Annotated in this window: 46 protein-coding genes and 1 tRNA gene (1 of these 47 running past the window's edge); 38 read left to right on the top strand and 9 right to left on the bottom strand. The window is 58.6% G+C overall.

Annotated elements, in window-relative coordinates:
* Positions 1-173: 173 nt before the first annotated feature.
* From HMPREF9451_RS06205 to HMPREF9451_RS06185, 5 genes are all read left to right on the top strand, one after another.
* The gene (locus tag HMPREF9451_RS06205) at positions 174-3761 is read left to right on the top strand and encodes an InlB B-repeat-containing protein (protein WP_009139448.1); all 3588 of its coding nucleotides are present in this window, start codon (positions 174-176) and stop codon (positions 3759-3761) included.
* Positions 3762-4071: 310 nt separating this feature from the next.
* Entirely contained in the window at positions 4072-4755 is a 684-nt protein-coding gene (locus HMPREF9451_RS06200; protein ID WP_009139447.1) for a TetR/AcrR family transcriptional regulator, read from the top strand.
* A 40-nt stretch (positions 4756-4795) separates the two neighbouring features.
* A complete protein-coding gene (locus HMPREF9451_RS06195) occupies positions 4796-9598 on the top strand; it encodes a 2-hydroxyacyl-CoA dehydratase (protein WP_009139446.1) in 4803 nt (1600 codons plus the stop codon).
* A 195-nt stretch (positions 9599-9793) separates the two neighbouring features.
* On the top strand, positions 9794-10216 hold the full coding sequence (locus tag HMPREF9451_RS09850; protein WP_009139445.1) for a hypothetical protein: 423 nt from the start codon (positions 9794-9796) through the stop codon (positions 10214-10216).
* A 163-nt stretch (positions 10217-10379) separates the two neighbouring features.
* The gene (locus HMPREF9451_RS06185; RefSeq protein WP_040626103.1) at positions 10380-11195 is read left to right on the top strand and encodes a UbiA family prenyltransferase; all 816 of its coding nucleotides are present in this window, start codon (positions 10380-10382) and stop codon (positions 11193-11195) included.
* A gap of 128 nt (positions 11196-11323) precedes the next feature.
* Here the strand turns inward: HMPREF9451_RS06185 and HMPREF9451_RS06180 are convergent, their stop codons facing one another.
* The gene (locus HMPREF9451_RS06180; RefSeq protein ID WP_009139443.1) at positions 11324-12589 is read right to left on the bottom strand and encodes a molybdopterin-binding protein; all 1266 of its coding nucleotides are present in this window, start codon (positions 12587-12589) and stop codon (positions 11324-11326) included.
* Between the two features lie 118 nt (positions 12590-12707).
* Positions 12708-13871, bottom strand: a complete 1164-nt coding sequence (locus tag HMPREF9451_RS06175; RefSeq protein WP_009139442.1) for an ABC transporter substrate-binding protein — start codon at positions 13869-13871, stop codon at positions 12708-12710.
* Between the two features lie 204 nt (positions 13872-14075).
* Between HMPREF9451_RS06175 and HMPREF9451_RS06170 the strand changes: the two genes are divergently transcribed.
* The 3 genes from HMPREF9451_RS06170 (at position 14076) to HMPREF9451_RS06160 (ending at position 16784) form a co-directional block, all read left to right on the top strand.
* A complete protein-coding gene (locus tag HMPREF9451_RS06170) occupies positions 14076-15248 on the top strand; it encodes a FecCD family ABC transporter permease (RefSeq protein WP_009139441.1) in 1173 nt (390 codons plus the stop codon).
* A 2-nt stretch (positions 15249-15250) separates the two neighbouring features.
* Positions 15251-16036, top strand: coding sequence for an ABC transporter ATP-binding protein (locus HMPREF9451_RS06165; RefSeq protein ID WP_009139440.1), 786 nt, complete (start codon positions 15251-15253; stop codon positions 16034-16036).
* An 82-nt stretch (positions 16037-16118) separates the two neighbouring features.
* A complete protein-coding gene (locus tag HMPREF9451_RS06160) occupies positions 16119-16784 on the top strand; it encodes a class I SAM-dependent methyltransferase (protein WP_009139439.1) in 666 nt (221 codons plus the stop codon).
* A gap of 76 nt (positions 16785-16860) precedes the next feature.
* On the opposite strand, the gene HMPREF9451_RS06155 is transcribed toward HMPREF9451_RS06160, so the two are convergent.
* The 3 genes from HMPREF9451_RS06155 to HMPREF9451_RS09845 all read right to left on the bottom strand — a co-directional run bounded on the left by HMPREF9451_RS06155 (position 16861) and on the right by HMPREF9451_RS09845 (position 19865).
* Entirely contained in the window at positions 16861-17721 is an 861-nt protein-coding gene (locus HMPREF9451_RS06155; protein ID WP_009139438.1) for a Rossmann-like domain-containing protein, read from the bottom strand.
* 194 nt (positions 17722-17915) lie between these two features.
* On the bottom strand, positions 17916-19487 hold the full coding sequence (locus tag HMPREF9451_RS06150; protein ID WP_009139437.1) for a sodium:solute symporter family protein: 1572 nt from the start codon (positions 19485-19487) through the stop codon (positions 17916-17918).
* Between the two features lie 213 nt (positions 19488-19700).
* Positions 19701-19865, bottom strand: a complete 165-nt coding sequence (locus HMPREF9451_RS09845) for a hypothetical protein (protein ID WP_009139436.1) — start codon at positions 19863-19865, stop codon at positions 19701-19703.
* Between the two features lie 350 nt (positions 19866-20215).
* On the opposite strand from HMPREF9451_RS09845, the gene HMPREF9451_RS06140 reads away from it, so the two are divergent.
* The 4 genes from HMPREF9451_RS06140 (at position 20216) to HMPREF9451_RS06120 (ending at position 23957) form a co-directional block, all read left to right on the top strand.
* Positions 20216-21631, top strand: coding sequence for an NAD(P)/FAD-dependent oxidoreductase (locus HMPREF9451_RS06140; protein ID WP_009139435.1), 1416 nt, complete (start codon positions 20216-20218; stop codon positions 21629-21631).
* A 271-nt stretch (positions 21632-21902) separates the two neighbouring features.
* Positions 21903-22544 (top strand): hypothetical protein, encoded by a 642-nt coding sequence (locus tag HMPREF9451_RS09435; RefSeq protein WP_009139434.1) that lies wholly within the window; start codon positions 21903-21905, stop codon positions 22542-22544.
* A 28-nt stretch (positions 22545-22572) separates the two neighbouring features.
* A complete protein-coding gene (locus HMPREF9451_RS06125) occupies positions 22573-23058 on the top strand; it encodes an RNA polymerase sigma factor (RefSeq protein ID WP_009139433.1) in 486 nt (161 codons plus the stop codon).
* Positions 23055-23957 carry an anti-sigma-I factor RsgI family protein gene (locus HMPREF9451_RS06120; RefSeq protein ID WP_009139432.1) on the top strand — a complete coding sequence of 301 codons (903 nt, stop codon included), beginning with the start codon at positions 23055-23057 and terminating at the stop codon, positions 23955-23957. The genes HMPREF9451_RS06125 and HMPREF9451_RS06120 overlap by 4 nt, the downstream gene beginning before the upstream one ends.
* A gap of 1 nt (position 23958) precedes the next feature.
* On the opposite strand, the gene HMPREF9451_RS06115 is transcribed toward HMPREF9451_RS06120, so the two are convergent.
* Positions 23959-24753 (bottom strand): MBL fold metallo-hydrolase, encoded by a 795-nt coding sequence (locus HMPREF9451_RS06115; protein ID WP_009139431.1) that lies wholly within the window; start codon positions 24751-24753, stop codon positions 23959-23961.
* Positions 24754-24891: 138 nt separating this feature from the next.
* On the opposite strand from HMPREF9451_RS06115, the gene HMPREF9451_RS06110 reads away from it, so the two are divergent.
* A complete protein-coding gene (locus HMPREF9451_RS06110) occupies positions 24892-25992 on the top strand; it encodes a CPBP family intramembrane glutamic endopeptidase (RefSeq protein ID WP_009139430.1) in 1101 nt (366 codons plus the stop codon).
* A gap of 179 nt (positions 25993-26171) precedes the next feature.
* Here HMPREF9451_RS06110 and HMPREF9451_RS06105 read toward each other — a convergent pair whose 3' ends face one another.
* Positions 26172-27881 (bottom strand): FAD-dependent oxidoreductase, encoded by a 1710-nt coding sequence (locus HMPREF9451_RS06105; protein WP_009139429.1) that lies wholly within the window; start codon positions 27879-27881, stop codon positions 26172-26174.
* A gap of 47 nt (positions 27882-27928) precedes the next feature.
* A complete protein-coding gene (locus HMPREF9451_RS06100; RefSeq protein ID WP_009139428.1) occupies positions 27929-28237 on the bottom strand; it encodes a rhodanese-like domain-containing protein in 309 nt (102 codons plus the stop codon).
* Positions 28238-28555: 318 nt separating this feature from the next.
* On the opposite strand from HMPREF9451_RS06100, the gene rsmI reads away from it, so the two are divergent.
* The 5 genes from rsmI to HMPREF9451_RS06070 all read left to right on the top strand — a co-directional run bounded on the left by rsmI (position 28556) and on the right by HMPREF9451_RS06070 (position 35241).
* The gene (gene rsmI, locus HMPREF9451_RS06090; protein ID WP_009139427.1) at positions 28556-29407 is read left to right on the top strand and encodes a 16S rRNA (cytidine(1402)-2'-O)-methyltransferase; all 852 of its coding nucleotides are present in this window, start codon (positions 28556-28558) and stop codon (positions 29405-29407) included.
* A gap of 208 nt (positions 29408-29615) precedes the next feature.
* A complete protein-coding gene (locus HMPREF9451_RS06085; protein WP_009139426.1) occupies positions 29616-30860 on the top strand; it encodes an iron-containing alcohol dehydrogenase in 1245 nt (414 codons plus the stop codon).
* Between the two features lie 407 nt (positions 30861-31267).
* Positions 31268-32155 carry an endonuclease domain-containing protein gene (locus tag HMPREF9451_RS06080; RefSeq protein ID WP_222859249.1) on the top strand — a complete coding sequence of 296 codons (888 nt, stop codon included), beginning with the start codon at positions 31268-31270 and terminating at the stop codon, positions 32153-32155.
* A gap of 578 nt (positions 32156-32733) precedes the next feature.
* On the top strand, positions 32734-33309 hold the full coding sequence (locus tag HMPREF9451_RS06075) for a M48 family metallopeptidase (RefSeq protein ID WP_009139423.1): 576 nt from the start codon (positions 32734-32736) through the stop codon (positions 33307-33309).
* Between the two features lie 297 nt (positions 33310-33606).
* Positions 33607-35241: a helix-turn-helix transcriptional regulator gene (locus HMPREF9451_RS06070; RefSeq protein WP_009139422.1), complete on the top strand. Its 1635-nt coding sequence runs from the start codon at positions 33607-33609 to the stop codon at positions 35239-35241.
* A gap of 203 nt (positions 35242-35444) precedes the next feature.
* Here HMPREF9451_RS06070 and HMPREF9451_RS06065 read toward each other — a convergent pair whose 3' ends face one another.
* Positions 35445-37004 carry an FAD-dependent oxidoreductase gene (locus HMPREF9451_RS06065; RefSeq protein ID WP_009139421.1) on the bottom strand — a complete coding sequence of 520 codons (1560 nt, stop codon included), beginning with the start codon at positions 37002-37004 and terminating at the stop codon, positions 35445-35447.
* Between the two features lie 550 nt (positions 37005-37554).
* On the opposite strand from HMPREF9451_RS06065, the gene metG reads away from it, so the two are divergent.
* The 20 genes from metG to HMPREF9451_RS05960 form a co-directional block, all read left to right on the top strand.
* Positions 37555-39132 (top strand): methionine--tRNA ligase, encoded by a 1578-nt coding sequence (metG, locus tag HMPREF9451_RS06055; RefSeq protein WP_009139420.1) that lies wholly within the window; start codon positions 37555-37557, stop codon positions 39130-39132.
* A 280-nt stretch (positions 39133-39412) separates the two neighbouring features.
* A complete protein-coding gene (locus HMPREF9451_RS09665; RefSeq protein WP_009139419.1) occupies positions 39413-40531 on the top strand; it encodes a TatD family hydrolase in 1119 nt (372 codons plus the stop codon).
* Positions 40531-41103, top strand: a complete 573-nt coding sequence (locus HMPREF9451_RS06045; RefSeq protein WP_009139418.1) for a flavodoxin family protein — start codon at positions 40531-40533, stop codon at positions 41101-41103. Before HMPREF9451_RS09665 ends, HMPREF9451_RS06045 begins: the two co-directional genes overlap by 1 nt.
* Before the next feature lie 179 nt (positions 41104-41282).
* Positions 41283-42215, top strand: a complete 933-nt coding sequence (gene rsmA / locus HMPREF9451_RS06040) for a 16S rRNA (adenine(1518)-N(6)/adenine(1519)-N(6))-dimethyltransferase RsmA (protein ID WP_009139417.1) — start codon at positions 41283-41285, stop codon at positions 42213-42215.
* Between the two features lie 172 nt (positions 42216-42387).
* Positions 42388-42738 carry a Veg family protein gene (locus tag HMPREF9451_RS06035; RefSeq protein ID WP_009139416.1) on the top strand — a complete coding sequence of 117 codons (351 nt, stop codon included), beginning with the start codon at positions 42388-42390 and terminating at the stop codon, positions 42736-42738.
* 174 nt (positions 42739-42912) lie between these two features.
* A tRNA-Ala gene (locus tag HMPREF9451_RS06030) sits at positions 42913-42988 on the top strand.
* A gap of 161 nt (positions 42989-43149) precedes the next feature.
* Complete coding sequence (locus HMPREF9451_RS06025) at positions 43150-43917, top strand: MerR family transcriptional regulator (protein ID WP_009139415.1); 768 nt, start codon at positions 43150-43152, stop codon at positions 43915-43917.
* A gap of 121 nt (positions 43918-44038) precedes the next feature.
* Positions 44039-45271, top strand: coding sequence for an MFS transporter (locus HMPREF9451_RS06020; RefSeq protein ID WP_009139414.1), 1233 nt, complete (start codon positions 44039-44041; stop codon positions 45269-45271).
* A 119-nt stretch (positions 45272-45390) separates the two neighbouring features.
* Positions 45391-46152 carry an SAM-dependent methyltransferase gene (locus tag HMPREF9451_RS06015; RefSeq protein WP_009139413.1) on the top strand — a complete coding sequence of 254 codons (762 nt, stop codon included), beginning with the start codon at positions 45391-45393 and terminating at the stop codon, positions 46150-46152.
* Positions 46153-47125: 973 nt separating this feature from the next.
* Complete coding sequence (locus HMPREF9451_RS06010; protein WP_009139411.1) at positions 47126-47872, top strand: cytochrome c3 family protein; 747 nt, start codon at positions 47126-47128, stop codon at positions 47870-47872.
* 288 nt (positions 47873-48160) lie between these two features.
* A complete protein-coding gene (locus HMPREF9451_RS06005; protein WP_009139410.1) occupies positions 48161-48841 on the top strand; it encodes a cytochrome c maturation protein CcmE domain-containing protein in 681 nt (226 codons plus the stop codon).
* A gap of 3 nt (positions 48842-48844) precedes the next feature.
* Complete coding sequence (locus tag HMPREF9451_RS06000; protein ID WP_009139409.1) at positions 48845-51088, top strand: heme lyase CcmF/NrfE family subunit; 2244 nt, start codon at positions 48845-48847, stop codon at positions 51086-51088.
* Between the two features lie 14 nt (positions 51089-51102).
* A complete protein-coding gene (locus HMPREF9451_RS05995; RefSeq protein WP_009139408.1) occupies positions 51103-51837 on the top strand; it encodes an ABC transporter ATP-binding protein in 735 nt (244 codons plus the stop codon).
* Positions 51837-52553, top strand: coding sequence for a heme exporter protein CcmB (locus tag HMPREF9451_RS05990; protein ID WP_009139407.1), 717 nt, complete (start codon positions 51837-51839; stop codon positions 52551-52553). Before HMPREF9451_RS05995 ends, HMPREF9451_RS05990 begins: the two co-directional genes overlap by 1 nt.
* A 14-nt stretch (positions 52554-52567) precedes the next feature.
* A complete protein-coding gene (ccsA, locus tag HMPREF9451_RS05985; protein ID WP_009139406.1) occupies positions 52568-53335 on the top strand; it encodes a cytochrome c biogenesis protein in 768 nt (255 codons plus the stop codon).
* Between the two features lie 2 nt (positions 53336-53337).
* Complete coding sequence (ccmD, locus tag HMPREF9451_RS05980) at positions 53338-53517, top strand: heme exporter protein CcmD (RefSeq protein ID WP_009139405.1); 180 nt, start codon at positions 53338-53340, stop codon at positions 53515-53517.
* 144 nt (positions 53518-53661) lie between these two features.
* Positions 53662-54483 carry a UTP--glucose-1-phosphate uridylyltransferase gene (locus tag HMPREF9451_RS05975; RefSeq protein WP_009139404.1) on the top strand — a complete coding sequence of 274 codons (822 nt, stop codon included), beginning with the start codon at positions 53662-53664 and terminating at the stop codon, positions 54481-54483.
* 107 nt (positions 54484-54590) lie between these two features.
* Positions 54591-55874 (top strand): alanine racemase, encoded by a 1284-nt coding sequence (gene alr, locus HMPREF9451_RS05970; RefSeq protein WP_009139403.1) that lies wholly within the window; start codon positions 54591-54593, stop codon positions 55872-55874.
* Complete coding sequence (locus HMPREF9451_RS05965) at positions 55871-56485, top strand: uracil-DNA glycosylase (RefSeq protein ID WP_009139402.1); 615 nt, start codon at positions 55871-55873, stop codon at positions 56483-56485. The genes alr and HMPREF9451_RS05965 overlap by 4 nt, the downstream gene beginning before the upstream one ends.
* Before the next feature lie 120 nt (positions 56486-56605).
* Positions 56606-57671 carry the 5' portion of a bifunctional folylpolyglutamate synthase/dihydrofolate synthase gene (locus HMPREF9451_RS05960; protein ID WP_009139401.1) on the top strand. Its footprint extends 242 nt past the window's final position, so 1066 of the gene's 1308 nt are visible here — the first part of the coding sequence; it begins with the start codon at positions 56606-56608; its stop codon lies beyond the right edge, outside the window.

The following is a 57671-nucleotide window of genomic DNA, read 5'->3' as shown; positions in this document are numbered from 1 at the left end:
TTTTTACCCATGGATAAGTTCGGTAAAGGGAAGATTGACATTGACTTCGATATACGGGGGGGGGTATCTTTTTAGCGTATATATTGCGCAAATCGATCAGAACCGCCTGCTGCATATGGTTGATAGCGCAATGAGAAGCGACCGCGCTCATGCGCACCAAAGGAGGAATGTTTATGAAATATACAAGACCAAGAGCGGCTATCGCCACGGGCCTGTGCCTGCTTATGGCAGCCGGCCCGGTGGCGCCTGCCGCATTTGCGGTCGACGCAGACAGTGCGGGGCAGCAGCCTTACGCGGAGCCCGCAGATCCCGCGGAGCCCGCAGATCCCGCGGAGCCCGCAGATCCCGCAGATCCCGCAGAGGTCATCACGGTCCTGTTCGACGCCTACGGCGGCGCCTTCAGCTCCGGCGCAACCTTCCTTGACATCGCCACGCAAGCCGACGGCACGGTCGTGTTCCCCGAGAACCCGACCCGCGAGGGCTACTACTTCGCGGGCTGGACCTACGACTCCGCCGGCACCAAGCCGTTCGTCGAGGGAACGAAGCTCGACAGGCACACGAACCTCTACGCCCAGTGGAACAAGCAGGCCGCAGCGTTCACCACGGTCCTGTTCGACGCCAACGGCGGCGCCTTCAGCTCCGGCGCAACCTTCCTTGACATCGCCACGCAGGACGACGGCACGGTCGTGTTCCCCGAGAACCCGACCCGCGAGGGCTACGATTTCGCTGGCTGGACCTACGACTCCGCCGGCACCAAGCCGTTCGTCGAGGGAACGAAGCTCGACAGGCACACGAACCTCTACGCCCAGTGGAACAAGCAGGACGTTCCCGTCCAGGAAGATGTCACCTACACGTTCAAGGACGTTGACGGTACGGTTCTCGGCAGTGTCACCTACACCTACGAGCAGGTTCTTGCCGGCGTGTACAACTGGGCTGTCGTTGCTCCCGAAAAGCCCGGCTACGAGTTCGCGGGCTGGTGCGTCGAGGGCACCGACTACGTGATCGACCCTGCAGCCATCGCTGGTCCCCAGAGCGACACCACCTTCGTCGCGAAGTGGAACAAGGTGGAGACCCCTATGCAGGAGCCCGTCACCTACACCTTCGTCGATGAGGACGGCGTCACGGTGCTTGGTTCTGTGACTTACGACTACGCACAGATTGCTGCCGGTCTTTACAACTGGGACGTCATCGAGCCCTCCAAGGAAGGCTACGAGTTCGCAGGCTGGTGCGTCCAGGGCACCGACTACGTGATCGACCCTTCCGTCGTGGCTGCTCCTCAGCACGACCAGACCTTCGTCGCGAAGTGGAACAAGGCGGAGGCCCCCGTCCAGGAGCCCGTCACCTACACCTTCGTCGATGAGGACGGCACGGTCCTGGGCGACGTGACCTATTCTTACGAGCAGGTTCTCGAGGGCGTCTTCAACTGGGACGTCGTCACTCCTGCGGATAAGCCCGGCTACGAGTTCGCGGGCTGGTGCGTCGAGGGCACCGACTACGTGATCGACCCTGCAACCGTTGCCGGTCCTCAGAGCGACACCACCTTCGTCGCGAAGTGGAACAAGGCGGAGGCCCCCGTCCAGGAGCCCGTCACCTACACCTTCGTCGATGAGGACGGCGTCACGGTGCTTGGTTCTGTGACTTACGACTACGCACAGATTGCTGCCGGTCTTTACAACTGGGACGTCATCGAGCCCTCCAAGGAAGGCTACGAGTTCGCAGGCTGGTGCGTCCAGGGCACCGACTACGTGATCGACCCTTCCGTCGTGGCTGCTCCTCAGCACGACCAGACCTTCGTCGCGAAGTGGAACAAGGCGGAGGCCCCCGTCCAGGAGCCCGTCACCTACACCTTCGTCGATGAGGACGGCACGGTCCTGGGCGACGTGACCTATTCTTACGAGCAGGTTCTCGAGGGCGTCTTCAACTGGGACGTCGTCACTCCTGCGGATAAGCCCGGCTACGAGTTCGCGGGCTGGTGCGTCGAGGGCACCGACTACGTGATCGACCCTGCAACCGTTGCCGGTCCTCAGAGCGACACCACCTTCGTCGCGAAGTGGAACAAGGCGGAGGCCCCCGTCCAGGAGCCCGTCACCTACACCTTCGTCGATGAGGACGGCGTCACGGTGCTTGGTTCTGTGACTTACGACTACGCACAGATTGCTGCCGGTCTTTACAACTGGGACGTCATCGAGCCCTCCAAGGAAGGCTACGAGTTCGCAGGCTGGTGCGTCCAGGGCACCGACTACGTGATCGACCCTTCCGTCGTGGCTGCTCCTCAGCACGACCAGACCTTCGTCGCGAAGTGGAACAAGGCGGAGGCCCCCGTCCAGGAGCCCGTCACCTACACCTTCGTCGATGAGGACGGCACGGTCCTGGGCGACGTGACCTATTCTTACGAGCAGGTTCTCGAGGGCGTCTTCAACTGGGACGTCGTCACTCCTGCGGATAAGCCCGGCTACGAGTTCGCGGGCTGGTGCGTCGAGGGCACCGACTACGTGATCGACCCTGCAACCGTTGCCGGTCCTCAGAGCGACACCACCTTCGTCGCGAAGTGGAACAAGGCGGAGGCCCCCGTCCAGGAGCCCGTCACCTACACCTTCGTCGATGAGGACGGCGTCACGGTGCTTGGTTCTGTGACTTACGACTACGCACAGATTGCTGCCGGTCTTTACAACTGGGACGTCATCGAGCCCTCCAAGGAAGGCTACGAGTTCGCAGGCTGGTGCGTCGAGGGCACCGACTACGTGATCGACCCTGCGTTTGTCGCAGGCCCCCAGCACGACCAGACCTTCGTCGCGAAGTGGAACAAGGCGGAGGCCCCCGTCCAGGAGCCCGTCACCTACACCTTCGTTGACGAAGACTGGACCGTTCTCGGATCCGTGACCTACACCTATGAGCAGGCTCTTGAAGGCGTGTACAACTGGGATGTTGTCAAGCCCTCCAAGGAAGGCTACGAGTTCGTCGGCTGGTGCTATGAGGGTACCGACTACGTGGTCGACCCCGCCGCTGTCGCAGGCCCCCAGCACGATGCCACCTTTGTTGCCAAGTGGGAGAAAATCGGCGATCCTGTCGAGCAGGACGTGACCTTCACGTTCTATGACGAAGACCAAACTACCGTTTTGGGCGACGTCACCTATCCCATGTCTCAGATTGAGGCCGGCGTGTACAACTGGAACGTCGTCACCCCCGCTCCCCGCGACGGCTATGTCTTCGAAGGCTGGAGCTACATGGGCTCCGACGCCATCATCGACTTCACTGTGACCCGTGCTCCGAACACCGACCAGAGCCTGGTTGCTCACTGGAAGGCCGTCGATCCGCAGGTCGTCACCCACAAGGTGACCTTTAGCGACGGCATCGACGCCACCAATGACACGGTTGTCGAGGTCGAGGACGGCAAGGCCGTCGCCCGTCCGGGCGATCCCACGCTTGCGGGCTACAAGTTCCTTGGCTGGACTCTCGATAAGCAGACCATGGAGTTGTATGATTTCGCCACTCCCGTGACCGCCGACATCACGCTGTACGGCGTGTGGCAGAAGGTCGCAGTTGAGGCGCCGGGTGCCGATGAGAATCAGGCACAGGGCGAAAACGGCAACGCTGAGGGTTCCAATGCCGAACCCGCAAAGGCTGACGAAGAAGCTCAGCCGACCACGCTTCCCCAGACTTCCGACGGCAGCATGATGCTCGTCGGTGCAGCTGCAGCAGCAGGCGTTGCGGCTCTGGGTGCAGGCGCGTACGCGCTCCGTCGTCGCAACGAGCAGCGTTAAACATGCTGGTCGTTGACAAACCTGCCGCATAGCGCGGCAGCGTTCGTCTTTTGAAAAGACCGCAGCCCTTGGCTGCGGTCTTTTCTTTGTGCACCGATTTCGCCAGGTGCTCGCCGGGTGCGCTCTTTCATACGGCCGTGCGTGAATGCGAAAGCGCACAAACAAGCCCGCTGCGGCCTTCTATCTTCGTTTCGTTTTTGCCTTCATTTTTCGACACTATGTTGATTAGGGGCGTATGCAAGGGTACAATCCGCAATTGAACAGACTGTCTAAAAGTAGGCGGTCGTTCATGTGCCGAAAGGAGGCATGCATGGCCATGGCCGCAAAGGGGCTCACGTCTCCTGCGGGGGAGGTTTTCAGAATGGCGGGTGCCGCACGGCCGCTTGCGTCGTCGCGCACGTGCGACCCTCGTATTGTTCGTACGAAGGCGGCATTGCGAGAAGCCCTTATCTCCCTTATGGAGGAGCGCGGTTTCGACGGGTTTACGGTAAACGACCTGTGCCAGCGCGCCGGCCTCAATCGAGGCACGTTCTATAATCATTTCGAAGATAAAGACTGTCTGCTCCAGACGTTCGAAAACGAGGTCCTTCGGGGCCTTGCTGTGTTTCAGGAAAAAATGAGCGCCCTTTCCATCAAAGATCTCATGGGGTACCTCGTTACGAAGAAACCTTTCCCCGTTCTGGTGGAGCTGTTCGACTACCTTCGTGAAGAAGGAGATTTTTTGCACGCGGTGCTTGGGCCGGGCGGCGACGTACGCTTCGGGCCGCGTTTGCGCGAGGCTGTGTGCAGTCAGTTCATCATGTCGCTCTTGCACGAGCAGTATCGGGAAAATCCCACGCCGTTCGTGAACTACTACATTGCCTATTACGCCGGGGCCTATCTTGGATTCATAGGCCATTGGGTTGAAACAGGCATGAAAGAAAGCTCGGAGGAAATGGCGCTTATTGCCATGAAGCTCCTTTTCATAAAACCAGGCGAGCCCATCACCATGTAGGGCTCTGAGACGAAGACACGTGATTGCTAAGGAGAATCTCATGGCTGATAAGACCATGAACGCAAACAATCAGGAAGCTGTTTCCCGTCGTCTTGCATCCGAAGAGGCTTCCGACCAAACGGGCGGCGTTTCCGCGCATCATGCGCCGCTTCATATCGGCATTGACGTGGGATCGACCACGGTTAAGGTGGCGGTTCTCGATGACGAGAACACCATCCAGCATTCGTGCTACAAGCGTCATCATGCAGACATTCGCGCGACCATCATCGAGGTGGTGGGGGAGGCTGCCGAGCAGTATCCCGATACGCCTATGACCATCGCCATCACGGGTTCAGGCGGTTTGCTTCTGGCCCAGTGGCTCGGCATCGAATTCGTCCAGGAAGTCATTGCGTCCAAAACCGCCGTGGAAACCTTCATTCCGCAGACCGACGTGGTGATCGAGCTTGGTGGCGAAGATGCAAAAATCATCTATTTCGACAACGGTATAGAGCAGCGCATGAACGGTACCTGCGCCGGTGGCACGGGTGCGTTCATTGACCAGATGGCGGCTCTGCTCGACACCGATGCGGGCGGTTTGAACGAACTCGCAAAAAGCCATACCACCATCTATCCCATCGCAAGTCGCTGCGGCGTGTTCGCGAAAACCGATGTGCAACCGCTGCTCAACGAAGGCGCGCGCAAGGAGGACATTGCCGCTTCCATTTTTCAGGCCGTGGTCACGCAGACCATTTCGGGCCTGGCGTGCGGACGCCCCATTCGCGGTAACGTCGCATTGCTGGGCGGCCCTTTGCAATACCTTTCCGAACTGGATAAGCGCTTCTGTGAAACGCTTAATCTTGATGACGAACACGCCATCCGTCCCGAAAACGCACATTTGTTCGTGGCAAGCGGTGCGGCAATCTGCGGTGCGAAAGGCAAGCCCGAGCTGCTCTCTGATGTGCTCGAGCGCCTGCGCAGCCTAGGCGATATCCAAGGTAGCGAAGTGGTACGCCTGGACCCTTTGTTCGCAAACGAGCAGGAGTTCGTTGAGTTCAAGGAACGCCACGACAAGGAAAAGGTTGCTCGCGGCGACTTGATGGCCTACGCCGGTACAGCTTATCTTGGCATAGACGCGGGCTCTACCACGTTCAAGGCCGCCCTGATTGGCGAAGACGGCGAGCTTCTGTGGAGCTCGTACGCCAATAACAAAGGCGATGTTTTGGGAACCGCCAAGCGTGCCATCGCCGATATGTACGGCGCGCTTCCCGTGGACGCGAATACGGGAGAGCCCTTCGTGACCATAGGTCATGCAACCGTGACCGGCTACGGCGAAGGCCTGCTGATCGAAGCGCTCCGGGTGGATTCGGGCGAGATCGAGACTGTGGCCCATCTGCGAGGCGCCCAGCAAATGCTTCCCGGCGTCGAGTTCATCTTGGATATCGGCGGTCAGGACATGAAATGCTTGCGCGTGCGCGACGGCATCATTGACCATATCATGCTCAACGAGGCATGCAGCTCTGGCTGCGGCAGCTTCATCGAGAGCTTTGCGACTGGCTTGAACCTGGATGTGACCGAATTCGCCAAGACGGCCAACGCCGCCGAGCATCCGGTTGACCTTGGCAGCCGTTGCACGGTGTTCATGAACAGCCGCGTGAAGCAGGCTCAGAAAGAAGGCGCCACGGTAGGCGATATCGCCGCCGGCTTGGCCATCTCGGTCATCAAGAACGCGCTGTTCAAGGTTATCAAGATTCGCGACCCGCACGAAGTGGGCGAGAAGGTTATCGTGCAGGGCGGAACGTTTCTCAACGACGCCGTGTTGCGTGCGTTCGAGCAGCTGTCGGGCGTGAATGCCGTTCGTCCGGACATCGCCGGCAACATGGGCGCATACGGCGCTGCGCTGCTTGCACGCGACCGCTATGCAGCGACGCTTCGCGACGCCGAGGCGGCGTATGAAGCACAGCAGGCCGAAGGGGCGGGCGAGGCGTTCGTCGCTCCTGTTTCAACCTTGCTGCCTCTCGACCAGATCGAATCGCTCGCTCCCACGCATAAAACCGTGCGTTGCAAGGCGTGCTCGAATCATTGTTTGCTTACGGTGAACGACTTCGGCCTGGACGAGAAGACCGGCAAACACCGCCGCTTCATAACGGGCAACCGCTGCGAAAAGGGCGCAGGCGTTTTGAACGGCGAAAACGAGCTGCCGAATTTGTTCGACTACAAAAGCCATCGCCTGTTCGACTACGAGCCGCTTTCTGCCGAAGCTGCTGCGCGTGGCACGGTGGGCATTCCTCGCGCGCTCAACATGTACGAGAACTATCCGTTCTGGTTCACCTTCTTCACGAAGCTCGGGTATCGCGTGGTGTTGTCCGATTCATCCTCGAAGAAAACCTACGAGGCGGGCATCGAGAGCATGCCGTCTGAGAGCGTATGCTATCCCGCGAAGCTTTCGCATGGGCATGTGATGAACCTTCTGACCAAAGACGTAGACTTCATCTGGATGCCGTGCGCCAAATGGGAGCGTCTTGAAGACGCCGGGGCTGGCAACCATTACAACTGCCCGATCGTCGCCAGCTATTCGGAGGCGCTGCGTCTCAACATTGACGAGCTGCGTACGTCCAATGCGGCGTTTTTGAACCCCTGGCTGCCTTACGACCAGAAAGACAAGCTCAAAGAGCGCCTGTTCGTGGAGTTGTACGAGAACTTCGCGGATGCAACGTGCCGCCACGGCGCTGCGCCCACGCGTGCCGAAGTGGCCGAGGCGGTGGATGCCGCATGGGCCGAAGACGAGGCGTTCAAGGACGACATTCGCGCGAAAGGCGAGGAAACGCTGCGCTGGATGGAAGAGACCGGTACGCACGGCATCGTGCTTGCGGGGCGTCCGTATCATAACGACCCGGAAATCAACCACGCCATCCCCGAGCTTTTGACAAGCTTCGGCCTGGCGGTGCTCACGGAGGATTCCATCGCCCATCTCGGCACGCTCGAGCGTCCGATTCGCGTGGTGGACCAGTGGATGTATCATACGCGCTTATACGCTGCGGCAAAAGTTGCCACTCAACGTGACGACCTCGACCTCATCCAGCTCAACAGCTTCGGGTGCGGCCTGGATGCGTTGACTACCGATCAGGTGCAAGAGATTTTGGAGGCTTCGGGCAAGGTATACACCGTGCTCAAGATTGACGAGGTTTCTAATCTGGGCGCTGCGCGCATTCGCGTACGTTCCCTGCTTGCCGCGCTGAAAGACAAAGCCGATGAACGTGCCGAGGCGAATCGTGCGCCCATGGCATGTCCTACGGTTGCCATGAACAAGGAATACAGCACCGAGGCGGCTGTTCCCGAGGACGAGATGAGGGAGCACTCGCGCCATGCCAAGATGCGTATGGATAACAAGACGGGTCTGACCGAGGCTGAGGCGGCGCGCGTGATTGCCCAAGCGGATGCTTTAATCAAGCAGCGCGAGGCGTCTTCTACCGAGTTTGAGAAGGTGCAGTTCACCAAAGAAATGAAAGAGGCGGGCTACACCATTTTGTGCCCGCAGATGGCGCCGATCCATTTCGATCTGCTGGTGGAGATTTTCCGCAAGAACGGGTATAACTTCGAGCTGTTGCCCAGCGTCGACCACGGTGCGGTGGATGCCGGCTTGAAATATGTGAACAACGACATCTGCTATCCGTCCATTTTGGTGACGGGCCAGATTATGGAAGCCGTGATGAGTGGACGTTACGACACCGATAAGCTGGCCGTCATCATCACACAGACCGGCGGCGGCTGCCGCGCTACCAACTACATCGCGCTTATTCGCAAGGCGTTGGCGGCGGCGGGTCTGGGTCATATCCCGGTCATTTCGCTTTCGTTCAGGAAGCTCGAGGAAAGCAATCCCGGGTTCGAAATCACGCCGAAGATGCTTTTGCAGGCAATTTACGGCGTGCTGTACGGCGACCTGCTGATGATGTGTCTGTATCGCACACGTCCGTACGAAGCGGAGCCTGGAGCGGCTCAGGCGCTTTTCGATCACTGGATGGCCGAATGCAAGGGACAGCTTGCGCGCGGGTTGAAGCGCGCGGAGTGGAAGCGCACCGTTCGCAAGATTGTGGAGGACTTCGATACGCTGCCGCTGGTGGGTGAGGGAACCAAGCCCCGCGTTGGCGTGGTGGGCGAGATTCTGGTGAAGTTCCACCCTACGGCCAACAACCAGATTGTCGACGTGATTGAGCACGAAGGCTGCGAAGCCGTGGTTCCGGGTCTGACCGAGTTCTTTCTGTTCGGCATTGCCGGCGCCATCTTCCAGAAAGATCCCCTGGGTCGTTCCGCCAAGGGCGCGGTGGGAAGCCGTATTGCCCTGTGGGCGCTTGACAAGTTCCGCAAGCCGATCAACGACGCGCTGCGTGCATCGCATCGTTTCGAGGCCCCTGCCGATATTTACGAGCTGGCCGGATACGCGAGTGAGATTTTGAGCCTGTGCAATTCCATGGGCGAGGGCTGGCTGCTTACGGCTGAGATGGTGGAGCTCATTCGCACGGGCGCTCCGAACGTGGTGTGCACGCAGCCGTTTGCGTGCCTGCCGAACCATGTGGTGGGCAAGGCCGTGATCAAAGAGCTGCGTCGCAGGTATCCCGAAAGCAACATCGTGGCGGTTGACTACGATCCGGGCGCTTCCGAAGTCAATCAGCTCAACCGCATCAAGCTGATGATTTCGGTGGCGAAAGCGAACCTGGAAGGCAAGGAGGCCGAGGCGCGCAGAATGCGCGATGTAGCGCGCGATGCTGAGAAGCTTGCGGCAGAGGCCGCTGCGGGCTGCGGCTGCGGATGCGGTGCCACTGAAGAGGTTGGCGCCCTGGAAATCGAGAAGAGCCGCACCGAGAGGTAGCAAAATCAATCGCGATTTGCCTGCGCCGTTCAAGAGCGTGAAAGGGGTCGGGAGCATGCTCTCGACCCCTTTTGAATGCTGCGCACTCGGAATCCTGCAGGCTGCCCACCTGGAATTCTGTTCAAAAAGTTAATTGATTCTAACTTAGTAACAATTATCGAGTATTATGGCGGCTAACAAAAGATAGGAGCCGTCATGTCAGCCAAGAAAAAGAACGACGAATCGAAAAAGAAGCTTTCGAAAAAGCAGATGAAAAAGCTCGAGAAGATGCGGGCGTCAAAGCGCGACGATGCCGCCATGCGCAAATCTAGCAAGAAGTGCGACGATGCCGCCATGCGCAAGGCTGAGAAAAAGCGCGAGAAGACTATTCGAAAAGCAGCGAAAAAACTCGGGAAGAGCCTTTCGTCTTGCAGCGATGCAAAGGGAAGCAAAACGCCCAAGAAGAACAAAGCGGCAAAGAAGGGGCGCAGGCCCGCAGGTGCCGCATCGTTCAAGCTCGATTTGGGCACATGCCCGTGCTGCAGCAAACGCTGTCCGCTTTCCAAGCCGAAGTGCGGCAAAGATCGCGCCGTTGCCCGTAAGAAGAGGGAACGATTGATGGGCGAGGCCGTGGCATAGCGTAAGGGTTTATGGGCGCAGAGGGCGGGTGCGGGGTTTCTTGCGTCCGCCCTTTTAGCTGAGGCCGTCAATGGCGCCGCACCTTCTGTGATACGATTCTGCGAGCCGCTGGGCATCGTGGCGTTTACAGGGCAGGAGCGGAGGTTGCGTAGCAGTGATTTCTATGTCGTCGAAGAAAGTAATCGGCATTGTTGCGGTGGTCGTGCTGTTTTCTGCGTTCGGCATCTTGCTGGCAGGGGAGTGGGCGCCCTCCATCGGATACGTGGGCCTTTTTCGGTACCTGCTCATAGCTGCGGGGTTCGTGCTGTTCGCTTTCTCGTTCGTCGGGTTTGCGATTCTGCTGGTCAGTATCGCGCAGGAGCGCAAAGGCGGTGTTCGTGCAGACTTCGGGGCCACCGCCGTCAAGCTTGCACGGGAAATAGCGCGATTCGTCATTGCCTGCATTGCTTATGTGGGTTCGGGATTTGTGGCGCTTGCCGTGATTGTGGTGTTCGGCGAGGGCGATCCGACTCCTGCGCGGCTGCTTAAACTGCTTGTTGTGCTGGCTGCCTGCATCGGCGTCGTGGTTCTGTATCGTATTTACCGTAAAAAGCATCCCGTTTCCTTCGACATGCTTGGCAAAGCCGGCGTTGCGGCCCTGTTCGTGCTCCTTACGATGTTCGGCTTTGCTGCGGGCGCGTTTCAGGCCCGAGATGCCGTAATCGATCTGCTGCACGGTCCGCAAACCGACTTGTGCTGGCTTGTTGACGTCGAAGAGGACCGCGCAACCGGGCGCTATAGCGGCTTTAGCCAAGATTCGATCGTCATGACCTTCAGAACCGTCGACGAACGCGACGTTGTCATCACCGTGGCGGAAAGGGATAGCTCGAAACTTTCCGACGTGGCAAACGCCGAAGGCGCGCTGCGTCTGACGTATTTTCCAGAAAGCGGCGTCTATGTGTCCGCCAAAGAGGAACCGGGCGGTTCTCGCATTCGTTGATGACCAATCGCTGCAAGTCCTCGGTTTCGCCGAGTTTCGGGTGTGAAAACAACGCCTGTCGCCATCGATGAAGGCGGCAGGCGTTTGATTTTGTATTCTTGCGAAGGGGCTGCGCTGCCGCTTCGGCCCTACCTTAGCTCAGCCCAGATGATGTCTCCCGCTTCAGGCTTCGGCGCATTCAGGCCCGATTCCAGCATGAACAGCGCATTTGCGGAAAGCGTGGCGGCAGATCCAGGGCGTCCGGGAACGGGTGTCGCTTCAAGTGCGCCTTCGTCGGTGAGGTTCACGTCGAGCATGCGGACGCTGAAGAACTGCGTGCCGTCAACCGCTTCGGGCGGACGCTCCTCGCCGGCGTAGACTTTTCCTGCGCTGTAGCCCGACATGGGGCCTGCGGCGGGGAAGGCCTTGGTGAGGCGAACGGGAATTTTGCGCGGTTCGGGGCTTTGTCCCAAGAACAGGTTCATAAGGGGAAGCAGATAGAACCCAAGCGTAAACGACGCGCCGAACGGAGGCCCTGAAATTCCTACGACGGGCGTGCCGTCAACCACGGCGGCCGAGCTATGGTGTCCGGGGCCGTGGTTGGTCTGGTGGCAGATGATGGTTCCTATTTCCTCGAGCTGCTCGACCGACCAGTCTTCAGAGCCTTTCGACGACCCTGCGTTTAAAACCACGATGTCGGCGCATGCGCAGGCGCTTTTGACCGCCTCTATAATGAGCTGAGGATTGTCGGGGACTATGTCAAACGGCATGAACTCGCCACCCCATGCTTCGACTTTTCCACGGACGACCAGGCTGTTTGATTCGACGTTTTTACCCAGGGGAACTTCCGCCGAGCCAGCGGGCACCAGTTCGTTTCCCGTGGGGATGAAGGCTATGCGGGGTTTGGCGTACGCGGCAACGCTGGCTATGTTGCCGCTTGCGATGCGCGCGGCAACATCGGGGGTTATGGTGTCGCCGGCTTGTGCCAGAATGTCGCCGCGTTTCATCTTGGAGCCTACGGCGGATGTGCCGGCGAACTGGGCCGAAGGGGCCGCGTGCACTTTGACGTGCTGCTCGTCTGCAGAAACGCTCACGTGCTCGATAACAATGGCGGTATCGAAGCCTTCGGGCATGGCCGTGCCGGTGTTGGCGAACTGCCAGTTTCGGCCGCGCACCCACGAGGAGGTGTCGGGAATGCCGTTTTCGAAATCGGCCCAGCGCACGGCGATGGAGTCCATGCGGCAGGTCAAGACGTTAGGCATGGTGCAGCGCGCCGTGACGTCTTTTGCCAAAACTCGCCCGAACGCCTGGTCGAGGCGCACCATTTCGATTCGTGGGGTGAAATGGCAGGCCTCAAGCAGCCCTGCCACGGTTTCTTCTCGTGAAATTTGAATGTGGTTGGAATGGTCTCTCACGGCGTTCCTTTCAACGATGGAGCCGCAACAAGCAGGGGCTTACTGCGGCTTTGGAAGCGAGGCACCGGAAGAATGTGTGGGGGACGGTGCCGAAGAGTAGGTTGTAGGAAAGCGACGGCTACTGCGCGTAGCTGTTGCCCAGGATTTCGCGCGCCTGGTCGTCGGTGAGTTCCGCGTGATAGAACATGCTGTAGAACTCTTTGGTCACCTCGACCATGTCAACATCGTAGGCTTCGGGATACAAGGTGTTGGCGATCCACTGAATGCCCAGGATGCGGTTGACCGCAGGCGGGCGGTCGCACCAGGAGAAGGGCACGTTGGGCATGGTATAGACGCGGCCTTCTTTTACGGCGTCTATGGTAGACCAGTTGCTGTCGGTGCGGATGATCTCATCGGCACCACCGCGCACTTCGTCGTCCCAGGCAATGATGACCTGCGGGTTCCAGGCAAGAACCTGCTCAAGGGATATGGGGCTCATGCCTTTGCCCTTGACGGCTTCGACGTCTTGGGCGACGTTGTTCGCGCCTGCGATATCGAATGCAAGGGAGTGCGTCGAACCCTTGGGCTCGGTTTGAAGGCCTTCGGAACCTTCGGCGTAATACAGGCTTACACGCTGGTCCTCGGGAATTTCGGCAACGGCGTTCTTCACGTTGCTCAGCGCGGATTCGCAATAGCTGGCAAGCTTTTCGGCTTCGTCTTCCTTGCCGAGCAGGGTGCCCAGCGTGCGATAGGTGGCAGGGGTGGCGTCCAAAGAGCCGTCCAAGACGACGACGGGTATTCCAGTCAGGTTCTGCAGGTCGTCGGCGGAGCTTACGTCGTAATCGCCGGGGGTTGCGGTGGTGACGGAGAAAATGACCTGCACGCCTTCGGCCATGATTGCCTCGGGATTGAGTTCCTTTCCGCCGGAAAGCGTTCCAAGGTAGGGCAGATCCCCGGTTCCTTCAGGAAGGAATGCCAGCTCTGCCTCGGAAAACTCCATGGTGCTTCCTGCGGCGAGCTCGGGAGCCAGCGTGAAGCAGAAAATCTGGCCGGGTGCGCCGGTGTAGTAGATCTTTTCCAAGGCACCCGTTCCCGGGATGGTTACCTGACGGCCGGCGTCGTCGGTGATGGTGCGATCGGCCATGGGGTCTACGGTTTCGGTCTGCGTCTGCGCGGAAGTGTCCGACGGTTCGGAAGCGGGTTCTTCTGCGCTCGAGCATCCTGCGAACACGGCAAGAGCCATGGCAAGACATGCGATCGCTATGACGCTTATCAGCCTTTGTTTCTTTGTGGACATCCCCATTCTCTTCCTCTTTGTTGCTTTCAACCTTGCTTTTTCCTTAGCCGGGCGCCTTCTTTTCCATGAGACGGGCGGCTTGCGCCCTAGACCCGGAATGGGATTGGTTTGCGTGCGAAGTGCGTTGAAGTATAATATCCTCATTCAGATATATTCTTAAACGAGAATAAATGAATAATAGCATCGCTGATTGCGAACGCAAGGGGGAATATGGGGGGATTGAAGTTCTGGAAGCGGCCGCCTCGATCTGCGGCCGCCTTAAATGACGATGCGGCTTTCCAAGGGTCTGCGCAGACCTGTTGCGAACAAGGCGCACAGTGCGCTGACGCGCTTGACCGCAAGGTGAAGCCGTGGGTGAAAATTACCATCGGGTTTGCGCTGGCGGCAATTGTCGTCATTTCTTTTGCATTGGGTCGATATCCCATAACGCCTGTTGAATTGGTGACCACGCTTGGGGGCCTTGCCAACAACGCCCTTGCCGATTTCCTTGCGAATTTCGGGTTGAACATGTCCTATGTGGAAGTGAACCAGCAAATGGCCACGGCCCTGACCAATATTCGCCTGCCCCGCATTCTGGTAGTTATGCTCGTCGGCGCCGCCCTGGCCGTTGCGGGCGCAAGCTATCAGGGCATGTTTAAAAACCCGTTGGTTTCGCCGGATATCCTGGGCGCATCGGCCGGCGCTAGTTTCGGTGCGTGCCTTGCCCTTCTGTTCGGCATGTCGAACATGATGGTGCAGCTTTTCGCCTTCATAGGCGCTATGGTTGCCGTGGGCGGCGCCGTGTGGATGAACAAGATGGTGAACAAATACGATGCGCTTCTGGGCCTTGTCCTGGGCGGCATGCTGGTCACCACGCTGTTCCAGTCGTTCACATCGCTTGTGAAGTTCATGGCCGATGCAAATGATAAGCTTCCTGCCATTACATTTTGGCTGATGGGAAGCTTCTCTCGCATCGACCAGGTTGATTTGGCCATGATTGTGGCGCCCATGGCCATAGGCTTCGGCCTGCTTTTGCTGGAGCGCTGGAAGCTCAACGTGCTTTCCTTCGGCGAGGAAGAGGCGCGCAGCCTGGGTGTGAACACCGCACGGGTTCGCCTGATCGTCATATTCGCATCGACGCTCATCGTGGCCTGCTCCGTCGCCGTTGCCGGCATTGTGGGCTGGGTCGGCTTGGTCATCCCGCACCTGGCGCGTTCTATCGTGGGTCCTAACTACAAGGTGCTGCTGCCCACGTCCATGTTCATAGGGGCGGGCTATCTTCTGATTGTGGACGACCTCTGTCGTCTCATGGCTTCGACCGAGGTTCCCATCGGCATCCTGACCGCCATCATAGGCGTGCCGTTCTTCATCTTCATTTTCCGTCGCAACATCAAGGGGTGGTGAGCATGGCCGAACATCTGATTTCCGTTCATGACCTGCGTTGCGGCTATGGGCATAAAGAAATCGTGCATGGCGTTTCGCTGTCTATGGAGGCGGGGGAGTTCGCCTGCATCATCGGCGCGAACGGGTGCGGTAAGACCACGTTGCTCAAAAACATCCTCTGCCTGGAAAAGCCGTTTTCCGGCGATGTGCGGATGCACGGCCGCACGGTGGTGAAGATGACCGAGCAGGAACGCGCGCGCATTTTCGCCTATCTGCCGCAGGCTCATACGCCGCCGTTTCCGTTCACGGTGGCCGACGTGGTGCTTATGGGGCGCAGCCCGTATCTCGACCGTTTTTCGCGCATCGACCGGCGCGACCGCGAGATAGCCTGGGAGGCCATGTGCCTTCTGGGGATCGAGGGTCTTGCTCCTCGTACGTATACGAAGCTTTCCGGTGGCCAGCGCCAGCTTATCCTAATCGCGCGCTGTCTTGCCCAGCAGCCCGACCTTATCATCATGGACGAGCCAACCGCCAGTCTGGATTTCGGCAACCAGCAGATCGTGCTTTCGCGCATGCGCGAGCTGACGAAATCCGGAGTGAGCGTGCTCATGGTGACCCATGACCCTCATCATGCGTTTTTCTGCGCCGACCGCGTGTTTGTGATGCAGGACGGTCGCATGGTGACAACCGGCGCCCCGCGCGATGTCATGACGCGCGAGCGGCTGGAGGACATCTATCGTACGCCGCTTGATGTGGTGGATGTGGGGCTGCGGGACGGCTCTACCACCACCGTGTGCGTTCCGCTGTAGCCTTTTTCTCCGTATGCCGCGCCGTTTCTGCGCGCTTGGACGATCGCCTGTTGCGATGCCTTCTTTGTCGAAAGGATTTCTCATGTCGCATAATGCCGAAGAGTACGATGCCATTGCGGAGCGCTTGTTCGCTCCCATTTATCCCGTTATTGCCGCAGCCGTTGTCGAGCGCACGGGCAAGCGCTGCGGGCGCATGCTCGATGTCGGGTGCGGCGGCGGTCATTTGGCCCTTGCCGTGTTGCGGGAGGGCGCATTCGACCATGTGACCCTGCTTGACGAAAACGCCGATGCGCTCAAGATGGCCGAAGACCGCATAAGGGGCGAACTGACAAGCGAAAACCGTACGTCGACCATGCTGTCTTCGTGCTGCAGCGATATTTGCGCCGCAGACCTTGCCGAGCGCATTGGCACTACGTTCGATCTGATCGTCTCGCGCGGCAGCATGCCTTTTTGGGACGATCAGATGGCGGCCTTTAAAAACCTCTATGCGCTGCTTGCTCCGGGCGGCGTTGCCTATGTGGGAGGCGGCATGGGGTCTCGCGCGCTGCGCGAGCAGATTGCCGCGCAGATGGCCGAGATTCGCAGGCAAAACGGCGGCAGCGGCCCGAGAATGTTCGACATGAGCGCGTCAAAGGCGCTCGAAACCTCTGCATATGAAGCCTTGCTCGAGCATCTTGGGGCCGATTACGACGTGGTTGCCAACGACGAGGAAGGCCGTTGGTTCGTGTTTGGAAAGCCTGCCGAATAATTCTCCGTTTTCACGATTCGCGGCGGCTTCGCACTTTTTCAGGCGGCCGCCGCGAATCGCGTGTTTTCAGGGCTGTTTATTCTTTCGGGCGTGTGACGGTGCACATCTGCAGGGCTTCGCCGAAAAGCTGGCCCGAGCCCGATTTCACGGCGAAACGGACCTTTTCGGGGTCGGCCACCACGCTTCCCGCCAGGGTTTCAACATCCCAGTCGAACAAAAACGGGGACATGACCACGGACGGCCCCACGAATACGGTGGTGCCGTTTTTGGCAAGTTCAAGCAGGCGCGGAGCGGTTTTGTTGATGATGGTCACGCCGGTGATGAACGTGTAGTCGGACGCGGGAACCACGTATTCGCATGCGGGATCGGGGGTGTCCAACGCGCTTGTGCAGTTGCGCTCAAGTACCGTGAGCTGGGCGTATTCGCTGATGCGGTTCACGTTGGGGAAGTGGCCCACCACCGTGACGCACGCGTTTTCGTGCGCGCTGATGCGGGGGCGGTACATTTCGAACGCGTCGATCTTGCGAATGCTTCCGTCGGGCAGCTCTATGGGCTCGTCGTATGCGGCGCCCAGCGGGTCGAGCAGCTCGGGTCGGGCGTACCAGGCGTTTAAGGCGGCCACGCCCAGGCTTGCTTCTTCGAAGTTCCATGATTTCGCCAGTTCGGCGACCTCTTTGAGACGTCTCCCGCGCAGGTCGAACTTGTGCGTGCGCTTGCCGCCGCCCTTGCAGGTGAAGCTGACGCCCATGCCGCAATCGGCCTCCATGTAGGTCCAGTGCGTGCCCAGGCAGTAATCGCGCACATAGATGTCATCGGGCATTTTGCCTATAAGGTGGTTATAGAACTTCCAGGGGGTGTTGCGTCCGTGCGTTTCAGGCAGCGAAATGTTGCGTTTGTCGGCGGTATTGGCGGTGCAGGTGCGTTCAGGGCAAGACATGCGGTCTCCGTTCTCTAGCCGTGCTCGGTGGTTGCAAGGCTTTATGCGGCCAGCGTTCGCCGCAATGCCCGGCAGCGTTGTGCTGCAATCTATTATAGAGGGAGCGGCGGCGCTTTGTCCCGCATTATTCTCGTTTGAGATAAAACGGGGTATCGCCTTGCCTGGGGCGCTTGCGGCGCCGTCGGTACTGCCCGTTAGGCAACGGGGTCCATTTCAGGAACCTGCTCTTCGCGCATTTCCGCCTCGATTTCGCGGTCCGTCGCGCTCTTGCGGCTGGGAAGCGCGATGTCGATGTCGAAGGGAACCGGCTTGGTTGCCAGGCTCACCAATGGCACGATAACCATGGAAAGCACCATGGCCAAGGCGCCGCAGTTGATGGGGCTTGCAATGAGCGGCGTTCCGAAGAAGCCCGCGATCATGTTGCCCGTGGTCAGGCCGACGCCAACGATGAAGCTTGCCCATACGGCCGCTTTGCTGATGCGCTTGCTGTACAGACCCCAGAAGAAGGGTCCAAGGAACGCGCCGGCCAGTGCGCCCCAGCTGATGGACATGAGCTGGGCGATGAACGTAATGGAGCTGTTGTATTGCACGAGCGCGATGGCGGCGGAGATCACCACGAACACGACGAGCAGCCCGCGCATCCAAAGAAGCTGGCTCTTCTCGCTCATGTTCTTGATGACGTTGCCTTTGAGCAGGTCGAGCGTCAGCGTGGACGAAGAGGTGAGGACCAGCGAGCTCAAGGTGCTCATAGACGCGGAGAGCACGAGCACGATAACCAGGCCGACAAGGATGTCGGGCAACCCCGAAAGCATAGTGGGAACGATCGAGTCATACACCGGCGCGCCGTTTGCCGAGAAGGCTATCTGGTCGCCATACAGTCGGCCGAAGCCTCCGAGGAAGTAGCTTCCGCCAGCTACGACGACGGCGAACAGCGTGGAGATGATGGCGCCTTGTTTGATGGCCGGGCCGCTTTTGATGGCGTAGAACTTCTGCACCATCTGAGGAAGGCCCCATGTGCCAAGGCTGGTGAGGATGATAACGCCGATCAGGTTGGGCAAATCCGGTCCGAACATGCTCACGAAAGCGCCTTCAAGAGCCGAGTTCTCAGCCGGAATCTGAGAAAGCGATACGACGGCTTCGCTGAATCCTCCGTTGCCGGCAAGGACTGCCGCAACGACGGCGACAATGCCGAAAAGCATGACGATACCCTGGACGAAATCGTTGACGACGGTGGCCATGTAGCCGCCGAGGACTACATAGATGCAGGTGATGAGGGCCATGCCGATAACGCATACCTCGTAGGGAAGACCGAACGCCATGCCGAACAGGCGCGAAAGGCCGTTGTAGACGCTGGCGGTGTAGGGAATCAAAAAGACGAAGATGATGGCCGCCGCGGCGATGCGAAGACCTGTGCTCGAAAAACGCTTGCCGAAGAACTCAGGCATGGTTGCGGCCTGCAGGTGCTGCGTCATTTCTCGTGTGCGCGGGCCGAGAATCCACCAGGCGAGCAAGCTGCCCAAGATGGCGTTTCCTATGCCGATCCACGTGGCAGCAAGACCGTACTTCCATCCGAACTGGCCTGCGTAGCCCACGAATATAACGGCGCTGAAGTACGAAGTTCCGAACGCGAATGCCGAAAGCCAGGGGCCAACGTTGCGTCCGCCTAAAATGAAGCCGGAGACATTGTTCGCGTGCTTTCTGCAAATTATTCCAATAACGATGGCAATGATTGCGAAGAGGGCAACCATAAGGGCTTTGATAAGCATGAGGATGTTCCTATCGGTCGGTGTGCAAGCAATGTGCAAGGCGCGAATGCGTTGGTCTATCGACTTTGCAAAGGGTCGATGCATTCGTGCGAATCGCGCGAAAGGCTCGTCTTGCTCGATTGGAAGGAAGAGCGCAAGACGAGCCTCGTGGAGGCGCACACGACATGGCGCGGTTCGCGAGAGAGGAGCGAAACACTGCGCCCGTGCCGTGTGCTACAGATATCGATAGGAATATGCAGGATAGATTGCAACACCGAAACGGCGATGCCCGCCGATAAAGCGGGCATCACATGGGGTGAGATTGAACACGAAGGGGACGCAACGTTGAACGCCGCGAGCGGCCGGGGCGGCCGAGATATGTGCGGGTGCGTTGCGCATGGCTGACTCCTTCTATGTTGCGGCTATCATTATAATTTCACGAATGCGGCAGTCAATGCTCTGCCCTGATAAAGCATGAATTTTTTAGTTCACTCGTACAAAAAATCGTTCGAAAAGCTGCTGCTTGCAGAATCGGGGCGGCTTCTGGTCTCCTCTTGTTGAAGACGCTTTCTTTCGAGGCGCGATCGGCTTTCTCGTCGTCAGAGCGAACGTGTATGATGCGAAAAGAGCGTGCGGCCAATGTTCTTTCGGCGGTGGCTTTCGCGTTTCAAGTTTGTGCGCATGCTCAAATTCAAGACGATTTTCTGCCCGTTTCGGGTTCTTGAAACGGGCGGGCGATGGGGGATTGCATGGTTTTTGAACAAACGGCCGATGTGGTCATCGTGGGCGCCGGTCCATCGGGGATATTCGCCGCACTCGGGTTGCTCGAGCGCGGGTCTTGCGCGCGGATCGTCATTGTTGAGAAGGGTCTGCCTATCTCGAAGCGAGCATGCCCTAAGGCCAAAACGGGCCGATGCGTGGGCTGCGATCCGTGCCGTATCACCACGGGGTTTTCGGGGGCGGGAGCGTTTTCCGACGGAAAGCTTTCGCTTTCGTGCGAGGTGGGAGGCGATCTTCCCGAGCTCATAGGGAGCGATCTTGCCCAGGAGACGATCGGGCGTGTCGACGAGGTGTACTTGCGCTTCGGGGCAGACACGCATGTCGAAGGCTTGGGCGCGCCTGACGAGGTGAAAAACATCCGACGCCGAGCCATCAAGGCCGGCCTGAAGCTGGTGGACTGCCCCATTCGTCATCTGGGAACGGAAAAGGCGCAAGAGATTTACGGCTTTATCGAGCGGCATTTGCGCGATTCTGGCGTGGAAATCATGTTTCAGACGGAGTGCCTCGACGTTATCGTGGAGGAAGGGGTGTGTTGCGGCGTGCTAATACGCAACGCCGACGGAACCACGGACCGGATTCGTGCCGCACGTACAGTAGTGGCCACGGGGCGGCGCGGCGCAGATTGGTTCGAGCGCTTGTGCATAGAACACGGCGTCGAGCACGGTCCGGCTCCCGTCGATGTGGGGGTTCGCGTTGAGGTGCGAAACGAGATCATGGAGACCGTGAACAACGTTTTGTACGAAAGCAAGCTGATCGGGTGTCCCAATCCGTTCCGCAACAAGGTACGTACGTTCTGTCAAAACCCGGGCGGCTTCGTGAGCCAGGAGAACTACGACGACGGCCTTGCGGTGGTTAACGGGCATTCCTATAAGGAGAAGAAGTCCGAGAATACCAATCTTGCCATTCTTTGCTCTCACGACTTTCGGGAGCCGTTCGACAGGCCCATAACGTATGCGCAGAAAATCGGAGAGCTCGCCAACATGCTCGGCGACGGTCATATTCTCGTGCAGCGTTTCGGCGATATCCTCGACGGCAAACGAACCTGGCAAGACGAGCTGGACAGGTCGAATGTTCGTCCGACGTTGCCCGATGCCGTGGCGGGCGATATCACGAGCGCGCTGCCGTACAGAACCATGACTTCCATCATGAACTTCATGATGGCCGTTGACGAGGCCATACCTGGATTTGCGGCCGATGAGACGCTGCTGTACGCGCCTGAGCTGAAGTTCTACAGCAATAGGGTGAAAATGAACGAGCGCTTCGACACCAACATCGAGAACCTCCACTGCCTAGGGGATTCGAGCGGCTGGACCAGGGGTCTTATGATGGCATCCGTCATGGGCTATCTCATGGGGGAGCGCCTAGCGGACGAAGAGGGCGTGTAAGGGCGGTTGTCAAGCATGCGGAATCGCCCGCTTGCCCCCATGCCTGTCGGCATAGTTTTGGAAGCGAGCGCACATCCGGAATTGCACGGCATGCGTAAAATCTGCTGTACGAAGCTCGCCCGAGCGGAGCCCGCGCACGAAAACTGCATCCATTTTCGAATTTCTTTGCAAGGATTTGCCTTTTTCGATCGTGTTCATGGTGAAGGGGCGTTCGAGAAAAGACGAGCAAACCGCTATCCTGAATGCATGAAACGAAAGGAACGGCACTGAGATGAAGAAACATGCGTATACGACAAAGCATAAGGTATTGACTGGAATTGCCGTCGTCGGATTGGCCGCGGCCCTCACTGTGCCCTTTGTTGCGTACGGAGCCGACGCGCCGGCGCTTGGCTGGGGCGTTGCAGGCTCGCGTGCGTGCGGCACGTCATGCGCTGGCGCAGATGGCAACGGCGCGTGCAATTCTTTCGCCGACGCTAACGGCGACGGCGTATGCGATAACCGCGGCGTTCATGCAGCGTGTTCCGCTTTCTCGCGCGGGTTCGCGGCGTTTGGAGAGTGCGGCCGTGCGCTCGGCGCGAATTTCGTGGACGAAGACGGCGACGGCTTGTGTGACCGTCGCGAGGCCGGCCTTGGGTTTGGCAACGGAAATGCCTACGGGGCTGCTGCGGTTGCCAAGGGCGATCAGGGCGCATGGTGTGCTTCCTGCGGTTTCGGTTTTGTGGACGAAGACGGCGACGGCGTATGTGACCACGCCGGAACCGGCAACGGAAATTGCTCCGGCTACGTGGACGAAAACGGCGACGGCGCGTGCGACAACGCGGGGTCGTGCGCCGGCAGTGGCCAAGGTGCGGGATACGGCTGCGGTCACGGATCGGGTAACGGCGGCGGGCATCACGGCATGTGTGCACGCTAGGGCGAGATGTCTATAGTTCAGGATGGGTATGCGCAAGGCGCTCGACATACAGCAGGCGATGGATCGCTTCGGCGATGACGTGTGGCGTGCCTGCATGCTCTATCTTTCCCCGTCCGATGCCGAGGATGTCTTCCAAGAGACGTTCGTGAAATACGCTTTTCGCGATCATGGGTTTCGCGACGAGGGCCATGCGAAAGCGTGGCTCTTGCGCGTTGCGATGAACGCTTGCAAAGACGTTCTCAAATCTCGAGACCATCGTACATCGTCTTTGGATGAGGAAATGCAGCGGTGGGGAGATACGCTTGCGGACGTTCGGCCGGAGCGCGCTGCGGAGGTGAGGGAGGTTCTCGACGCCGTGGACAGGCTCGACGATCCGCCGAAGACGCCACTGTATCTTGCCGTGTGCGAAGGCTATTCCGTCCCGGAGATATCCCGCATGGTGAAAGCTCCCGAGGGAACGGTGTATTCCTGGATTTCTCGAGGCAAGAAGATACTGAGGGAGGCGTTGTCATGAACGATGTCGACGAGCGTATGCGCGAAGCCTTTTTGAACATGCACGCTTCCGACGAGCTGAAAAAGGCGACGATGCTTCGCATAGAGCGCGAGCGCGACCTTGCGTCGAGCAGATGCGATGGCGTTTCTTGCGGGCAGGGTTCTATCCCGTCTGCTCGCCGTGTGCCGAGAAGACGTCGTATGCGCGTTTTCGTCGCAGTTGCCGCATGCCTGATTGCCGCTTTCGTGGGCGTTGGCGGATATGCGTACGCCATGAAGCCTGTTGCCTACGTGGGGGTCGATATTAACCCCTCTATCGAGCTTGCCATGAACCGATTCGATTGCGTGATCGACGCCCGCGCTCTGAACGAAGACGCTCAGGCGGTGCTTGATGCGGCGAACGTGCAAGGAAGACCGTATGCCGAGGCTGCGGCGGCATTGGCTGATGCGTGCGAGAGCTATCTCGGCGAAGGCGTCGTTGTGGAGGTCGGCGTGTCGTGTTCTGATGAGGAACGGTGTGCGGAGATAGAGCAGGAAAGCCTGCGCTGCTTCGGACAGGGCGGTACGCAGGTCCATTGCGGCCGCGTTGACGAAGCGCAGCGGCAGGCTGCCGAGCATGCGGGAATGAGCATCGGGCGCTACCGTCTGTATTGTCTCCTTGAAGAGGCCGGCGTCGAAGTGAGCGAGCAGGAGGCAGCCGCTATGCCTATGCGCGAGCTGCGGGTTCTTGCTGCGGAAAACGGCGTGGAAACGCAAGATTCCGCCTGTTGCGGGCATGGAGCAGAGGACGGTTCTTCGGTTCTGGGCGAGGGCGCGTGCGAAGGCGCCGAAGGTCATGGTGCCCATGACGGACAAGGGGCGCACGGCGCAGCGGGTCCTCACGACGGTACGGGATACCGCGGCGGACGAAGCTCCTCGTAGGTCAGGCAAGCGTCGAGAGGCGTCCTTGGTAGCCGCATGACACACGGGCGGCGCACCCCTCGCGTTCCATCACGGCGCGAAAGCCTCGAAGAGCGAGGTCGTATTCGTTGTTGTTCTCTGACACGTGCATGGCCGCCACGGCTTGAAGGCGGTTGCTGAGAAGGGATGCGAGCTCTTCGGCGGCCTGTTCGTTCGAAAGATGTCCTTTGTCGGAAGCGATACGCTGCTTGACTACGTAAGGGTAGGGTCCTTCGCTCAGCATCTTAGGGTCGTGATTGCTTTCAAGGGCGAGCAGCCGCACGTCGGCGAGGTGGGCATGCGCCTGCGGCGTCACGATTCCCGTGTCGGTCATGAAACCTGCCGCATCGCCGTTTGCCTCAAAGCGAAAGCCAAATGACGCCGCCGCATCGTGCGAGGTGGCGAAGGGAAAGATGCTTATACCCGCAGCCGTCAGGCATTCCTCGGGGCGGAAATTGCGCGTTCCGCATGACGAGGTGGCATCCTGGACGGCCTTGCTTGCCCGAACGGTTTCGTCTGCGGCATAGACAAGGGGCTGACGGCCCATCTTGGCGAGCCCCCGCATGACCACGCCGAGGCCCTTGGTGTGGTCGCTGTGGTCGTGCGTAATGAGCACGGCGTCTATGTTCGCGGGGTCGAAGCGTGCCTCGTCGCAGCGGGCGAGAAAATCGCGCTTGCATATGCCGCAGTCGACGAGGACGCCGTGTCCGGTCTGGTCGTTTTCGACGATGGTCGCGTTGCCGCGGCTGCCGCTTGCGAGTATGTGGAGTCTGAGCATGCTGCCTCGCCTTGCTTTCTCTGCTTCGTATGCGCTCGATTATACGTTGCTTCCGAGTTGTTTCTTTCGGAATGCGTCCCATCCGCTATCATTGCTCCGAAATGAACAGGACGTGACAAAAGGGGAAAAGGGGACGTCGTGGAGGAACAGAAGGCTGTCGAAGTGGCGGATGAAGGCAAAGAGGCCGCCTCGTGCGTATGCGATAAATCCGGCATCAAGGATCGAATGGCCCTGCCGGTGCCCAACGTCATCAAACTCGCGAAAGAGAGCGGCAGCTCCGCTTTGGGATCGTGGGTCGGGCTTGTGCTCATGGTTGCCGTCGTAGCCGCGCTGCTCGTTGGGCTGCCTATGGTCTTGCCCGTGCCTTCCGGTATGGACTTGCCGCATCAGGGCTTTGCCCACATTGTTGCGTTCGCCATCGCGGCGTGCGGCGGCGTTTTGTATGTGCGTGTCCGCGAACGTCGTCTTGAAAGATCCATGGGGTTCGCGCGCAATGATGGCGCGGCGCTGTGCGTCGTCGGCGCCGTAGCAGGCGTTGTAGGCCTCATGGTGGTCTTTGCTCTTTTCAAGGGTGCCGGAATCGTGAGCGATTCCGGCATCAGCACCCAGGTGTCTGTCATAGCCCTGGCTCTTGCGTTCGCCGGATACGTCATCCTCGCGTTGGGGCAGGAGGTCTTTTGTCGAGGGTATGTGCTCACGTCGTTTTCCGCGCGTTACTCGGTTGCCGTTGGCATGGCCGTCCAGACGGTCGTGTTCACGCTGTTCCATGTGTTGATTGTGGGGCTGAGCGTGTTCTCCGTCGTCAATGGCGTATTGATGGGCGTGATGTTCGGACTTATGTTCCTCAAATTCGGCAGCATCTGGCCTGCGATCGGCTTTCATAGCCTCTGGTATTTCGTCCAGTACATCATCCTCGGCGTAACGTCGGGGGCGCAGGCTGCTTCGTATACGACTATCATGACGACGACGTACGATTCGAGCAACGTGTTGCTTTCCGGCGGCGCGGGCGGTTTCGAGGCGAGCGCTTTGGCGGCGGCGGTATATGCGGCCGCAATTGTGTGCCTGCTTGTGCTGAAGCCGCGCGATGCCGATATAGATTCGATTGCGTTCGTCAATCTGGGCGAAACGATCGTTATCGGCGCTGAAGACGAGGCTGACGAGGAAGAAGACGAAGGGGCTGCCGACAAGCGAGGGTGTGGCGAATCTGGCTGCAAAGCGGACGAGAAAAAGGAGTCGTAAGCGGGCTGATCGGTGCGTATGGCTGCAGGGAGGGCCTCTGCGGCGCTGATTGGTCGGCCGCCTCTCTCGGCGGACGCTGCGAGGTATATGAGCTTTCCGATGCGCCGCTCATGCGGCGCATCGGAAAGTTTCTAGGAAGGAAGCGCTCTTATACAGAGGCTTGCCGCGTAGCGTGCACGTTAGGAAATCGGCACGCCGCAGGGATGCGTTGGTGTTTCGTCGAACGCGGCGTCGTTTTGCACAAGGGCGTAGAAACGGTACCCGCCCGAAAGATTCGAGCAGGCAAGGCCGTGGCCGGCGAGCATGCGGCACGCCACGTAGCTTCGCAGGCCGCTGTGGCAATTCACGTACACTGTGCGTTCAGGGTCGAGCTCTTTTACGCGGCCGCGCAGCTCGTCAAGGGGGATGTTGACCGCGCCTTCGATATGGCCTCGCGCGAATTCTCCTTCCGTGCGAACGTCAAGGAATTGGGCGCCTTCTTGCTGCAGGCGGGCGACGTCGTTCCAATGATGCTGTGCCACCAATCCCGTTCGAACGTTTTCGATGACGAATCCAGCCATGTTTACAGGGTCTTTCGCCGAAGAATACGGCGGCGCGTATGCCAAATCGAGTTCCTCGAGGTCTGCTGCGGTCATGCGAGCGCGAATGGTCGTTGCCAAGACATCGATCCGTTTATCGACCCCCTCGAAGCCCGCGATTTGCGCGCCGAGGATGCGGCCGCTTTCCGGCTCGAAGACTGTTTTGACGGTCATGTTCGAAGCGCCGGGGTAGTACGTTGCGTGGGACGGCGAAGAGGTGACAGCCTTGTCGCAGGCGATGCCGGCGCGCTGGGCGGCGCTTTCGGTTAGACCCGTGGCGGCGATGGTCATGTCGAAGAGCTTCAGCACGGACGATCCCTGCGAACCGTCGAACGAGCTGTCGCGCCCGCAGATGACATCGGCTGCAATGCGCCCTTGCTTGTTCGCCGGGCCTGCGAGCGATATGAGCGCGTCATCGCCCGTGACGAAATTTTTGACCTGCACTGCGTCGCCGACGGCGAAAATGGCAGGATCGGATGTGCGCATATGCTTATCCACGACGATGGATTTCTTGATGCCAAGCTCAAGCCCTGCCTCCTCGGCAAGGCGGGTGTCGGGCGTAACGCCGATGGCGAGAACCACCAAAGGCGCGTGGTATTCGTCGCCCGCTGCGGTGGTCACCGCTAGCTCGTCTGAGTCTTCGTCTGCTACGAATCCATTGACGCTTTGATTCAGCCGCAGGTCAAGTCCGTGTTCGCGTGCATAGGCGTGGACCTCGCATGCCATGTCGTAATCGAGCGTGGGCATGACGTGGTTGCCGCGCTGCAGCAGCGTGACGTCGAATCCGCGCTCTAGCAGGTTTTCGGCCGCCTCTATGCCGATGAAGCCTCCGCCTATGACGACGGCGCGTGTTCGCCCTTGCTCTGCGAGCTCGTCGGCGCGCTGCTTCATGGCGAAGGTGTCTTCGACGGTGCGAAGCGTGAGGATGCGTCGGTCTTCTATGCCGGGAAGATCGGGCTTGACGGCTTTCGCGCCGGGGGAGAGGATGAGGCTGTCGTAGGATTCTTCGTATTCCGAACCGTCTTCGAGGTTGCGGACAAGCACGGTTTTCGCCGCGCGGTTTATTCCAATGACCTCTTGGCGTACGCGTACGTCGATATCGAAGCGCTCACGGAAGCTTTTGGGGCTTTGTAGCGTGAGCTTGCGCTTGTCCGTAATGACGTCGCCCACGTAATAGGGCAGGCCGCAGTTGGCGTACGACACGTAGCCCGTGCGTTCGATCATGACTATTTCGGCCTGTTCGTCTAACCGGCGTAAACGTGCGGCGGCCGTCGCTCCGCCGGCTACTCCTCCAACGATAACAACCTTCATGGCTTCTCCCTTGCGTTCGTTTTGTCTTTCGTCTGTAGGCTTATGGGCTACATTTCCACGGGACCGCGATAGCTCATGATGCCGCCGAGGTTGGTCACGTCGGTGAAGCCGTTCTGCTCGAGGATATGGGCCGCCTGTGCGCTGCGGCCACCGCTTTGACAGTACACGAACAAGGGAGTGTTTGCCGCCGCTTTGAAGCCGGCGATACGGTCGAGAGGTATGTTTTCCGCCCCGGGCACATGGCCTGACCGGTATTCTCCGGAGGTGCGAACGTCGATGATACGGGCGTTTTGCGTTGCACGTGCTTCTTCGAGCTTTTTGTCGAATCCGCCGCCGAACATGCTGAAGATTCCCATGGTATGTCCTTTCTCGGGTCGCCGCGAAGCCGTTTGGCGATGCTTGCGAAAACGAGCGGGTCGCTGCGCTGTTGGTGCTTTCGCCGTTCTTTTCGTTTTCGTCCGCTTGGACGGTCTCTCGTTTGCCGATTGTCGTGCTTGCGTGGTTTCGCTGCGCGGTTCTCTCTGTTCGCCCGAAGCGTAGCAGGTTTATGATTCCTTTGGGGTAACAAATGGATGAACAGCCATGTCGGTCGGTCTCGTCTCTTCTTTCGTATAATAAGCCTCTGTGACACGCGCGCAGGCGCGGTCTAAGACGGTTCGAAGATAGGATTTGCCATGCCGGGACGGCTTGTCATATGCCCGACGCCGATCGGGAATCTGGGGGATATGACCCTGCGCACGCTCGACGAACTGCGCGAGGCGGATGTGGTGTGCGCCGAGGATACGCGCGTGACGGGAAAACTGCTTGCGCACTTCGGTATAGAGAAGAGGCTTGAACGCTTGGACGAGGCTACCATCAGCCGCGAAGCCGCGCGCATTGCCCGCCGCATCGCCGAGGGCGAAATCGTGGCGTTTTGCAGCGATGCGGGCATGCCGGGCGTTTCCGATCCGGGTGCTCGTCTCATAGAGGCGGCTCAGGCGCAAAATTGCGATATCACCGTGCTTCCCGGGGCATCGGCTGCTACGACGGCGTATGTGGCCAGCGGTTTCAGCAATCCGCGTTTTTATTTCGGCGGCTTTTTTCCTCGCAAGGATTCCGAGCGTCGCGAGGTTCTCGAGTCGCTCGCCCTGCTTGACGCCGTGCTGGTGTTTTATGAAAGCCCCCGTCGTATCGCAGCTTCGTTGCAAGCGGTGGCGGACGTGTTTCCCCACCGCGAAGTCGCGGTTTGCCGTGAGCTCACCAAGCTTCACGAAGAGGTGTTTCGGGCCGGCGCATGCGACGTACGTGATGAATTCCTCGATCGTCACGAACGCTGCGGCATCAAGGGGGAAATTGCGCTTGTGGTCGGGCCGCCCACGCATGCGGAGGAGGAGGTTCGCCGCGAGAGCGCTTCTGCATCGGCCGCCGATCGAGCTGCGGAGCTTGTCGCCGAAGGCCGATTGAGCCGCAAAGAAATCGTCAAGGTCCTTCGTGACGAATTCGGCATATCGCGCAACGAGGCCTACGATCTTGCCGTGCAGGCGTAGCCGACGAAACGAACGATGCATGGAATTGCGGCCGATAGCGGGTTAATTGCGCCGTGAGGCGCGTTCGCTTGGACGAAAAGGGTACGATAGCGCAAGCAACCGACACTTGGCGAACGGCGCGCATGGGCGACCGGGCTGGCGTTGCGGACGGTTTTACGAAGCGGTCGATGCCCGACAAGCGGCGTACGCGCCTGAAAGCGAGGAACGCATGAACAACTTCACCTATTATTCTCCGACCGAATTCGTGTTCGGCCGCGGCGTCGAGGAAGGTATTGGCAAACGCGCCGCCGAAAAGGGGTTCCAGAGAGCCCTGATCGTTTACGGAAAAGGCTCCGTGGTGCGTTCGGGCCTGCTCGACCGCGTGAAGGCGTCGCTGGATGCGGCGGGCGTTGCGCATGTCGAGTTTGCCGGCATTCGCCCGAACCCCGAGGTAGAAAGCGTGCGCGAAGGTATCCGCATCGTTCGCGAAAAGGGCATTGACCTGATTCTTCCCATCGGAGGCGGCAGCGTGATCGACTGCGCGAAAGCCGTGGCGTTCGGTGCTCTGCACGATGGCGACGTATGGGATTTCTTCTGCGGAAAGGCACAGGTCACCCAGGCGCTCCCCATTTTCTGCGTGCTTACCATTCCGGCGGCGGGTTCTGAGGCGTCAAGCTCGTGCGTGATCAGCAATGACGAGATTCACGCGAAACGCGGCACGAATGGCGATGCGTTCCGTCCTATGGTCGCGTTCATGAACCCCGAAATCACGTTCTCGCTTCCGGCGTACCAGACGGCGGCGGGCGTGACCGACATGATCGCTCACATCTGCGAGCGTTGGTTCTCGGGCGTTGGGGCCGTTCGTGTGACGGACAACATCGCAGCAGGCCTCATCCGCACGCTCATGGCGGCGGCGCCGTGCGTCTTGGATAACCCCGAAGATTACGATGCGCGTGCCGACATCATGTGGGCGGGTATGCTTGCTCACAACGACATCGCCGGCTGCGGTCGTGCGCTGAACCCGACGGGCCGCGCAGGAGGTTGGGAAAGCCACGGTCTTGAGCACGAACTTTCTGCGTTCGATACGTCCATCACGCATGGTGCAGGACTTGCCGTCGTAATGCCTGCGTGGATGCGCTACGTTTGGCGCGAGGATCCGAGCCGCTTCCTTCAGTTTGCACTGGATGTTTTTGACATCGAACCGATCGACGATACGGACGAAGCCGTTGAGGACGCGGTGACCGCGGCCATCGATGAGCTGCAGGCGTTCTTCGTCGACATGGGCATGCCCAAGACCATGGGCGAACTGGGTCTGCGCGTGGAAGACCTCGACGCCGTTATCGAGACGCTGCATGCTACCAAAGGCGATGTGTTCGGTGCGTTCAAGCCGCTCACCATGGATGATGCCCGCGCAATCTACGAATCCGCCTTCAACGATCCCGCGCTTCCTTGCACGGAGGACGCCGAGGAGTAAGATCGACCCCGATGCGCTCGAGCTGGACGATGAACTGGGTGTTTTCTTACACGGAAGATACTGAGGAGTAAGGAGCGCTTCCTGTTCGAGGCCGCTCGTTTTCGCGATGTTTAATGCGTTCGTGTGAGAGTTGAGCTTGTTTTTGTCTAGCACTCGGTAGGAAACTCGAGATAGCTTTGACAGAGGAAGCGCGGATACTTCCAAAACAACCTAGGGGTTCAGATCCAATTTCGGAAAGCCATGCCAGGTATCTTTCTGGCATGGCTTTCTGCATATGCCACATATCAGCACTAGAGTTTTGGCGTTCGCTGGATTCTTCGAATCGAACGCGTCTTTTGGCTTGTGTGGCTTCGCGGAAAATGAGCGCGCTCGCGCCTCCGTTCGAAAAAGGTGCCCGTACGGGTAAGGTGGCCATCGGTGTTTTGGAAGAGGCGCTTCAAGACTTGTCGGGAGGCCTCTCGCGTCCCGTGCATATTCTTGTGCCTTCTGAGAGCTACAGGCTTCGCTCAGAGAGCGTGATTGCCCACGCTCATTCCAATTCGTATCCGAAAAAATCTTTTTGCAAGATATCGGAAGAATGGCTCGTTGTTGTTCCTGAGCTTGCGTTTGTGCAGCATGCATGCAAAGCTTCGATTGTTGAGCTTCTGGTCGTAGGCGCTGAAATAACGGGTTCGTATGCGGTTGAGCGCGATTCATTAGACGGCGACATCGAAGGTTGCGGGTGTGGCTTCGTGCATAGCGAGCCTTTAACATCCCTGAAGAAGATTCAGTCGTATGTTGATAGGGTTTCGGGGGAGCATGGCGTCAAAAATGCCCGTCGAGCCTTGCGCTATATTCCGGAAAACTGCGCTTCCCCGATGGAGGCCGTGCTTGCGATTCTTCTGCATGCTCCGCGTTCTCTTGGAGGATACGGCTTGCCCAAACCTTGTATGAATTATCGCATTGACATGTCTGGAAGCGCGAAGTGGCTTTCAGCGAAGACGTACTATGTTTGCGATCTTTATTGGCCTCAAGCAAAGCTTTGCGTTGAGTACGATAGCAATATGTTCCACACTGGCCCTGACAGAATTGCGGCTGATTCTGCGCGGAGAACCGCGCTTGCCCAAAAGGGGATAACGGTTGTTTCGGTGACGGGAAATCAGATTGCAAACAGCGTTGAAATGGATAGGACTGCTTTGCTGCTTGCGAAAAGGCTGGGTATTCGGCCTCGTGTTTTTTCTTACGACTATCGGCTTAAGCAGCGAGAATTCAGGAAAGAGCTTTTTGCATCCGCAGGAATAGCATCCAGGCGCTAGGGCGTGTCTCGCGACTGAGGGATTGCCAGATTGGCTTTAGAGAGGGCGTTTGATTCCGAAGTGCAGGCGTTGGAGCATTTGGTCGAGTCTTGAATGAGGTTTGAGCGCGCTTGGTTGCGCTGGCTAAAGCCATAGGCGATAGCCGCGACCCAAAATCGGATTGAATATGCCAACTTTTTTCGATTTCCGATCAAAATGACGGTAACATAGCCTTTCTCAGGGCGTGGTATCAGCGAATTATCCATACTAGCGCTCGATTTTCGATTGCTTAAGCAGCTCATGGAATCATAAGACCAGGTCACAGAAGCGCGTTGCAAAATGAAGGAAACTGTTTTCCGTTCTGGATTACGAAATTGGATTCTTGGTGACAGGAAATCGAAAAAAATATCCAATTTCGCACCCAAAAAGGGTTAGGGCCTCAAGAAGGGCTCTGAAATGACTTGGTCGGTGCCGACGTGTGCAGCTCCCGTGCTAAGTGCCGTTTTTCGGGGTGTCGGTGCCTTTTTGAGTTCATAATCGAAAAAAGTTCGCAGATAAAGCGCTGCGTGCGGCGCTGCATAAAGTGGGGGGCGAGCTGAATGTCTCATTCAACTCAGGCGGTGCTTGAAGTTGCTGGAGAGCACATCCGTGTAACGCGTCGCCGCAATCAGCGGCGTATGTACATACGGGCCAAGGCGCCCGATGGACGCATCGAAGTTTCCGCTCCTTGGCGGATGGGCGATGCCGAAATCAAACGCTTCGTTTCGGCCCATATCGGCTGGATAGAGCAGCAGCGACTTCAGCTGGCTGAGCGTGAAAGGCTGAACCCCGGCGCGCCCACTCCCGAGGAAATCGCCGAATGGCGGGCTGTGGTGGCGGCGTTTACGCCCGTGCTCGTGGAACGCTGGGCTCCTATTATGGGCGTGAAGCCAGGCAAGCTTGCGTATCGCAGCATGGTGAGCCGTTGGGGCAGCTGCAATGTGAAAACGGGTCGCATTTGCATAAACGTGCAGTTGGCCGCTCATCCGCCGGAGTGCTTGGAATACGTGGTGGTTCACGAGCTCTGCCATTTGCTCGAGGCGAGCCACGGTCCGCGATTCAAGGCGCTCATGGACACGTTTTTGCCTGATTGGCGGGAGCGCGAGGCGAAACTGCGCGGGGGAATCAGGCGTTGAAGCCACGATTAGAAGCTGCACGGGCGTCGGGCGTTGAAGTAGCGCGTTGTTTTGGTAGAGTGTGCTGAGGTCTGCAGGGAAGGCTTCGCAATCGCGTCGATTTTAGTCGGTCGGCGGATCTTTGGATTCACCTTGAACGGTTGGGCCGGTTCGCCGAACACAGCGCGGCTCTTCCGATTGCGTCTCGTCGACAATATCGTGGTTACGGCGAGGACGCTTTTGATCGGGGCTCATTCGAGCTGCTTTTTGCAAGATTTCGTTTGCTGTGGCCGCATGGCGGCTTTATAGGAGGTCGACGTGGCTGAACGTCTGGAAAGACCGAACGGACGCATGCTCATTTTGATGACTGCGGCAACAATCGGGTTCGGCTTGCTGCAGGGCGCTCGTCTTGTCGACGTGAATTCCGGCCCTTATAGCGCAAGTCCGCTGGCGTTGTGGGGCCTTGCGGTGGACGGGGCGGTTTTTCTCGCGGTCGCCGCGCTTTCGTACGCGGGCAAAATCGAAGGGTGGCGATCTCTTTTTCTCGCGGGCGCAGTTTCGAGCGCTGCATACGTGTTCATGGCGGCGTTCGCTCCGGACGACATGGCGATGCTCGCATTGATGCAAACGTTTGCGGGATTGGGGTGGTCCCTTAACATTTTGTGCTGGATGACTGTTTTCGTCAGCTACCGATCGCGCTACGCGCTGCCGATGATCGCTGTTGGCTACGTTATCAATGTGTGCGTCCAGCCCTTGTCTTCCATGCTTGTTCCATACGACAAGGCGTTTCTTGTGGCAATGCTTTTCGTTTCGATCGTCTTGCTGCGTATCTGCCTGGCATCGAACGAATTCGTCGCGCTTTCTATGCGGGAAACGCTTATTCCGCGCACATCGCTTTCGGAAGCGTTTTCGCGTACGCGACGCGCTGTGGCTGGTGCATGCGTTTTTTCTCTTGTATGCGGGTTTGTGATTCAATCGGATTTGAGCATGCGCGCAATGGGGTATTCGCAAACTGACACCACGGCGGGTATCGCCTTGGTGGTGGCGGTTGCGATGACGATTGCATTGATCGTCTTTCGGGTCGATAAGGCCGATCTTGATTATGCGTTTCCGATTGCATCCGTTTTCATAGCGTCGGCTGTGCTGGTACGTTCGACGGGGATTTTTGATCCGTCGGTCGCAGGGAGCCTCATGACGGTGACGCTCATTTCGTTTTACGTGTTGCTCTGGCTTATGCTGGTGAGCGAGGCAAGGGAACGCATGCTGCCTCCATTCTTGCTGCTTGGAGCCGCTTTAGGCGTCGCGCGCCTTTCGGTTGCGGCTGGTCGTGGTGCGTTCGTTGTGCTGCGCGATTTCGGCATCGCCATTGACGGATTGGTTGATGTCGTGGCGTTATGGGCTCTGGTGGCTGCATCGTCGCTGATCAGTTTCGCCTATTTGAAGGCGTCGTCGCGCTACCGCCAGGAAGAACGGCTTGCCGAATGCGGTTCAGCCGGTGTCGGGCAAATTCTTTCCACCGCGAAGGAAGCCCGCATGGAATGCGCGGTTTCGAATGGCGTGCAGGAGCCACTTGTGGCATGCGGATCGTCGCGCCAGGCACTCGGTAGCTGTTCGTCGCATGATTTGCCCGCCGGTTCGTGCGGACGGGATATGGGTTTCGAATCGATGGATGCCGAATTAAAGAGGATTCCCGAGTCTGCGTTCGAGAAGAATGCGACTGCGTTCGATGAGGCTGCGCGTCGGTTCGCTTTCTCTCAACGCGAAACCCAGGTTATGCGGGAATATGCGGCGGGAAGAAGCGCTCGCTACATCGCCGAATGGTGCATGCTGTCCGAGCATACGGTGAAGACTCATATCAGGCGCGCCTACGCGAAAGCGGGCGTTCACTCGCGCCAGGAGTTTCTCGATGCGATCGAGCGGGTCGAGTCCGACCTGCTGCATAGGGGGCGCTAGCCTGTCCCCGCGGCGCTTCCTTTGTTCGTGGATGCGCGAGGCGACGGTGCATGAAGAGACGCATGGGGGATGAATCGTTGCGTAAAAAAGCCGCCTGCAATCAGGCGGCTTGTAGGAGGGGACGCGGGCCGAGCGCCTCGGGGTTCGTTGCAGGCGTTGCATCGCTTCGGTTTCGAGACGTTTTACCAAGGCCCGCATCAGGCTTATTCGGCCGCCAGCGATGTGCCGAGAATGCGGCCCATGCTTAATGCGCTCGAGTTGGAGCAATGGCGCACGAAGCTGCGGTTGTACATGAAGCGGTGCGCAATCTCACCGATGGCGTACAAGCCTTCGATGGGCGCTTCGCTCTCGTCGACGACGCGGCAGTCGGCATCGGTTTTCACGCCGCCCATGGTCGCCACGTAGGAGGGAACGTAGCTGACCAGATAGTAAGGGCCGGATTCTTGATAGGAGGCGAAGGCTTCGGCGGGCTTGCCGAACGCTTCGTCTGCACCTGCGGCTGCGGCGTCGCGATAGGCTTCGTAGCTTGCGACGAGCGCGGGGGTGCCGGCCGCTTCGGCGAGCGCTTCGACCGTATCGGCCTTCACGACCGACTCGCCATCGGCAGCCTCGTCGAGCATAGCGGCCACATCGGCGTTCGAGGCGTCGAACAGTACGTAATACGGCGCGGCATCGTGGTCGGCCATCGCGGTCACTTGGGCGATTGCGGGGGAGGCTTCGTTGATGAATCGTTCGCCTGCGGCATCGACGAGCAGCTTCGATTTGACGTCTCCACCCTCGATGGGCGCTCCCGACATGGGCATGTCGCACAGACGCTTGAAATCGGGGTTTGCGTCGGTCAGCTTTTTGCACGGCATGACGTTGAACGGGATGACCCAACCGTCTTCGTAGCACGCTGCACCGACGGTCTTCGCCATGGAAATGCCGTCGCCGGTGTTAAGGGCGTTGCCGAGGTACTGGAATCCGACCGATTTCACGCTGGGGACCAGCTCATCGAGGTATTCCTCGCTTCCTCCGAAGCCGCCTGTCGCCAGCACGATCGCCTTGGCGTGGATTTGCTTGGTTTTGGATCCGTCGAGTACTTCGACGCCGACGATGGAGCCTTCTTCGGAAACGAGCGTCGTTGCTTCATGTTCGAGCAGGATTTCGACGCCGTTTTCCTCGAGCGCCTTTTTCATGCATTCGAACACGAAGAGCCCAGGGGCTTTATCGGGTTCGTTTGTGGCTGCCATGTCGGGTTTGACCGTGTCGGTTCCGACCTGCTCTTTCGTGAAAGACTGCGTGAAGTCGACGCCGATTTGCTCGACCCAATTGATCGTTTCGCAGCTCGCGCCCATCAATGCGCGCACGCGGTTGTAATCGGGGTAGGCGACATCACGAGCGCCGGTCTTGGTCACCTTGTCATAGCGGGCGACGAAATCGTCCATGGTGTCGGGAATTTCAGGGACGAACTGCCAGAATTCTTCGTTTTCGACGGTCTGGCAGATTGACACGTTGCCTTTCGAGGTAAGAAACGAAATGCCGAGCGACGGTGATTTCTCGACGATGGTCACGCGCGCGCCGCCTTGCGCCGCAGCGAGAGCGCATGCGGAACCGGCAAGGCCGGAGCCGAGGACGACGATGTCGGTTTCAGCGGTCTCGCCGCCGGCGGACTCGTTTTGTTTGGTGGGTGCTGAGCATCCTGCGAGCGCGGCGGATGCACCGAATACGGCGAGTCCGCCGCAGAATGCGCGACGACCCATGGTCATGCCGGTGGTGTTCATGAGATTCCCTCCTTGTTCACGCAAGCCCCTCCGAGGGCCTTTGAACGCGCCGATTTTGCGACGCGTTCGATTTCGCCTTCATGATGCCGCGTTTTGCCAAGGGGCGTATCGCACGAAATCCTGTATCGCACGAAAAGGGGGACAGGTCGGAAAGTCCCAATTCTTCCGATGGCATGCGATGTGCGTAGCTTTCGCATATGGCCTGGTGTGAGGGATTTCGTGCCGTAAAGCGATTGTGCCTCGCGCTTCGTCGGACGCATATCGAGCATCGCGTTGCGGATACCGTCTGCATTTGCTTCCCTGCGCGGTTCGGGAAAGAGGGCGCAAGATGCTTGCTCGCACCTGCTTATTGCACTAAGACTGCGCTACAATGGGCAGGTTTTGAAAATCCGTTGTTGTTACGGGTCTTGCGGCGGTGTTGCGGACCGTTTCGTTTCCGCCTGCTGGCATCTGCGCTCAAGCCGGCTTCGCCGGTGTCGAGTCAACGACCCGTTGCGATGCAGTACGGCAAAAGCGGCATCATCAGTCGCCTGAGCACGAGAGGACGAGCATGTCAAAGCCCACCTATTCTTTCACCACGCCTATTTACTATGTAAATGCGGCGCCCCACCTGGGCACTGCATACACCACCATCGCCGCCGACACCGTGGCGCGCTATCAGCGCATGAACGGCTGCGACGTTGCATTCGTCACCGGTCTTGACGAGCACGGCCAGAAGGTTGCCGAGACGGGCGAAAAGAACGGCATGACGCCTCAGGAGTGGTGCGATTCCATGGTCCCCGCGTTCAAAGACGCCTGGGATATGCTCGATATCACCTACACGGACTTCGTGCGCACCACCGAAGAGCGCCAGACGCGCACGGTGCAGAAGTTCTGGACCGATCTGTACGAGAAGGGCTACCTCTACAAGAGCGCCTATGAAGGCTGGTACTGCGTTCACGAGGAAACCTACTACGCGGAAAACGACCTCGAGAAAAACGAAGAGGGCGAATTCGTCTGCCCCGACTGTCATCGTCCGGTGCGCCGCGCTTCTGGCGAGGAAAACTGGTTCTTCAAGCTTTCTGAATTCCAGGAGCCGCTGCTGAAATTCTACGAGGAACATCCCGAGTTCATCCGTCCCGAGACCCGCAAAAATGAAATCGTCACCTTCGTCAAGGGCGGCCTGCAGGACCTTTCCATCAGCCGTTCCACCTTCGACTGGGGCATCCCGCTGCCCTTCGACGAAGGTCACGTGTGCTACGTGTGGGCTGACGCGCTGCTGGCATACCTTACGGGCATCGGCTACGCTGACCCCGAGCGCGAGGGGGAATTCGAGCGCCGTTGGCCCATGCAGTACCACTTCGTGGGCAAAGACATCACGCGTTTCCATTGCGTGATTTGGCCCGCTATGCTCATGGCCGCCGGCCTGCCCATTACGGGCACCGTCTTTGGTCATGGCTTCCTGCTCGTGGGCGGCGAGAAGATGTCCAAGTCCAAGGGTAACGGCATCAAACCCGCCGATCTGGTGGAAGTTTTCGGCGTGGATGCCTATCGCTACTACTTTATGTCCGATGTTCGCTTCGGCGCGGATGGCAATATCTCCATCGAGCGCATGACGCAGGTCTACAACGCAGACCTGGCCAATACCTGGGGCAATCTGTGCAGCCGTGTGTTCAACATGGTGGGCAAGTACTTCGACGGCAAGGTTCCCGCCGTGCCGGCAGAGTTTGCCGACGCTCCCAATCCGCTCAAGGATATTGCCGATGTTCTGTATGAAAAATACGACGCCTGCATGGCGGATGTGAACTTCACCGACGCCGCCGCCGCTGTGCAAGAGCTGGCAAGCCGCGTGAACCTCTATGTCGAAGAGAGCGCTCCGTGGAATTTGGCCAAGTCCGAAGAAACGCGGGGCGAGCTCGCCTTCGTTCTCTACAACGCTGCGGAAGCGTGCCGCATCCTGGCACTGTTCTTCGCGCCGTTCATGCCGAATACCTCGGCCGAAGTGTTCCGTCGCCTGAGCCTTGGCGCCATCGAGGAAATCGACGACATCAAGGCGGCAAGCGTCTGGGGCCAGCTGCCTGCAGGCAACGACGTGGAAAAGGGCGATCCGCTGTTCCCGCGTCTTGACGTGAAGGACATTCAACTCTAATTGCACAGACGCTGTCATCGGGGCTTTCCGCATGAACGTTGTCTAGAGATGGGGCCGTGGGCATGAGCCTGCGGCCCCGATGCGTTATATATCATTAAAAGACGAACGTGGGCTCTTGAACCGTCGCTGGTCAGTTTGCGGATCAAGGCAGAGGCAATCGGCGGGTGGGCTGCCGTTGGCTGGCAGGCCGTTCCAGGTCGATCAGCGGGCTGTTTCGGAATTGATTGCAGGCGGTCAGGAGCCAATCCGCGGGTTTATAACCAGAACAAAGGTGAACGATATGACTCAGGAAGCGAACGCATCGGAGGATATGGCGGCTCAGCATGTTTTCGGGGGTATTGACCCTGAAGGCCCGGCTGGCTATCTGGCATTTCGCGATGCTCTTTTCCGCAAAAAGAAAAAGAGCGGTTGGCGCTATGTTGAAGCTCCCAATCCGCTGCTCGAGGCCCCTGTTGCCGATACCCATGCGCATCTGGCCCTTATCTCTGATGCTCCACTTTCGCTTGCGCGCTGCGCGGTGCAAGGTGTGGATTTCGTCTGCACGATTATAGACGCCTACGAGGACGGCGATGCTACGTTTTCCCTGGTGGACAAATGGCGTAGCGAGGCGCTGCGCATGCTCCCCGAGGTATTCGAAGCAACGCGTCGCGCCGCTCATGCCGAGAAAGAGGGCGCCTCGAGCGAGATGACCGCCGACGAATGGCGGGCGCATCGCTGCCCATGCGAGACCGTCCCCATTCCGAAAGTGCGCGTGGCGGCGGGCGTTCATCCTCACAATGCGTCGCATTGGAGCGATGAGGTGGAAACATCGCTTCGTCGCATGCTGGTTCATCCGCTCACGTGCGCCCTCGGCGAAGTGGGTCTGGACTATCACTACGACTTTTCGCCCCGCGATGTGCAGCGCGACGTGTTTCGCCGCCAGGTCGAGCTCTCTCACGAAAGCGGGTTGCCGCTCATTTTGCATATGCGCGACGCGCACGATGACGGCTTTGCGATTCTCGAGGAAGAAGGCTGGCCGGCGGCGGGCGTTTTGCTTCATTGCTGCAGCGTCGGTCCCGAGGAGCTTGCTCGCTGGATCGATCGCGGCTGCTACGTGGCGTTCGGCGGTGCGGTCACGTTTTCCCGCAGCGACGATCTGCGCACTTCCGCCCAAATCGTTCCTGCTGACCGCCTGCTTACGGAGACCGATTCTCCCTACATGGCGCCTGTGCCGTTTCGCGGCATCGAGTGCGGCCCCGATTTCACGCTGTATGTGGCGGAGTACCTTGCATCGACGCGCGGTATCACACCGGGCGTCGAACGCGAGGAGTTTCTTGCCCGGCTTCGCGCCAATGCGCTCGAGCTGCTCGACCGCGAGCCAACGGCATGGCAGTGCGTTGCGACGCAGGGAGGTCTTTGATGTCAGAAGATGCTCCGAAGCGCTCTCTGCTTATATGCGGATCACCTCGTACGTCGGGCGTTTCGGCACGTTATGCCGATCTGCTTGCCGATGACCTTGAGGCGAAGGGGGCAAGCGTGTCCAGGTGGGATCTAGCGCGTAAAAACGTGGCGGGATGCATCGGCTGCGAAGGGTGTCGCGGGGATTTTTCCTGCATCATAGAAGACGACATGCAAGAGCTTTACGCCCTGATTGATATGGCGGACGAGATTCAGTTGGTGTGCCCGGTGTATTTTTCCGGGCCTACGGGCCAGTTCAAGTGCGTGCTCGATCGATTGCAGCCGTATTGGGAGCGTCGGATCGGGCCGTGTGCTTGCCACGATCGCGCAAGCGAGGTCAAACGGCCGGTGGTGCTGCATGTCATCGGCGCCGGGGGAGACCCGTTCGGTTATGAGCCCTTGCTCACCATCGTCAAATCGGCTTTTGGGTCGGCGGGGTTTTTCCTGGCAGACGTTGTCGACCGCATCGGATGGGGGCAAGGCTTCGAGGAAGAGGGCAAGATGCTCTTTCCGAGGAAGGGCTCTGAGCGATAGTTCGTTGCTCGGCGGCTACGGATGGCCTACTATGCATGGGAGTTTGAGCGGCGAAGCGTTCAAGGGCGGTGAAATTCTTCCGCCTTGTCGTGAGATTTTGATGCTTCTGGCTTATTGTGGAATCTTGGAATTCGTCCCATCTCGCTGTGGGGCGTTGAATTCGTAGAAGAAAGGCAGTTATGGGAAGCGTATCGTATCTGGCATCGCCTTCGGCTACGCGTGCCGTTTTGGAGAGGCACGGCTTGGCGACGAAGAAGGCGCTCGGGCAGAACTTTCTTGTCAACGACGCCGTCATTGCGAAGATTTGCGAGCTGTCCGAGGTGTCCGAGCAAGATACGGTTCTTGAGGTGGGGCCCGGCATCGGCACGTTGACGGTGGCCTTGCTGCCTCGCGCCGCTCGCGTGCTGTCGGTGGAACGCGATACGGATTTGCCTGCTGTTCTATCCGAAACCTGTGCGGATTTTGACACCTTTTCGCTTCTTTCGAAAGATGCGCTCGAGCTTACGCAGGGCGATCTTGAGGAGGCGTTTGGAGATGGGGCTCGTTTAGGGGTTGCCCCCAATAAATTCGTTGCCAACCTCCCGTATGCCGTTGCCGCGACGCTTGTGCTTGATTACTTCCAGCGTTTTAAGAGCATTCAGAGCGCGACGGTGATGGTGCAAAGCGAGGTTGCCGACCGCATGATGGCCAAAATTGGCACGAAGGATTATGCTGCTTACACTGTAAAGTTGAACCTTATTGCGAAGGCAACCGGCAGATTCCAGGTTTCTCCGGGCAACTTCTTTCCGCCACCGCGCGTCACATCCGCGGTCATTCGTCTCGATCGTCGCGATGACCTGGGAATAAGCGATTGCGAGATTGCGGCGGCTTCTTTGATGGCGGATGCGGCTTTTGCCACCAGGCGCAAGACGATCGCCAATTCAATGAAGACGTTTTTCTCGGGCCGGAAATCGGCCGCTGGTGTCGTCGAGCTTCTGCCTGGGCTTCTGGAGCGCGCTGGCATCGATTCGCGCAGGCGCGGCGAGAGCCTGACGCTCGATGAATTCATCGAGCTCGGGCGGGTGTTTCTTGCTTGTGCTCCGGAGTGCTGCGAAGCCTACCTGAAGAGGTAATGCGTCCTGCGCGCCGTCAAGCGCTTAGTCGCATCTTCGAAGCGCCTCGAGGCCCCTTTGCCTCTTTGTCTGCAAAATGTGAATTTGACCTGCAGATATTTAATTACCTTTGACAGACGTGATATCATTTTCAGCTACACTGACTCACGCTAAAGCGAAGGAATATAACAATATGGAACTTGAAAAGCGCGCGCGTATTGTCGATGACATTCGCGCAGAACTTCAGCAGCGCATCGAAACGCGCCTGAAGGTTCGTGCGAACATGGGCCGTTCTAAGGTTGTCGAATGCGAGGGCATTCTTATGCAGGCTCATCCGTCGCTGTTCATTCTCGAGATCGATCGCAAACGCGGCCGCAAAGCTCGTCAGTCTTACCAGTATGTCGATGTTCTTACCGGCATGGTTGAACTTTTCGATGTGGAGACGGGCAAGCCCATCTTCGAAACGCTTGTTGAAAACGGCGAAGAGCCGGGTGCTCACGCCATCTTGATTGATGACGAAGACGAAGAGAACGAGGATTTCTAGGCTGTATGTGACAGCTGTGCTTGTTGCGCACTTGGTCTGGTCATGAATCGCCTTCTCGCTCGGATGCGTTTACGAGACGGTTCTCGTTCGGTCGTTCGCCATTTTGTATTTGCGTTTCGTTTTATGCTTGACAAGAGCAACGCTTGGTAGGAAAATACCGTCTTGCCTATTTATGGGGATGTAGCTCAGCTGGGAGAGCACCACGTTCGCAACGTGGGGGTCGAGGGTTCGAGCCCCTTCATCTCCACCATGATTTTTAACGCCGTTCGCAAGAGCGGCGTTTTTTGCGTTTGGAGGAGAAGCGCGGTAGGGGCTTGAGGGGAAGACGTACGTGGCCGAGACTTGAGGAAAGAATGCAGCAGCGGCTTGGGAAGAAACGCAGCAGAGGTTTAGGGTTAAGAAAGGAGCGCGGTGGAGTACAGCACAGGGCAGGTTGCGCGCGTAATGGGCGTGCATGCGAATACGGTGCGCATGTATGAGCAAGAGGGGTTTATCGCACCCGCGCGTAGGCTCGAAAACGGCTATCGCCGCTTCGACGATGAGCATCTTGTTCAGTTCTTCATTGCTCGTCGCGCTTTTCGGGCGGAGATTCTTCAGAACGGCCTTCGGAAAGATGCTGTCTGTATTGTGAGAGCAGCAGGCGCACGCAAGTACGGAAAAGCGCATGAACTCTGCACTGCCTACATAAAGAAGCTGTCCGACGAATCTCGAAAAGCGGACGATGCCGCGCATATTGCAGAGCGGTTGCTTGCAGGTGATGCCGTGCCTGACGCCGGTCGGGCGGTTCGTTTCCTCAAGCGTAAAGAGGCGGCGCTTGAGCTGGGCGTATCGATAGACGTGTTGCACAATTGGGAGGCGAACGGCCTTTTGAGCGTAAAGCGCTCGAAGAACGGATACCGCATATACGCCCCCGAGGATATGGATCGTCTTCGTGTCATCTGCGCCTTGCGGTGTGCGAACTATTCAATCGCGTCCATTCTTCGACTTATGGTGGCGCTCGACAGGGGAATGTGCGCCAATGTGGGCGATGTGCTCGACGCGCGAGGGCAGGATGACGATGTGGTGCGCGCCTGCGACCATCTGCGGGAGGCCATAGCGTCAGCGATGCAGGATGCGCAAGAGATTCTGATGTTGATCGAACAAGCTCGGGTTCTTGCCGCGAAGAAAGCCTATTCGTAAGCTCCGGATTCTTGCCATGAAAAAAACTGCACGAAAACCCTCCATTAGCACACCAGACTTGCTAGAAGGGCTTTAATCCCTTTCTCGCGCGGCGAAGCGACGGGAGAAAGGATTGTGCTTGATGCGGGATGGAAACTGGAAATTGGTGGCGGCAGCGTTTCTTGCCAGCCAATGCCTGACGCTTGTGGGGTCTTCTGCCGTTCAGATGGCGATTGCCTGGTATGTTGCCGTTGAAACGTCTTCCGGTGCATGGGCTGCGGCGATGCTCGTTGCGGGGTTCGTGCCTCAAATGGCCGTATCGCCGTTTGCGGGAGCCTGGATTGATCGCCGCGGATTTCGCAAGGCGGCCATCATCGCTGCCGATGCGGTCTCGGCGGCAACAGCGCTTGCTCTTGCCGTCTTTTTGGCAACGAGTTTTGGAGATATGGCGGCCCTTGTCGCGGCCTCGTCGGTAAGGTCGCTATGCGCGGGCGTTCAGATGCCAGCGGTCCAGTCGAGCGTGGCTATTCTTGTGCCCGAAGAAGCATTGTTGCGCTACAACGGAATCGTTTCGGCGGTTCAAAACGTTGCGCAGTTCGCTGCCGTTCCGCTTGCTGCACTCACTCTTTCTTTCGGAGGCATTTCGTCGGCTATGCTGCTTGATGTGGTCACAGCGGCGGTTGCGGTCGGCGTGCTTGCGGTTGCGGTGAAGCTGCCTCGTGTCGAGGCGACGTCTTGCGCTCTTTCGCAAGAGAAGGCGGGTCTGTTTGAGGATGTGCGCGAGGGCGCGCGTTACGCTCGAGACGAGCGTGCGGTCGGTTTTGTTTTGGCTTCGTATGGCGCCTTCATTTTTCTGAGCGTTCCTTCGGGGTTTTTCGTTCCGCTTCTTATGGAGCGCGCATTCGATGCTTCGTATGCCATGCTCGCCTTCGCCGAGGGTGCCGGCTGCTTTTCAATGGTTGTCGGAGGCGTTGTCCTAGCCGCTTTTGCGGACAGAATGAAAGGCGTCGCATTGCCGCTCGGTCTTATCACCTACGGTGCGGGAAGCATGGGCGTCGGCCTTGCGACGGGGTGTCCGCTTTTCTTGGTCGGTCTCGTTGTGCTCAGCGCGGCGATTCCTCTGGTGCAGGCGGCGGTGACTGCTCATCTACAATCTTTCGTCGACCCCGCCATGATGGGTCGCGTGTTCGGCTTCATGGGGTCGATGTATGCAGGGTTGATGCCCCTTGGCTCCTTGTTGTTTGGGCTGCTTGCCGACGGAGCGCCCGCATGGACGCTTCCTGCGTTGTGCGGGGCTGCGGTTGCGCTGCTCGGCGTGATGTTTCTGCCGCGAATGATTTCTTCGCATCGACGGGAAGCGGGTTGCTTCAAATGAGGGCGTTGCCGATAACGGCGCGCAGCATTGCCTGCGCGAATTGAGTGAAAATATGCAAAAACGGCGTTTCGGCGCTGAAAAAGAAAGGAAAATGCAACAACTAGAAGATAGGAAATACCATGACCGATCAAACTCCTTCTATGCTCGACCTTGTCATAGAGCTGCATAAGCTTCTCGACCGGCTTGGGCCTGGTTCGGTGGAGTCCACCAACCGTGCGCTGGATTTCGTTGAGGGCTTGGGGTCGATGGAACGCGTGCTCGACCTTGGCTGCGGCACGGGTGCGCAGACCATGACCCTCGCCGAGCGCATTTCCGGAAGCATCACGGGCATTGATCTGTTCTCCGATTTCGTTGACGAGCTTAACGCTCGGGCGGAAAAGAGGGGGTTGAGCAATCGCGTACGCGGCGTGCAGGGGTCTATGGACAAGCTTGATGTCGAGCTTGAAAGCGTCGATCTCATTTGGTGCGAGGGCGCAATTGACGGCGTCGGGTTCGAGGAGATGCTCGGCTACTGGAGCTCTTTCCTCAAGCCGCATGGCTACGTGGCTGTTACGTGTCCGTCGTGGCTTACTGACAATCGTGTAGCCGAGGTTGACGATTTTTGGACACAAGCGGGAAGCGGTCTCGATACCGTGGCGCAGAATGTGGACGTTCTGCAGAAAGCGGGATACGTGCCCGTCTCAACGTTCGTCCTGCCGAAGGAATGCTGGACCGAGAACTATTTTGCGCCGCGCCGTGCGGCCGAGGCCAATCTTGCGGCGAAGTATCCCGGCAACGAAACCGTTGCAGAGTTCATCGCCGGAAATCATTACGAAGAGGAGCTTTTCGCCGCATATGGCAATCTGTACGGCTACGTCTTCTATATAGGAAAGAAGCTCTAGGCAGGGAGGGGGCCGAAGGGGCGTCCTAGCCGCAACGCGAGCGGCGGGATTCCTTGGTTCGCTTTGGTCAAAAACCGCCTGTTGGGAGAAGAAAACGCATAGCCTCTCTCTTCCGTGGTCAACGAAGCTGAGTTTGGGGAAATGTTTCCGTCGTTCAGGAACGATGACTCTCTCCGCCACTTTTCTGACCTGGGGAAACTCAAGAGCAGTATTATTGCCCGCACGGGCTTTTGCGGCCTATTGCGGCAAACGGCGCAAAATAGTACGCGAACGGTGTGAGAAATTCCCCCAACAGGGCCTTTTTGACCACGGGGCCGGAAGGGCAAGAGCGCGCTTGGGGTGGGGAGCGGTTTTGCCAGCTGCCTTGCTCTCAAAGCTTCTGAGGGAACTCGCTGGACGAATGGGTCGAGCGGCGGGTGGGTTGGCGCTTGCGTGCGTGGTCGCTGTTTGCGTGTGCGGCCAGCGCCGTATGTCGATCGGCGCGGCGTTGCTCCGTTGACACGCGCATGGCCTGAACCCGCTCGCGTGCTTGGCACGTGCATGGCCCGACTCGCTCGCGTACTTGGCACGCGCATGGCCTGAACCTGCTTGCACACTTGGCGCACGCATGGCCCGAAGTCGTTCGTGCGCTCGGCGTCCGCATGTCCGCATCGCTGATCGTGTAGCGGGTAATGAGTTGCGCCTTGGAATACCCAACGGCCCCATCATCTTCTACCAATGGTGAAATCAAACGGTAAATGGCTGAAAAATGACCTGGGAATACGCTAAAAGTTGTAATTTCCCCCTAAATGGGTGAGGGTATTCTGGGTTCCTTATGAAGGATGTGTGTTAAAGTCATCTCTGTATTTCGCCTACGGTTTAACCCATGGTTGCCGAAACCGGACTATCTCACGGTCCTCTGGACGCATCCCCTCCAGATCGTATGCGGAATACGGAGGAAGAAGGAAGATAGAATGGAGAAAGGGGGGTATCCATGGCTGAGGAAACCAAGACCGACGTCGCTGCGACCGAGGAACCCGCCAAGGATGCCAAGAAGGCTAAGAACGGCAAGAAGAAGTGGCCTATCGTCGTGGGCGTTGTTGCCGTTGTGTTGGTTGCTGCAGGTGCAGGCTTTTTCGTCTGGCACGAGCAGCCGAGCTTCTGCAATGCCATCTGCCATACGCCGATGGACGCATATGCCGAGAGCTACATCGACGGCTCTCATGACAAGTACGGCAACGAGCTGACCGAAGAGTCCGACAAGATGGCCATGATGGCTTACTACCACGGCCACACCACCGAGGGCGAAACCACCAACTGCCTCGGTTGCCATGTTCCCACCCTGGGCGAGCAGATTACCGAGGGTATGCACTGGGTGACCGGCAGCTATGAGGTTGCTGGCGAGAACAAGGTCGGCCAGACCATCCTTGAAGAGCGCGAGCTTTCTGACCTCGTCGAGGCCCGCGGCATCGAAGAGGACGAGTTTTGCCTCAACGGCGATTGCCACCATGTCACCGAGGACGGCAAGGAGATCACCTCTCGCGCCGATCTCGAGGCTGCAACTGCAGATCTCGATTCCACCTACAATCCGCATACCGCCCAGCATGGCGAGTATGCATGCAGCCAGTGCCACAAGGCGCACAGCCAGTCTGTGAACTACTGCACGCAGTGCCACAGCAGCGCTCCCGTTCCCGAGGGTTGGCTGACCACCACCGAGGCCAAGAAGCTTTCCACGCTTTAAACCCGGAGGAGCATGCGCGAATCGCGCTGATCGGCGCACCGCGTCCTACATGGCGACGCGTGCAGCCAATGAAGGCATACTGCATCTGACGTACATTGCCTGAGCCATGTGTAGTACGAAGAGCCCGCCTGTAAAGACGGGCTCTTCTGCTGGATAATGACACGCTGGGATGCTGCGGCGTAATGAAGCGCTGCCGTATCGTTTGCCCGCCGCATGTGCGGCGCACCCTTGACGGCCGATGTCCGGTTGCTCGGCGTCGGCTATGGCGAGTATTAAAGGAGCAGGAGCATGAATACGAAAACCAAACGCAGGCTCGTTGTGGTAACGGGCGTGATCGTGGTGGTTTTGGCAATCGTCTTGGCCGTGGTGGGAAGCGGCGGTGCCGCAAAGACCGTCACGGTTGCCGACGCGTTGAGCGGGGCGCACGATTCCGACCGTGTCCAGGTCTCGGGAAACGTGGTCGACAATTCATTTGCCACGAAAGACAACGTTCTTACGTTTGAAATCTGCGATCCGGAAGGGGATGAGTCCCAGACGCTGCGCGTAAGCTACGATGGGGCGGCATCTTCTACGTTCGGCAATGGCGTAACGGCCATCTGCACGGGAAAGCTGATTTCTGCCGATGGAGGTGTTGAGTTGGTGGCAAGCGAATTGGTGACGAAATGCCCCTCTAAATACGAAAGCGCCACGGATGCCCTGTCGGTCTCCCGCTTGCTCGAATACGGCGACGATATTGTCGATACGACGGTCAAGCTCGCAGGCGTGGTGGGCGAGGGCACGCTGACGGCGGCGGGCTCCGGAGAACCTCGCTTCGTCGTGGCGGATTCTCAAGATGCGACGCTGCAGGTTCCCGTCGAGTTCGACGGCGCGCTGCCTGACGCTATCGTCGACGGCACTTCGGTCGTCATCACCGGGTCGCTTTCCGGTTCTGGTTCGTTCGTTGCGACCGATGTCGCGCAGGAAGGATAGTGCATGTCCACTTTCGGATTGATGGGACTCGTCATTGCATTTGCGGGCGTAGTCGTTTCCGTGGTCTGTCTGCTTGCGGGCCGCATTCTTAAGAAGGCCGGCAAGACCGGCGCGGCAGAGACGGCTTCGTGGGGCGGTTGCGTGGCATCCATCCTCACTGCCGTTGCCTTGACGGTGTGCTGCGGCATTCTGGTCTTTTGCTTCATGACGGGCGATATGTCCATCGAATACGTTCTCATGGAGCACTCGGATGCCGACGGCGCGCTTGGCGTGCTCTATCGCTTCAGCGGTCTGTGGGCCGGACGCGAAGGGTCGCTGCTGTTCTGGGCGTGGCTTATTTCTGTCTTCAACGTGGTGGTGGCCGTTCGCGCCATGAAGAACCTCGACGATCTTGACTGCATGGCACTTTTCGTCTCGAACCTCGTTTTGACCGCGTTCGTCGCCGTGTGCCTGTTCTCTGAAAGCAACATGCCCTTCATCGCTACGGCTTCGCCTTATGTGGATGCGAACGGCAATCTCACGGCAATGGCGTCGAGCCTCGGCATGAGCCCGCTGCTCGAGCACTGGGCTCAGGCCATCCATCCGCCGACGCTGTTCGTCGGGTATGCGGGTCTCACGATTCCGTTCGCCTACGCGATCGCTGCGCTTATCGTCAACGATGCAAGCGCGAAATGGGTCGTGCGCTCGAGCCGCTACGCCATGTTCAGCTGGCTCTTCCTCGGTATCGGTATCGGGCTCGGTGCCGTTTGGGCGTATGTCGTGCTTGGCTGGGGTGGCTACTGGGCGTGGGACCCCGTTGAGAATGCGAGCCTCCTTTCGTGGATGGTCGCGCTTGCGCTTGTGCACAGCTTCACGGTCTATCGCAAGCGCGGCGCCTTCAAGCGTTGGAGCGTCATGTGCGCATGCCTCACGTTTGCCTTCGTTGTGGTAGGAACGTTCATCACCCGTTCCGGCGTGGTGCAGTCCGTTCATGCGTTCGAGGGCGATCCGGTGTCGCTCATGCTTTTCGGCGGGCTTATCGTTGTCGCCGTGTTGGTGGGCCTTATCGGCCTGGCAATTCGCTGGAAGGCGTTCGCATCCGACGATGCGATCGAGTCCATGGCGTCGAAAGCGGCCGCGTATTACTTCAACAACGTGATTATGATCGTGTTCACGTTCGTCCTGTGCTACCTCACGGTGGCAAGCGCTCTGCCGACCTTCCTTCCGTTTGGCGGTCAGAGCCTTTCCGCGGGCACCTACGATGCTATTGCCCGCCCGCTCGGCATTGTCTACTGCTTCATCATCGCGGTCTGCCCGCTGCTTGCCTGGACGAAAACCGACCGCAAGGAGTTTTCCCGTCTGGCGAAAGTTCCTGCAATCTGCGCTGCCGTTCTCTTCGTCGTCCTGCTCGCCTATTTTGTGACCACGCTGTATCCGGCGTACGATGCCATTATTCAGGCTGGCTCTGCGCAGGGAGCATCCCAGGCTGCTGTAACGGCGGCTGAAGAGCTGATGTCCGAAGGCCCCGTGTGGTATTACAACGGACTCGCTGTCGTCGGCTTCGCCGTGGCGAGCCTGCTGTTCTTCAACACGCTCTTCATGATTGCGCGCGCTGCGTCCAAGCGCGCCAAGGCGACGGGCAAAAACCCTGTGGCGGCATTTTTCGGCATGCTGGGTTCGAATTCCTCGAAGTACGGCGGCTACATCGCCCACTTCGCCATGGCCATCATCCTGGTGGGCCTTATCGGCTCCTCCATGTTCGTGACGGAGAAGACCGACTACGTGGCCTTCGACGAAGAGGCCGATACGGCGGAGAACTTCGTCATCGACGATTACGAGTTGCGCTACACCGGCAGCGACGTGGAGACCATGCCGAACGGCGACGACATTTTGTATCGCGTAGAGTTCGACGTGTACGACGTGAACACGGGCGCCTATATCGGACATGTGAACCCGTCGGTTCAGCTGGTGGCTTCCACGCAGCAGACCAAGCTCAACGCGAGCGTGATCAGCTTCCCGACCGAAGATCTTTTCGTCGTGTATCGCGGCGTGAACGATGCGGGCGATCTTTCCATGGACGTGCGCGTGAACCCGCTGGTGAGCTTTGCCTGGGTTGGCTTCGCGCTTCTGATGCTCGGTACGGCCATCGCTTTGTTCGGCCGTCGCAAAGACGGCGAAGCTTCCTCGGTCTCGAAGAAGGAATCCCGTGGCGAAGGCGTCGACGGCGCGTCGGATGAGGAAGAAGCACGCGAGCAGGCAACGGCGTAGGGGAGTGAATGAACATGGCGGATGCTTTGGCCAACGAGCCGCTTGCGCTTGAGGTGAAAAAGCTCACGAAGGTCTTCGGCGACCGCAAGGCCTTAGACAACGTGTCGTTCTCTCTGCCGCAAGGAGCGTTTCTTTCCATTTTCGGTCCGAACGGTGCGGGCAAGACCACCATGCTGCGCATGCTTTCTACGCTTGCCCGCCCCACCTCGGGGACGATTCGCGTCATGGGGATAGATGCCAAGGAAGATCCAGACAAGGTGCGCGACCATATTGGTCTCATATCGCACAATTCCATGCTGTATCCCGACCTGACCGCGATGGAGAATATGATGTTCGTGGCGCGCCTGTACGGCGTGGTTGATCCGGAAGCGCGTGTGCGCGAACTGCTTCGTGCGGTCGAGCTTGACCATCGCCGCTTCGACTCGGTTCGTACGTTCTCGCGCGGCATGACCCAGCGTCTTTCTATTGCCCGCGCATTGATCAACGACCCGGATGTGGTGTTTCTCGACGAGCCGTATGCGGGCCTCGATCCGCACGCTGTCGAGATCTTTGACGAGCTCATTGCAAGCCTGCGCGAAGGGCGCACCTTCGTCATGGTGAGTCATGACCTGCAGAAGGGCTTTGCCGCCTGCACGCATGCGATGATGCTCGCTCGCGGCCGCGTGATGGTGTGCTCTCCGAAAGACGAGCTTGATTTTGACGAATTTAAGGGGCTGTATCGCGAAACCGTCGGGATGGGGGTGGCGTAATGGCCGTTGCTATGAAGAAGCCTTCCACGTGGGCCCATTACGTGGCGCTCCTGAAAAAGGACCTTTCCCAGGAGCTGCATACCAAGGACATGCTCACCTCCATGGGCCTTTATGCGCTTCTGGTGCTTGTGGTCTACGGCGCCGCGCTTGCACAGGCGGGAAGCGAGCTCGATATCCTGCAGATGGCCGGAGGCCTGCTGTGGGCGGTAATTCTGTTCACGAGTCTTCTGGGTCTGAATCGCTCCTTTTCGCATGAGAAGGAGCAGGGGTGTCTCGAGGGCATCCTGCTCGTTCCCATGGATCGCTCGGTCATCTTCCTTGCGAAGGCGACGGCCAATCTGATATTTCTTCTCGTGGTCACCGCGGTCACGGTGCCCCTGTTCTTCTTCCTGTTCCTCGGGCAGGTGGGGGCTGCGCCGACATGGCCGCTTATGATCGCACCGCTTTTGGCGGGCACGGTGGGCATCGCCGGCGTCGGCACCATGCTTTCCACCATCACCATGAATACGCGCGGGAAAGACGTCATGCTCGCCGTACTGTTCATTCCGCTGCTCTTTCCGCTGTTGTGGGCGTGCGTTTCGGCGACGACATGCGTCATGTGCGCCCCGGAAGGATTCATGGATACGTTCGTGACGTCAATGGCTCTTTCGGCAGGCTACGATATCGTGATGATCTTGATATCGTGGGTGCTGTACGATTTCGTGGTAAGCGCTTAAGGGAAAGGATTGGTATGGCCAACGAAGAAAAGGCCAAAGAACCTGCGATCGGGGGGATTATCGATCGCGTGGCGCCGTGGGCGCTCGCTCTCGGGGCGTTGCTTGCGACGCTCGGGTTTGTTCTGAATTTCACCATTGCCCCGCTGGTCAACGGAGCGGCGGTCAACGAGCCTGCGCTCATCGGCGGTGCCATGGTGCAAAACAAGCTATTGCTCTCGCAGAAGATTTTCTACTGGCACATGCCCGTTGCAATCGCGAGCTTCGCGGCGCTGGTCTTCACGGCCTACTACGGCATCAGGTTTCTCATGACCAAGCGCGCCTGCTATGACACGCGTGCGCGCATTGCTACGGAAATCGCGCTGGTGTTCGTGCTGTGCACGATGGTTTCCGGAGAGATGTGGGAGCGCTTCGAATGGGGCGTCTGGTGGACGTGGGAGCCTCGTCTCACCACGTATTTCATCTTGATGCTGATGATCTTCGGCTATTTCATCCTACGCAACGCGGTCGAAGACACCGAGCGTCGTGCCGTCTACGCAAGCGTTTTCGGCATTCTGATCTTCATTGACGTGCCCATCTGCTTTTTGGTCACGCGCCTGATTCCGTCGGGCGTGCACCCTGTGATTTTCAGGACCGACTCGGGGCTTTCTCCCGAGATGCTGCTGCCCCTCATGCTCGGCATGGCGGGTTTTGCCTTGATTGCATTCGGCTTGTATCGCCTGCGTCTGCGCGCTCAGGTCATGGAAGAGAAACTCGCTCGTATTCAGGATAAACTGGAGGACTAACTATGGATCCCGTTTTGGCAGAAATCTATTCCACCGTTCTTGGCGCGGCTCCGTTTGTTATTGCCGCATACGCTCTTATCTTCTTGGTCTTGTGCGGTTACGTCGTGTTCATCACGACCAAGCTCAAGCGAACCGAGAAGAAACTCGCAGCGCTCGAAGAGCATGTTGACGCGCTGAAGTAAAATAGGCAAAGGAGCCCGTCTTTGACGGGTCTTTTGCGTCATAATACATGCGGCAGGCTTTGCTTGCCGCGTGTGCCGTTTTTTGTCGGCACACGCCAGGCGCCCTTCGGGGCGCTGCGTTTTTTCGATAGACAGGAGACATGCATGAAGGCTTTGATTCCCGCAGCGGGCATGGGCACGCGTTTCCTTCCGGCTACGAAAGCACAGCCGAAAGAGATGCTGCTCGTCGTCGACCGTCCTGCCATCCAGTACGTGGTCGAAGAGGGCCTTTCTTCGGGGGCTGACGAAGTGGTGGTCATCAACAGTCGCGAGAAGACTTCCATCGAGAAGCATTTCACGCCCGACCCTGAGCTGGTCGCAACGCTTCGCTCCAAGGGCAAAGACGCCTTCGCAGACGCGGTAGAGCATGCGGGCAATCTCAATGTTTCGTACGTATACCAGGACGAACCTCTCGGATTGGGCCATGCCATTCATTGCGCGGCGGAGAAATCCGCGGGAGAGCCTTTCTTCGTGCTTTTGGGAGATGTGCTGGTTCCCGACAACAATATCTGCCCGAAGATGCTCGAAATCTCGAAGGCCCATGGCGGCGCGAGCGTTATCGCCGTGCTTCCCGTTCCCGACGATCAGGTGAGCCGCTTCGGCATCATCGCCGGCTCGCAGGTCGAGGAAGGTGTCTGGAAGGTGGATGGCCTGGTGGAAAAACCCAAGCTGGAAGATGCGCCTTCGAATCTCTCCGTTTTCGGCCGCTATCTGCTCAGTCCCCGCGTCATGGAGCTTCTTGCCGACGTGGAGCCGGGGGTCGGCGGCGAAATCCAGCTTACCGACGCCCTTGACGCTGTGCTGAAAGAGGAAGAGATGTACGCGCTGGTCATCTCTGAAGAAGACGGCTTCGACACCGGCACGGTGGAAAGCTGGCTCGAGGCGAACAACGCCTTGTACGCGCGCAAGCTGGTGGCGCAAAAGTAGTTCGCATGCCCCGAGGGGCATGCTTTTTCGAAGGGACGGCGCGTGTGCGGTTTCGCTTTCGCTGGGTAGCGCGGGCCTTCGAAGAGATGGAAGGAAGAAGGAACACAGTGGGGTTCAATGCCTTTTCCGGAGCAGCCGGACAGGATTTCTCCGATCTGTTGAGGTATACCGGCGAGAGGTCGGAGGGCCGTACCGCCGATGCACAGGATTGCGGCGCGTACTCGCCAGAACAGCTCGATGCTATTGTGGGACCGCAGCGTCGTTGGTCTTGGGTCGAAATTGACCTGTCTGCCATTCGCAACAACGTTGCCGTCGCGAAACGTCGCCTTTCTCCGGGTACGCGTTTGATGGCGGTCGTCAAGGCGAATGCATACGGTCACGGCGCAGTGCAGGTTGCGCGAACGGCTCTTTCCGCAGGGGCGACGCAGCTCGCTGTTGCCACGGTGAGCGAGGGCATCCAGCTGCGCAAGGCAGGTATTGACGCGCCCGTCCTGGTCCTCTCCGAGCCCCCCATCGCCGCAGTTCCTCTTCTGCTTCGCTACAACCTTATGCCTTCGGTGTATACAAGCGAATTTGCCGTAGCGTATGGCGAAGAGGCGGATAGACACGGGCTGCGTGCGCCGTTTCATCTTGCCATCAATACGGGCATGAACCGCATAGGCGTGCGTTTCGACGAGGCGGTCGATTTCGTTCGGCAGATAGCGTTTCATCGGGCTCTTGAGCAGGTGGGCACTTTCACTCACTTCGCCACGGCAGACTGCGCAGAGACCCTCGATTTCAATATGCAGCTGCGCCGCTTCAAGGAAACCATCGTGTCGCTTCGCCAAGTCGGCGTTAACCCTGGGCTTGTGCACTGTGCCAATTCCGCAGCGCTTTTGCGCTATCCGGAAACGCATATGGACATGGCACGCCTGGGAATCTCCATGTACGGTTTCCATCCGTGTCCCGAAACCCGGGGGTATTTCGACCTCCGTCCCGCGCTGAGCGTCCATGCGCGCATCACGGCGGTGAACACGCCGCCTATGAGCGAGGGTGTAAGCTACGGAATGCACTACCGAAGCCCTGGAAGCGTGAAGATCTGTGCCGTGCCGATAGGGTATGCGGACGGCTATGCACGCGCTCTGTCAAGCAGGACCTCCATCATCTACGATGGCCACCTCTGCCGCCAGGTAGGCAATATCTGCATGGACCAGTGCATGTTCGAAGTCGATTTGCGCAGCCACGGTACGCACCGCCGTCTCGATCCGCACGTGGGAGACGAGGTGCTTCTGGTGGGCGCGCAAAACGGCGTTTCTGTGACTATCGAAGATCTATGCGATGTGGTGGGCACCATACCTCACGAACTGTGCTGTGCTTTGTCCCTGAGAATGCCGAAGGTGTATTTGCGATGACCATGATTAACGACCATTTTGCGACGATCGTCTCCCAAGAAGGCGAATCTTCCGCCGCGCTGCTCGAGGACATTGCGTCCCAGGTTGCCGCATGCCGTAGATGCCCTCTGTGCGAAGGCAGGACCAATGTTGTTCCGGGGTTTGGCAATCCGGAGGCGCGCGTTATGCTCATAGGCGAGGCCCCGGGTAAGAACGAAGATTTACAGGGCAAGCCGTTCGTCGGTGCGGCGGGCAAATACCTGACCGAGCTTTTGGGCTATGCGGGTCTTACGCGCGAAGACGTGTTCATCGCCAATGTGCTGAAATGCCGTCCGCCTTCGAACCGCAATCCTCAGCCGTCCGAGATTGAGATATGCACGCCGTTTCTGCGAGACCAGGTTCGTGCCATCGGTCCTGAGTACCTGGTGACCATGGGGAATTTCGCCACGAAATTCATCTTGAAGACGGAACAGGGAATCACGGGTCTTCACGGCAAGCCTCGTACGGCTGGGCGCTTCATCGTGTATCCGGTCTTTCATCCTGCTGCAGCGATATACGATCGTACGAAGCGCGATGCGCTCGAAGCGGATTTCGCGGCGCTCGGCGAACGTCTGAAGCAGCCGCGCGCATAGGTGCCCATTCTTTATATGAGGCGCATCTCTTTTTATGCGTGCGATATCGCATGGCGGCGGTATTTTCTCGTAACAACGAAGGCCCCGTATGGGGCCTTTCTGCTTCGAAAGGAACAATGTATGGCCAATCGCTACGATTTCGATCCGAAGACCTATCTTCAGCAAGGTGCCTGGGCTGATGTGAAGCTTGGTCTGCATCGTACGGAAGAACTGCTCGAACGGTTGGGGAATCCGCAGGATTCGTTGAAGATCGTGCACGTGGCAGGAACAAACGGCAAAGGCTCTACGAGCGCTTTCATCGCAGGCATCCTCCAGGCCGCAGGCTATACGACCGGCCTGTTCACATCGCCGTACATTCTTCGCTTCAACGAACGCATCCAGATCGACCGGGTTGACATATCGGACGAAGATCTTCTCGAGGTTGCCGCCGACGTGCGCGACCAAGTGTTGCTCATGGATGAGGCGCCGACGGCGTTCGAGCTGCTTACGGCGGCGGCCCTGCATTATTTCTCTCAAAAGCGCTGCGATGTCGTGGTGCTCGAAGTGGGACTTGGGGGAAGGCTTGATTCCACGAATGTCGTCACGCCGCTGCTGAGCGTGATAACCCCTATAGCGCTCGATCATGTGGCGGTGCTCGGCGACACCATCGCAGAAATTGCCGCGGAGAAGGCCGGCATCATCAAGTCCGGCGTTGACGTGTTGAGCTATCCCCAGCATTCCGATGCGGCGGCGGTGATCGAAAAGCGGGCAGCGGAGCTTGGATGCACGGTGCGCACTCCTCGTTTTTCTTTGGTCGACGCTCATGCCGAAGGGCTGACGCAGGTTTTTTCCTACGACGGCATCGAGGACGTGCATCTACGTCTTGCCGGCGTGTATCAGCCGTGCAATGCCGCCATGGCCGTTGAGGCCGCACGGATTTTGCGCGGCAAGGGGTTCGACATTCCCGATTCCGCTATCAAAAACGGGCTTGAGGCCACGACATGGCCGGCTCGATTCGAAGTGGTGGCGCATCGTCCCACGACGATCGTCGACGGCGGTCATAATGAGCAGGGCGCCAGGGTACTTGCCAAGTCGCTGCAAGAATACTTTCCCGAAGGAGGGGTGACGTTCGTCATGAGCGTACTGCGCGATAAAGACTATCGTGCCATGATCGAATGCGTGCTGCCTTTCGCGCGGCGCGTCTTCG

It is taken from the genome of Slackia piriformis YIT 12062, from assembly GCF_000296445.1.
Taxonomy (GTDB): Bacteria; Actinomycetota; Coriobacteriia; order Coriobacteriales; family Eggerthellaceae; genus Slackia; species Slackia piriformis.
The sequence above is the reverse complement of the archived record's forward strand: the minus strand, read 5'-3'. Positions and strand labels throughout refer to the sequence as shown.

Excerpts from the sequence above, each read along its gene's own strand:
- HMPREF9451_RS06205 (WP_009139448.1), top strand. The coding sequence starts at position 174 with ATGAAATATACAAGACCAAGAGCGGCTATCGCCACGGGCCTGTGCCTG.
- HMPREF9451_RS06200 (WP_009139447.1), top strand. The coding sequence starts at position 4,072 with ATGGCCATGGCCGCAAAGGGGCTCACGTCTCCTGCGGGGGAGGTTTTC.
- HMPREF9451_RS06195 (WP_009139446.1), top strand. The coding sequence starts at position 4,796 with ATGGCTGATAAGACCATGAACGCAAACAATCAGGAAGCTGTTTCCCGT.
- HMPREF9451_RS09850 (WP_009139445.1), top strand. The coding sequence starts at position 9,794 with ATGTCAGCCAAGAAAAAGAACGACGAATCGAAAAAGAAGCTTTCGAAA.
- HMPREF9451_RS06185 (WP_040626103.1), top strand. The coding sequence starts at position 10,380 with ATGTCGTCGAAGAAAGTAATCGGCATTGTTGCGGTGGTCGTGCTGTTT.
- HMPREF9451_RS06175 (WP_009139442.1), bottom strand. The coding sequence starts at position 13,871 with ATGGGGATGTCCACAAAGAAACAAAGGCTGATAAGCGTCATAGCGATC.
- HMPREF9451_RS06170 (WP_009139441.1), top strand. The coding sequence starts at position 14,076 with ATGGGGGGATTGAAGTTCTGGAAGCGGCCGCCTCGATCTGCGGCCGCC.
- HMPREF9451_RS06165 (WP_009139440.1), top strand. The coding sequence starts at position 15,251 with ATGGCCGAACATCTGATTTCCGTTCATGACCTGCGTTGCGGCTATGGG.
- HMPREF9451_RS06160 (WP_009139439.1), top strand. The coding sequence starts at position 16,119 with ATGTCGCATAATGCCGAAGAGTACGATGCCATTGCGGAGCGCTTGTTC.
- HMPREF9451_RS06155 (WP_009139438.1), bottom strand. The coding sequence starts at position 17,721 with ATGTCTTGCCCTGAACGCACCTGCACCGCCAATACCGCCGACAAACGC.
- HMPREF9451_RS06150 (WP_009139437.1), bottom strand. The coding sequence starts at position 19,487 with ATGCTTATCAAAGCCCTTATGGTTGCCCTCTTCGCAATCATTGCCATC.
- HMPREF9451_RS09845 (WP_009139436.1), bottom strand. The coding sequence starts at position 19,865 with ATGCGCAACGCACCCGCACATATCTCGGCCGCCCCGGCCGCTCGCGGC.
- HMPREF9451_RS06140 (WP_009139435.1), top strand. The coding sequence starts at position 20,216 with ATGGTTTTTGAACAAACGGCCGATGTGGTCATCGTGGGCGCCGGTCCA.
- HMPREF9451_RS09435 (WP_009139434.1), top strand. The coding sequence starts at position 21,903 with ATGAAGAAACATGCGTATACGACAAAGCATAAGGTATTGACTGGAATT.
- HMPREF9451_RS06125 (WP_009139433.1), top strand. The coding sequence starts at position 22,573 with ATGCGCAAGGCGCTCGACATACAGCAGGCGATGGATCGCTTCGGCGAT.
- HMPREF9451_RS06120 (WP_009139432.1), top strand. The coding sequence starts at position 23,055 with ATGAACGATGTCGACGAGCGTATGCGCGAAGCCTTTTTGAACATGCAC.
- HMPREF9451_RS06115 (WP_009139431.1), bottom strand. The coding sequence starts at position 24,753 with ATGCTCAGACTCCACATACTCGCAAGCGGCAGCCGCGGCAACGCGACC.
- HMPREF9451_RS06105 (WP_009139429.1), bottom strand. The coding sequence starts at position 27,881 with ATGAAGGTTGTTATCGTTGGAGGAGTAGCCGGCGGAGCGACGGCCGCC.
- HMPREF9451_RS06100 (WP_009139428.1), bottom strand. The coding sequence starts at position 28,237 with ATGGGAATCTTCAGCATGTTCGGCGGCGGATTCGACAAAAAGCTCGAA.
- rsmI (WP_009139427.1), top strand. The coding sequence starts at position 28,556 with ATGCCGGGACGGCTTGTCATATGCCCGACGCCGATCGGGAATCTGGGG.
- HMPREF9451_RS06085 (WP_009139426.1), top strand. The coding sequence starts at position 29,616 with ATGAACAACTTCACCTATTATTCTCCGACCGAATTCGTGTTCGGCCGC.
- HMPREF9451_RS06075 (WP_009139423.1), top strand. The coding sequence starts at position 32,734 with ATGTCTCATTCAACTCAGGCGGTGCTTGAAGTTGCTGGAGAGCACATC.
- HMPREF9451_RS06065 (WP_009139421.1), bottom strand. The coding sequence starts at position 37,004 with ATGAACACCACCGGCATGACCATGGGTCGTCGCGCATTCTGCGGCGGA.
- metG (WP_009139420.1), top strand. The coding sequence starts at position 37,555 with ATGTCAAAGCCCACCTATTCTTTCACCACGCCTATTTACTATGTAAAT.
- HMPREF9451_RS09665 (WP_009139419.1), top strand. The coding sequence starts at position 39,413 with ATGACTCAGGAAGCGAACGCATCGGAGGATATGGCGGCTCAGCATGTT.
- HMPREF9451_RS06045 (WP_009139418.1), top strand. The coding sequence starts at position 40,531 with ATGTCAGAAGATGCTCCGAAGCGCTCTCTGCTTATATGCGGATCACCT.
- rsmA (WP_009139417.1), top strand. The coding sequence starts at position 41,283 with ATGGGAAGCGTATCGTATCTGGCATCGCCTTCGGCTACGCGTGCCGTT.
- HMPREF9451_RS06035 (WP_009139416.1), top strand. The coding sequence starts at position 42,388 with ATGGAACTTGAAAAGCGCGCGCGTATTGTCGATGACATTCGCGCAGAA.
- HMPREF9451_RS06020 (WP_009139414.1), top strand. The coding sequence starts at position 44,039 with ATGCGGGATGGAAACTGGAAATTGGTGGCGGCAGCGTTTCTTGCCAGC.
- HMPREF9451_RS06015 (WP_009139413.1), top strand. The coding sequence starts at position 45,391 with ATGACCGATCAAACTCCTTCTATGCTCGACCTTGTCATAGAGCTGCAT.
- HMPREF9451_RS06010 (WP_009139411.1), top strand. The coding sequence starts at position 47,126 with ATGGCTGAGGAAACCAAGACCGACGTCGCTGCGACCGAGGAACCCGCC.
- HMPREF9451_RS06005 (WP_009139410.1), top strand. The coding sequence starts at position 48,161 with ATGAATACGAAAACCAAACGCAGGCTCGTTGTGGTAACGGGCGTGATC.
- HMPREF9451_RS06000 (WP_009139409.1), top strand. The coding sequence starts at position 48,845 with ATGTCCACTTTCGGATTGATGGGACTCGTCATTGCATTTGCGGGCGTA.
- HMPREF9451_RS05995 (WP_009139408.1), top strand. The coding sequence starts at position 51,103 with ATGGCGGATGCTTTGGCCAACGAGCCGCTTGCGCTTGAGGTGAAAAAG.
- HMPREF9451_RS05990 (WP_009139407.1), top strand. The coding sequence starts at position 51,837 with ATGGCCGTTGCTATGAAGAAGCCTTCCACGTGGGCCCATTACGTGGCG.
- ccsA (WP_009139406.1), top strand. The coding sequence starts at position 52,568 with ATGGCCAACGAAGAAAAGGCCAAAGAACCTGCGATCGGGGGGATTATC.
- ccmD (WP_009139405.1), top strand. The coding sequence starts at position 53,338 with ATGGATCCCGTTTTGGCAGAAATCTATTCCACCGTTCTTGGCGCGGCT.
- HMPREF9451_RS05975 (WP_009139404.1), top strand. The coding sequence starts at position 53,662 with ATGAAGGCTTTGATTCCCGCAGCGGGCATGGGCACGCGTTTCCTTCCG.
- HMPREF9451_RS05965 (WP_009139402.1), top strand. The coding sequence starts at position 55,871 with ATGACCATGATTAACGACCATTTTGCGACGATCGTCTCCCAAGAAGGC.